This window comes from Streptomyces abikoensis, assembly GCF_014648775.1.
GTDB classification, from domain to species: domain Bacteria; phylum Actinomycetota; class Actinomycetes; order Streptomycetales; family Streptomycetaceae; genus Streptomyces; species Streptomyces abikoensis.
The window spans coordinates 973,972-1,031,642 of sequence record NZ_BMRT01000001.1; the positions used below are offsets into that span (position 1 = coordinate 973,972).

The 57,671-nt window shown below is 73.8% G+C and carries 47 protein-coding genes; 24 read left to right on the top strand and 23 right to left on the bottom strand.

The window, feature by feature from the left end; all coding sequences use genetic code 11:
• Positions 1–87 precede the first annotated feature (87 nt).
• Positions 88–1,020: a quinone oxidoreductase family protein gene (locus IE096_RS04205; RefSeq protein WP_189448487.1), complete on the top strand. Its 933-nt coding sequence runs from the start codon at positions 88–90 to the stop codon at positions 1,018–1,020.
• A 278-nt stretch (positions 1,021–1,298) separates the two neighbouring features.
• Positions 1,299–3,218 (top strand): sialidase family protein, encoded by a 1,920-nt coding sequence (locus tag IE096_RS04210; protein ID WP_229819903.1) that lies wholly within the window; start codon positions 1,299–1,301, stop codon positions 3,216–3,218.
• Positions 3,219–3,227: 9 nt separating this feature from the next.
• On the opposite strand, the gene IE096_RS04215 is transcribed toward IE096_RS04210, so the two are convergent.
• Positions 3,228–4,244, bottom strand: a complete 1,017-nt coding sequence (locus IE096_RS04215; protein WP_189448491.1) for a bile acid:sodium symporter family protein — start codon at positions 4,242–4,244, stop codon at positions 3,228–3,230.
• A 95-nt stretch (positions 4,245–4,339) separates the two neighbouring features.
• Between IE096_RS04215 and IE096_RS04220 the strand changes: the two genes are divergently transcribed.
• From IE096_RS04220 to IE096_RS04230, 3 genes are all read left to right on the top strand, one after another.
• On the top strand, positions 4,340–5,245 hold the full coding sequence (locus IE096_RS04220) for a LysR family transcriptional regulator (protein WP_189448492.1): 906 nt from the start codon (positions 4,340–4,342) through the stop codon (positions 5,243–5,245).
• 166 nt (positions 5,246–5,411) lie between these two features.
• Positions 5,412–7,238: an AMP-dependent synthetase/ligase gene (locus tag IE096_RS04225; RefSeq protein ID WP_189448494.1), complete on the top strand. Its 1,827-nt coding sequence runs from the start codon at positions 5,412–5,414 to the stop codon at positions 7,236–7,238.
• A 121-nt stretch (positions 7,239–7,359) separates the two neighbouring features.
• Positions 7,360–8,202 (top strand): aldo/keto reductase, encoded by an 843-nt coding sequence (locus tag IE096_RS04230; RefSeq protein WP_308430313.1) that lies wholly within the window; start codon positions 7,360–7,362, stop codon positions 8,200–8,202.
• 45 nt (positions 8,203–8,247) lie between these two features.
• On the opposite strand, the gene IE096_RS04235 is transcribed toward IE096_RS04230, so the two are convergent.
• Entirely contained in the window at positions 8,248–8,553 is a 306-nt protein-coding gene (locus IE096_RS04235) for a 4a-hydroxytetrahydrobiopterin dehydratase (RefSeq protein WP_189448495.1), read from the bottom strand.
• 191 nt (positions 8,554–8,744) lie between these two features.
• On the opposite strand from IE096_RS04235, the gene IE096_RS04240 reads away from it, so the two are divergent.
• Positions 8,745–10,526: a hydroxysqualene dehydroxylase gene (locus IE096_RS04240; protein ID WP_189448497.1), complete on the top strand. Its 1,782-nt coding sequence runs from the start codon at positions 8,745–8,747 to the stop codon at positions 10,524–10,526.
• 211 nt (positions 10,527–10,737) lie between these two features.
• Here IE096_RS04240 and IE096_RS04245 read toward each other — a convergent pair whose 3' ends face one another.
• Positions 10,738–13,131 carry a collagenase gene (locus tag IE096_RS04245; RefSeq protein ID WP_189448499.1) on the bottom strand — a complete coding sequence of 798 codons (2,394 nt, stop codon included), beginning with the start codon at positions 13,129–13,131 and terminating at the stop codon, positions 10,738–10,740.
• A 163-nt stretch (positions 13,132–13,294) separates the two neighbouring features.
• Here IE096_RS04245 and IE096_RS04250 point away from each other — a divergent pair, with 163 nt between their 5' ends.
• Both IE096_RS04250 and IE096_RS04255 read left to right on the top strand, forming a co-directional pair.
• On the top strand, positions 13,295–13,876 hold the full coding sequence (locus IE096_RS04250; RefSeq protein ID WP_189448500.1) for a TetR/AcrR family transcriptional regulator: 582 nt from the start codon (positions 13,295–13,297) through the stop codon (positions 13,874–13,876).
• A gap of 121 nt (positions 13,877–13,997) precedes the next feature.
• Positions 13,998–14,759: an SDR family NAD(P)-dependent oxidoreductase gene (locus IE096_RS04255; protein WP_189448502.1), complete on the top strand. Its 762-nt coding sequence runs from the start codon at positions 13,998–14,000 to the stop codon at positions 14,757–14,759.
• 87 nt (positions 14,760–14,846) lie between these two features.
• Here IE096_RS04255 and IE096_RS04260 read toward each other — a convergent pair whose 3' ends face one another.
• Together IE096_RS04260 and IE096_RS04265 are read right to left on the bottom strand one after the other, a co-directional pair.
• Positions 14,847–16,232, bottom strand: coding sequence for an amino acid permease (locus IE096_RS04260; RefSeq protein ID WP_189448503.1), 1,386 nt, complete (start codon positions 16,230–16,232; stop codon positions 14,847–14,849).
• 276 nt (positions 16,233–16,508) lie between these two features.
• The gene (locus tag IE096_RS04265; protein WP_189448505.1) at positions 16,509–16,811 is read right to left on the bottom strand and encodes a hypothetical protein; all 303 of its coding nucleotides are present in this window, start codon (positions 16,809–16,811) and stop codon (positions 16,509–16,511) included.
• A gap of 232 nt (positions 16,812–17,043) precedes the next feature.
• On the opposite strand from IE096_RS04265, the gene IE096_RS04270 reads away from it, so the two are divergent.
• Together IE096_RS04270 and IE096_RS04275 are read left to right on the top strand one after the other, a co-directional pair.
• The gene (locus tag IE096_RS04270; protein WP_189448507.1) at positions 17,044–18,471 is read left to right on the top strand and encodes a CoA transferase; all 1,428 of its coding nucleotides are present in this window, start codon (positions 17,044–17,046) and stop codon (positions 18,469–18,471) included.
• Between the two features lie 70 nt (positions 18,472–18,541).
• Positions 18,542–20,419, top strand: a complete 1,878-nt coding sequence (locus IE096_RS04275) for a DUF5107 domain-containing protein (protein WP_189448509.1) — start codon at positions 18,542–18,544, stop codon at positions 20,417–20,419.
• Between the two features lie 212 nt (positions 20,420–20,631).
• On the opposite strand, the gene IE096_RS04280 is transcribed toward IE096_RS04275, so the two are convergent.
• On the bottom strand, positions 20,632–21,042 hold the full coding sequence (locus IE096_RS04280; protein WP_189448510.1) for a DUF6463 family protein: 411 nt from the start codon (positions 21,040–21,042) through the stop codon (positions 20,632–20,634).
• Between the two features lie 125 nt (positions 21,043–21,167).
• Between IE096_RS04280 and IE096_RS04285 the strand changes: the two genes are divergently transcribed.
• From IE096_RS04285 to IE096_RS04295, 3 genes are all read left to right on the top strand, one after another.
• Entirely contained in the window at positions 21,168–21,758 is a 591-nt protein-coding gene (locus IE096_RS04285; RefSeq protein WP_189449582.1) for a TetR/AcrR family transcriptional regulator, read from the top strand.
• A 36-nt stretch (positions 21,759–21,794) separates the two neighbouring features.
• Positions 21,795–22,343 carry a GNAT family N-acetyltransferase gene (locus tag IE096_RS04290; protein WP_189448511.1) on the top strand — a complete coding sequence of 183 codons (549 nt, stop codon included), beginning with the start codon at positions 21,795–21,797 and terminating at the stop codon, positions 22,341–22,343.
• A gap of 206 nt (positions 22,344–22,549) precedes the next feature.
• Positions 22,550–23,815: an RCC1 domain-containing protein gene (locus IE096_RS04295; RefSeq protein WP_189448513.1), complete on the top strand. Its 1,266-nt coding sequence runs from the start codon at positions 22,550–22,552 to the stop codon at positions 23,813–23,815.
• A 21-nt stretch (positions 23,816–23,836) separates the two neighbouring features.
• On the opposite strand, the gene IE096_RS04300 is transcribed toward IE096_RS04295, so the two are convergent.
• Positions 23,837–24,898, bottom strand: coding sequence for an MBL fold metallo-hydrolase (locus IE096_RS04300; RefSeq protein ID WP_189448514.1), 1,062 nt, complete (start codon positions 24,896–24,898; stop codon positions 23,837–23,839).
• Positions 24,899–24,982: 84 nt separating this feature from the next.
• Complete coding sequence (locus tag IE096_RS04305) at positions 24,983–26,182, bottom strand: aminotransferase class I/II-fold pyridoxal phosphate-dependent enzyme (RefSeq protein WP_189448516.1); 1,200 nt, start codon at positions 26,180–26,182, stop codon at positions 24,983–24,985.
• Positions 26,183–26,338: 156 nt separating this feature from the next.
• On the opposite strand from IE096_RS04305, the gene IE096_RS04310 reads away from it, so the two are divergent.
• Entirely contained in the window at positions 26,339–27,172 is an 834-nt protein-coding gene (locus tag IE096_RS04310) for a class I SAM-dependent methyltransferase (protein WP_189448518.1), read from the top strand.
• A gap of 10 nt (positions 27,173–27,182) precedes the next feature.
• Complete coding sequence (locus tag IE096_RS04315; protein ID WP_189448520.1) at positions 27,183–27,533, top strand: VOC family protein; 351 nt, start codon at positions 27,183–27,185, stop codon at positions 27,531–27,533.
• A 393-nt stretch (positions 27,534–27,926) separates the two neighbouring features.
• Here IE096_RS04315 and IE096_RS04320 read toward each other — a convergent pair whose 3' ends face one another.
• From IE096_RS04320 to IE096_RS04350, 7 genes are all read right to left on the bottom strand, one after another.
• Positions 27,927–28,601 carry a 4'-phosphopantetheinyl transferase family protein gene (locus IE096_RS04320; RefSeq protein ID WP_229819904.1) on the bottom strand — a complete coding sequence of 225 codons (675 nt, stop codon included), beginning with the start codon at positions 28,599–28,601 and terminating at the stop codon, positions 27,927–27,929.
• Entirely contained in the window at positions 28,598–31,144 is a 2,547-nt protein-coding gene (locus tag IE096_RS04325; RefSeq protein WP_189448521.1) for a condensation domain-containing protein, read from the bottom strand. Before IE096_RS04325 ends, IE096_RS04320 begins: the two co-directional genes overlap by 4 nt.
• Positions 31,141–31,371, bottom strand: a complete 231-nt coding sequence (locus IE096_RS04330; protein ID WP_189448523.1) for a phosphopantetheine-binding protein — start codon at positions 31,369–31,371, stop codon at positions 31,141–31,143. Before IE096_RS04330 ends, IE096_RS04325 begins: the two co-directional genes overlap by 4 nt.
• Positions 31,372–31,376: 5 nt before the next feature.
• Positions 31,377–32,009, bottom strand: coding sequence for an isochorismatase family protein (locus IE096_RS04335; protein ID WP_189448525.1), 633 nt, complete (start codon positions 32,007–32,009; stop codon positions 31,377–31,379).
• 37 nt (positions 32,010–32,046) lie between these two features.
• Positions 32,047–33,717: a (2,3-dihydroxybenzoyl)adenylate synthase gene (locus tag IE096_RS04340; RefSeq protein ID WP_229819905.1), complete on the bottom strand. Its 1,671-nt coding sequence runs from the start codon at positions 33,715–33,717 to the stop codon at positions 32,047–32,049.
• Positions 33,714–34,880 (bottom strand): isochorismate synthase DhbC, encoded by a 1,167-nt coding sequence (gene dhbC, locus IE096_RS04345; protein WP_229819988.1) that lies wholly within the window; start codon positions 34,878–34,880, stop codon positions 33,714–33,716. The genes IE096_RS04340 and dhbC overlap by 4 nt, the downstream gene beginning before the upstream one ends.
• 156 nt (positions 34,881–35,036) lie before the next feature.
• Positions 35,037–35,831: a 2,3-dihydro-2,3-dihydroxybenzoate dehydrogenase gene (locus tag IE096_RS04350; RefSeq protein WP_189448528.1), complete on the bottom strand. Its 795-nt coding sequence runs from the start codon at positions 35,829–35,831 to the stop codon at positions 35,037–35,039.
• Between the two features lie 161 nt (positions 35,832–35,992).
• Here IE096_RS04350 and IE096_RS04355 point away from each other — a divergent pair, with 161 nt between their 5' ends.
• Entirely contained in the window at positions 35,993–36,799 is an 807-nt protein-coding gene (locus IE096_RS04355) for an ABC transporter ATP-binding protein (RefSeq protein WP_189448530.1), read from the top strand.
• Positions 36,800–36,838: 39 nt separating this feature from the next.
• On the opposite strand, the gene IE096_RS04360 is transcribed toward IE096_RS04355, so the two are convergent.
• From IE096_RS04360 to IE096_RS04390, 7 genes are all read right to left on the bottom strand, one after another.
• Positions 36,839–38,836 (bottom strand): S9 family peptidase, encoded by a 1,998-nt coding sequence (locus IE096_RS04360; RefSeq protein WP_189448532.1) that lies wholly within the window; start codon positions 38,834–38,836, stop codon positions 36,839–36,841.
• A 67-nt stretch (positions 38,837–38,903) separates the two neighbouring features.
• Entirely contained in the window at positions 38,904–40,334 is a 1,431-nt protein-coding gene (locus IE096_RS04365) for a M20/M25/M40 family metallo-hydrolase (protein ID WP_189448534.1), read from the bottom strand.
• Complete coding sequence (locus tag IE096_RS04370; RefSeq protein ID WP_189448535.1) at positions 40,324–40,542, bottom strand: hypothetical protein; 219 nt, start codon at positions 40,540–40,542, stop codon at positions 40,324–40,326. Before IE096_RS04370 ends, IE096_RS04365 begins: the two co-directional genes overlap by 11 nt.
• A 106-nt stretch (positions 40,543–40,648) precedes the next feature.
• Complete coding sequence (locus IE096_RS04375) at positions 40,649–41,392, bottom strand: class I SAM-dependent methyltransferase (RefSeq protein ID WP_189448537.1); 744 nt, start codon at positions 41,390–41,392, stop codon at positions 40,649–40,651.
• Complete coding sequence (locus tag IE096_RS04380; RefSeq protein ID WP_189448539.1) at positions 41,389–43,728, bottom strand: ATP-binding SpoIIE family protein phosphatase; 2,340 nt, start codon at positions 43,726–43,728, stop codon at positions 41,389–41,391. Before IE096_RS04380 ends, IE096_RS04375 begins: the two co-directional genes overlap by 4 nt.
• A 147-nt stretch (positions 43,729–43,875) precedes the next feature.
• Positions 43,876–46,242, bottom strand: a complete 2,367-nt coding sequence (locus tag IE096_RS04385) for an MFS transporter (protein ID WP_189449588.1) — start codon at positions 46,240–46,242, stop codon at positions 43,876–43,878.
• Between the two features lie 238 nt (positions 46,243–46,480).
• Positions 46,481–46,939, bottom strand: a complete 459-nt coding sequence (locus tag IE096_RS04390; protein WP_126916721.1) for an SRPBCC family protein — start codon at positions 46,937–46,939, stop codon at positions 46,481–46,483.
• 151 nt (positions 46,940–47,090) lie between these two features.
• Here IE096_RS04390 and IE096_RS04395 point away from each other — a divergent pair, with 151 nt between their 5' ends.
• Positions 47,091–47,510 (top strand): GNAT family N-acetyltransferase, encoded by a 420-nt coding sequence (locus IE096_RS04395; RefSeq protein ID WP_229819906.1) that lies wholly within the window; start codon positions 47,091–47,093, stop codon positions 47,508–47,510.
• Here IE096_RS04395 and IE096_RS04400 read toward each other — a convergent pair.
• A complete protein-coding gene (locus IE096_RS04400) occupies positions 47,480–48,115 on the bottom strand; it encodes a HEAT repeat domain-containing protein (RefSeq protein ID WP_189448542.1) in 636 nt (211 codons plus the stop codon). The genes IE096_RS04395 and IE096_RS04400 overlap by 31 nt on opposite strands.
• A 331-nt stretch (positions 48,116–48,446) precedes the next feature.
• On the opposite strand from IE096_RS04400, the gene IE096_RS04405 reads away from it, so the two are divergent.
• The 7 genes from IE096_RS04405 (at position 48,447) to IE096_RS04435 (ending at position 57,658) form a co-directional block, all read left to right on the top strand.
• Positions 48,447–50,264 (top strand): 3-hydroxyacyl-CoA dehydrogenase family protein, encoded by a 1,818-nt coding sequence (locus IE096_RS04405; RefSeq protein WP_189448544.1) that lies wholly within the window; start codon positions 48,447–48,449, stop codon positions 50,262–50,264.
• A 100-nt stretch (positions 50,265–50,364) separates the two neighbouring features.
• Positions 50,365–51,225 (top strand): TetR family transcriptional regulator, encoded by an 861-nt coding sequence (locus IE096_RS04410; RefSeq protein ID WP_189448546.1) that lies wholly within the window; start codon positions 50,365–50,367, stop codon positions 51,223–51,225.
• Positions 51,226–51,598: 373 nt separating this feature from the next.
• Complete coding sequence (ccrA, locus tag IE096_RS04415; protein WP_189448547.1) at positions 51,599–52,936, top strand: crotonyl-CoA carboxylase/reductase; 1,338 nt, start codon at positions 51,599–51,601, stop codon at positions 52,934–52,936.
• A gap of 18 nt (positions 52,937–52,954) precedes the next feature.
• Entirely contained in the window at positions 52,955–54,967 is a 2,013-nt protein-coding gene (locus tag IE096_RS04420; protein WP_189448549.1) for an ethylmalonyl-CoA mutase, read from the top strand.
• Positions 54,964–55,935 carry an HpcH/HpaI aldolase/citrate lyase family protein gene (locus tag IE096_RS04425; protein WP_189448551.1) on the top strand — a complete coding sequence of 324 codons (972 nt, stop codon included), beginning with the start codon at positions 54,964–54,966 and terminating at the stop codon, positions 55,933–55,935. The genes IE096_RS04420 and IE096_RS04425 overlap by 4 nt, the downstream gene beginning before the upstream one ends.
• Positions 55,936–55,938: 3 nt before the next feature.
• Positions 55,939–56,451 carry a MaoC family dehydratase gene (locus IE096_RS04430; protein ID WP_189448553.1) on the top strand — a complete coding sequence of 171 codons (513 nt, stop codon included), beginning with the start codon at positions 55,939–55,941 and terminating at the stop codon, positions 56,449–56,451.
• Position 56,452: 1 nt separating this feature from the next.
• Positions 56,453–57,658 (top strand): acyl-CoA dehydrogenase family protein, encoded by a 1,206-nt coding sequence (locus IE096_RS04435; RefSeq protein WP_189448554.1) that lies wholly within the window; start codon positions 56,453–56,455, stop codon positions 57,656–57,658.
• Positions 57,659–57,671 lie beyond the last annotated feature (13 nt).

Consider the following 57,671-nt stretch of genomic DNA (forward strand, 5'->3'; position numbering starts at 1 on the left):
ACCAACGTTGGGGATTCCAATGAATTCCCGGCCTGACTGTGCGGGGGTGCGACGGTGCGTACGCGAGATGTGCGAGGTATGCGAGGTATGCGACGGGTCCGGTATGCGGAGACCGGCGGCCCCGAGGTCCTGCGGGTCGAGGAGGCGGCCGTGCCCGAGCCCGGGCCCGGCGAGGTGCTGGTGCGCGCCGAGGCGATCGGCGTCACGCTGCCCGTCGTCCGCAAGCTCCGCGAGGGCGGGCTGCCGCTGCCGACGGGCCCGGGCGGCGAGGTGGCCGGGGAGATCGTGGCCGTCGGCGCGGAGGTGGCGGGCTTCGCCGTCGGGGACCGGGTGACGGGGCTGTGCTTCACCGACGCCTTCGCCGATTTCGCCGTCCTTCCTGCGGCGATGCTCTCGCCGGTCCCCGAGGGCGCGAGCGCGGTCGACGCCGTGGCGCTGGTGCGGTGCGGGCTGGTGGCCCTGGGGGCGTACGAGGCGGCGCGGCCGACGGCGGGCGAGTCGGTGCTGGTGACGGCCGCGGCCGGCGGCTCGGGGCACCTGGCGGTGCAGCTCGCCAAGGCGCGGGGGGCCGGCCGGGTGGTCGCGGCGGTGAGCTCGGCCGACAAGGCGGAGTTCGCCCGGTCGCTGGGCGCGGACGAGGTGGTGACGTACGGGGACGAGTCCTGGGGCGACCCGGTGGACATCGTGCTCGACGCGGTCGGGGGCGAGCTGCTCTCCCCCGCCGTCGCCGCCCTCGCACCGGGCGGCCGGCTGGTGCCCTACAGCTCCGGCGGCGGGACGATCGAGGCGTACGACCTGCTGGTGGGCGCGAAATCGGCCATCGGCTTCCAGATGGCCCTCATAGCCCGTGGACGGCCCGAGCTGATGGAGCGATGGCGGCGGGAGCTGTGGGAGCTGTTCGCAGCGGGGCGGATCCGGCCCCGGGTGGACTGCGAGCTGCCGCTGGAGGACGTGGCGAAGGCTTTCGGGATCATCGAGTCGCGCGCCAACCGCGGCAAGGTGATTCTGCGACCCGTGTGAGCGCATATGGCGTCCGGTCCTTGTGAGAGGAAGGCCCGCCCCGTACGTTGACCCACCGGACACGTGGGGCCGCCCCGACGGCCTTGACGCGAAAGGGACGGGCCATGGCGGCGCATCCTTCCTCCCCCGGCACCTCCGACAGCCGAAGACCGAGCCGAAGACCGGGCGGAAGACCGGACGGGCGGTGGAGGGTCGGGCAGCGACGCGGCGCCCCTTTCCGATCCCCCTTCCCATCCCGCTTCCGATTCCCCTTCCCATCCCACTTCCGTGCCGCCGCCGTGTTCGCCCTCTCCGGCGCGTTGCTGGCTCTCGCCCTCCATCCCGGGGCGGCCGGAGCCGCCGGGGCGACGGAGGATCCGGTCGGGCCGGGAGGGGCCGGGTTCGACGAGCGGGTACTCTTCCGGGCCGACCAGGACCCCGGCTACGCCTGCTACCGCATCCCGGCCATCGTCACCACCACCCATGGCACCCTCCTCGCCTTCGCCGAAGGGAGAAAGGACAACTGCGGTGACGCCACCGACATCGATCTCGTGCTCAAACGGTCCACCGACGGGGGCCGCAGCTGGGGGCCGCTCCAGGTCGTCGATCCGGGCCGGGGCGACACCCACGGCAATCCCGCGCCGGTCGTGGACCGCCGGACCGGCCGGATCGTGCTCGCCACCACCTACAACGAGGGCCGTGAGGACGCCGGGAACTGCGACGTGCCCTGCGACCGCACCCCCCATCTCCAGTACAGCGACGACGACGGCGTCAGCTGGTCGTGGCCGCGCGACATCACCGAGGAGATCCGGCCCCCCGGCTGGAACTCCTGGTACGCCACGGGCCCCGGGCACGGCGTCCAGCTCGGCCACGGGCCCCATGAGGGGCGGCTGGTCATCGGCCTCAACGCCGAGAGCCACGACGGCACCCGCACCTCCGCCAACCACGCGGCGCTCGCCCTCAGCGACGACGGCGGGGCCCACTGGCGGCTGGGCGCGGTCGACACGTACCCCGTCGCGGCCGACCGGACGTACCGTCAGAAGCCCTCCGAGCTGACGCTCGCCGAGCGGAGCGACGGCGCGGTCTACGCGGGCGGGCGCGAGCAGGACGGCACGGAGCTGGGCAACCGGGACGACGCCGTGAGCGGGGACGGCGGGGAGAGCTTCGACGCGCCGTTCCGGCCCCTGCCCGACCTCTACTCCCCCATGGTGCAGGGGGCGGTGCTCTCGCTGCGGCCCGGGCGCTGGCTGTTCTCGGCACCGGCCGACCCGGACCGCCGCCGCACGATGACCGTCCGCTCCTCCTACGACGAGGGGCGCACGTGGGAGAGCGCCGAGCGGGGGCGGCGGGTCACCGCCGACTGGTCCGGCTACTCGGACATGGCGGTCATCGGGCCGGACACGACCGGTCTGCTCTACGAGGCGGGCAGGGCCGACGCGCGCCAGGAGATCCGCTTCGCGCGGTTCACCGAGGAGTGGCTCGGCCCCCGGCGCGGCCCGGACCCGACGACGCCGGACCGGGCGCCCGGCGGCACCGGGGCGTACGTCCTCGGGGGCGCCCGTCCGGTGGGGGGCCGGTTCGGGGGCGGGCTCGGCTTCGACGGGGCGGACTCCGCCGTGCGTCTGCCCTACCGGGCCGAGCTGCCGCTGGGCACCCGGGACTTCACGGCGGCCCTGTGGTTCCGCTACCGGGCGGCGGCGGTCAGGGACGAGCAGCCCCTGCTGTGGATGGGCGGGGTCGGGGGCGCACCGCAGGTGGCGCTGCGCGGGGAGCCGGGCACCGGCCGGGTGACCGGCCAGGTGACGGCGCTGGCGCCGGGCCCGGGCCCGTCCCGTACGGCGACGGTACGGTCGGCCGGCGCGTACGGCGACGGACGTTGGCACCATGCGGCCCTGCGGCGTTCCGGCGGCCGGCTGACCCTCACCGTGGACGGTGCCTCGGCGTCGGTGCCGGACGTCCCGGGGGCGGTGAGCCGTAACTCGACGTTCGGGGTGCACCTGGGCCAGAAGCCGGACACCCGCGCGTTCCTGACGGGTGATCTGGACGAGGTACGGGTCTACGGCCGGGCCCTGACCGACGCGGAGCTGGCGGCCGTACGCACCCGCAACACACCGGTCGCCCGCCGGGACGCGGTGCTGTGGCTGCCGCTGGACCGGATCGACGAGCCCCGTAAGGGGCGCGAGGAACTGCGCGACCAGCCCCCACCGGCCCGCAGGTGAGCGGAACGCTCACGCTCCGCTCCGCGCGGAAACGGGTTCCATCGCCGGCTCCGCCGGAAGGGCAACCGGCCCGCGGCCGAAGCGTTTCGCGAGCACCGCGCCCACCATCAGCTGGAGCTGGTGGAAGAGCATCAGCGGCAGGACGGCCAGGCTCGCCTGGGCGCCGAAGAGGACGGTGGCCATGGGCAGCCCGCTCGCGAGGCTCTTCTTCGAGCCGGCGAAGGTGATGGCGATCCGGTCCTCGCGGCCGAAGCCGAGCCCGCGCGAGCCGAACGTGGTGAGGGTCAGCATCACGGCCAGCAGGACGGCCTCGACACCCACCAGTACCACCAGCCGCCACGGCGAGACCTGTTGCCAGACGCCGCGCACCATGCCCGCGCTGAAGGCCACATAGACCACGAGGAGGATGGAGCCCCGGTCGACGAGCCCCAGCACCCGGCGGTGCCGGGTCAGGAAGCCGCCGATCCAGCGGCGCAGCAGTTGCCCGGCCAGGAAGGGCACGAGCAGGCGCAGCACCACCGACAGCAGCGAGTCCAGTGAGGCCCCGGCGCCGCTGCCGCCCAGGAGCAGGGCCGCCAGCAGCGGGGTGAGGACGATACCGGCGAGGCTGGAGAAGGTGCCCGCGCAGATCGCCGCCGCGACGTTGCCGCGCGCCAGCGAGGTGAAGGCGATCGAGGACTGGACGGTGGAGGGCGTCAGGCACAGGAAGAGCAGCCCGGTGTAGAGCTCCGGGGGCAGGACGTGGGGGACGAGTCCCCGGGCGGCGAGGCCCAGCAGCGGGAAGGCCAGGAACGTGCAGGCGAGGACCGTCAGGTGCAGCCGCCAGTGGCGCAGCCCGTCCATCGCCTCGCGGGTGGAGAGCTTGGCGCCGTAGAGGAAGAACAGCAGCGCCACCGCGCCCGTGGAGGCCCCGTCGGCGACGGTCGCGGCCGGGCCGCGTACCGGCAGGAACACCGCGAGCAGCACCGTGCCCAGCAGCGCGGCGATATAGGGGTCGACGGGGAGACGGGAGAGGAGACGGCGCATGTCTCCCACCCTCTCCGGCCACCCGCTCATCGGGAACCCCGTACACCGCTCTGACTGCTATCACGGATTGCGATAACCCGCTAACGTCGGTGGACGTGTTCGATCCCGTGCAGTTGCGCACCTTTCTGGCCGTCGCCCAGACGCTGAGCTTCACCCAGGCCGCACGGCGGCTGGGTGTGCGGCAGTCGACGGTGAGCCAGCAGGTGCGCCGGCTGGAGGAGGCCGCCGGGCGGCAGTTGTTCTCCCGGGACACTCACAGCGTGCGTCTCACCGAGGACGGCGAGGCGATGCTCGGTTTCGCGAGGACGATCCTGGAGGCCCATGAGCGTGCCGCGCACTGGTTCGCGGGGGCACGGCCCCGGGGGCGGCTGCGCTTCGGGGCGTCGGAGGACTTCGTGCTGACCCGGCTGCCGGAGGTCCTGGAAGGGTTCCGGCGCCACCACCCCGAGGTGGACCTGGAGCTGACCGTCGAGCTGTCCGGGCATCTGCTGAAGCGGCTCGCGGCCGGGCGCCTCGATCTCGTCCTGGCCAAACGGCATCCGGCCGACGAGCCCATGGCGCCGGGCCCTGGGGCCGACGAGCCGCACGGCCGGCTGGTCTGGCGCGACCGGCTCGTGTGGATCGGCGCCGAGGGCACCCGCCCCGACCCGCGCCGCCCGCTGCCGCTGGTGCTCTTCCCGCCCCCTGCCGTGACCCGCGCCCGGGCCCTGGAGGTACTGGAGCGGCACGCCCGCGCCTGGCGGGTGACCTGCACCAGCGGCAGTCTCAACGGGCTGGTGGCCGCCACCCGGGCCGGGCTCGGGGTGATGGCCCACGCCCAGGGGATGATCCCGCCGGGGCTCGTCCGCCTCCCGCCCGGCGCCGGGCTGCCGGACCTCGGCGGGATCGACGTCGTCCTGCTGCACGGCGCGGGCGCGCGGCGGGAGGGGCCGGTGCGCGACAGCGCGGAGGCCCTCGCGGACGCGATCCTGGCGGCGGGCGACCGGCTCCACTCCGGTTGACCTCCACTCCGGCTGACCCCTACTCCGCTCGACCCCCACTCCCGTTGACCTCCACTCCGGTTGACCGCCCCCGGGACCGGGTACGGTCACGGCGCTGTGCCACGTCCGTGACGGCTGGGCCACGTGGCGAGGGCTGGGCTGTGCCGCGTCCGCGAGGAGCGAGAGGTTGCGCGAGTTCACCGTGCCGTCCCTGGTGACGGCGCCCCCTGTCGGGGGGCTGGCGGACGTCGTCTTCGACCATGCCGCCGAGGATCCCGGCCGGGTGGCGCTGAGCCGGGTCGAGGGCGGCGTGTGGCGGGACGTGACCGCGGCCGCCTTCCGGGACGAGGTGCTGGCGCTGGCCAAGGGCCTGCTCGCCCAGGGCGTCCGGTTCGGTGACCGGGTGGCCGTCATGTCCCGCACCCGCTACGAGTGGACGCTGTTCGACTTCGCGCTCTGGAGCGTCGGCGCCCAGCCCGTCCCGGTGTATCCCACCTCCTCCCCCGACCAGGTCCTGCGGATGCTGCACGACGCGGAGGTCACCGCCTGCGTCGTCGAGCACGAGGACCACGCGATGACCATCGGCTCCGTCATCGACCGCCTCCCCCGGCTCACCCGCCTCTGGCAGCTCGACGCGGGCGCGGTCGACGAGCTCACGGGCGCCGGGGCCCGGATCCGCGACGAGGTCGTCCACCGCCACCGGATGGCGCTCACCCCCGGCTGCCCCGCCACCGTCGTCTACACCTCGGGCTCCACGGGCCGCCCCCGGGGCTGTGTCCTCACCCACGGCAACTTCATGGCCGAGAGCGACAACGTCCTCCGCCGCTACGAGCGGGTCTTCCGCCCCCGACCCGGCGAGCAGGCGTCCACCCTCCTCTTCCTCCCCCTCGCCCATGTCTTCGGCCGCATGGCGCAGGTGGCCGCGGTCCGGGGCCGGGTCCGGCTGGGCCACCAGCCGCGGCTGACCGCCGCCGCCCTCCTGCCGAGCCTCCGCTCCTTCCGCCCGACGTTCGTGCTCGCCGTGCCCCAAGTCTTCGAGGACCTCTTCGCCGCCGCCCGGCGCGCCGCCGAGCGGGAGGGCCGGGGCGGGCCGTTCGAGAAGGCCGTCGACGTCGCGGTGCGCTACGCGCGGGCGCTGGAGGACCGGGCCTTCGGCACCGGGCCGGGCCCCGGCCCCGCGCTCCGCGTCCAGCGCCAGGTCTTCGACAAGCTCGTCTACGCCAGGCTGCGCGAGGAGCTCGGCGGCCGGGTGCGGTACGCGATGTCGGGCGGCTCCGCGCTGGAGCGGCGCCTCGGGCTGTTCTTCGCGGGGGCCGGGGTGACCGTCCTGGAGGGGTACGGGCTGACGGAGACCACCGGCGCCGCCGTCGCCAATCCGCCCGAGCGGACCCGCTTCGGCACTGTGGGCCGGCCCGTGCCCGGCACGAGCGTGCGGATAGCCGGCGACGGCGAGGTGCTGCTCCGCGGCGATCAGGTGTTCGCGGGCTATCTGGGGGACGAGCGCGCCACCGGCTCCGCGCTCCGGGACGGCTGGCTGGCCACCGGCGACCTGGGGACGCTGGACGAGGACGGCTATCTGACGATCACCGGGCGGAAGAAGGAGATCCTGGTGACCTCGGGGGGCAAGAGCGTCTCGCCCCTCGTCCTGGAGGAGCGGGTGCGCTCCCATCCGCTGGTCGCCCAGTGCCTCGTGGTCGGCGACGACCGCCCGTACGTCGGCGCGCTCGTCACCCTGGACCGGGAGGGGGTGGCGCACTGGCTCGCCATGCGGGACGTGCCCCGGCCCGCCACCCCGGCCGAACTGGTGCACGATCCCGAGCTGGAGGCCGAGATCCGGCGGGCCGTGGTGGCCGCCAACACCCTCGTCTCGCGGGCCGAGTCCATCCGCGCCTTCCGTATCCTGCCCGGCCCCTTCACCGAGGAACAGGGGCTGCTGACGCCGACGCGCAAGCTGCGGCGCAAGGCCATAGAGAAGGCATATGCCTACGAGGTGGAAGCGCTCTACTCCCCCTGACGCTCCTCCGCTCTCCTCCGATCTCTTCCGATCTCCTCCGATGGCGGGAGCGGGAATGCGGCCGATGATGTTCCGGTTGACCCTGGAGCAAGTGCATATCCGAACGTAAGGATCGACTGCTGTGAGCAAGGTCCCCACCATCACCCTCAACAACGGCGTCGAGATGCCCCAGCTGGGCTTCGGCGTGTGGCAGGTCGCCGACGACGAGGCGACCGCCGCCGTCTCGACCGCCCTCGAAGCGGGGTACCGCAGCATCGACACCGCCGCCATCTACGAGAACGAGACGGGCACCGGCAAGGCCCTCGCCGCCTCCGGCATCGCCCGTGACGAGCTGTTCGTCACCACCAAGCTGTGGAACAGCGCGAACGAGACGTGGACGCGCGACAACGTGCTGCGGGAGTTCGACGCCTCCCTGGCCAAGCTGGGCCTGGACTACGTCGACCTCTACCTCATCCACTGGCCCCGGGCCATGCGCGAGGACTACGTGACGATCTGGCGCGCCTTCGCGGAGATCGCCGCGAGCGGCCGCGCCAAGGCGGTCGGCGTGTCCAACTTCCACGCGCCCCAGCTCGAGCGCGTCATCGCCGAGACCTCCCTGGTCCCGGCCGTCAACCAGATCGAGCTGCACCCCGACTTCGCCCAGACCGAGCTGCGTGCCGTGCACGCGCGCCACGGCATCGCCACCGAGGCCTGGTCCCCGCTGGGCCAGGGCCGCGAGCTGCTGGGCGACCCGGTCCTCGCCCGCATCGGCGCCAAGCACGGCAAGTCGGCCGCCCAGGTCGTCCTGCGCTGGCACCTGCAGGTGGGCAACGTCGCCATCCCGAAGTCGGTGACGCCGTCCCGCATCCGCGAGAACTTCGACGTCTTCGGCTTCGAGCTGGATGCCGACGACCTCGCGGCGATCGCCGGCCTCGACACCGGCAACCGGCTCGGCCCCAACCCGGACGAGTTCGACTGGAGCTGATCGACCGGCCGGTCCCGCCGGGCTCGCGCCCGGTGGGACCAACCGTCAGCGCGCTCCGTGGCCCGGGGCGACCGCCTCGATCCTGCGGGCCAGCTCCACGTCCAGCCCCGTCACCTTGCCGCCCACACTGTGGGTGTTCACGGCGAGGGTCACGGTGTTGTAGCCGAGCGTCAGGTCGGAGTGGTGGTTCAGCTCCTCCTGGATCTGGGCGATGTGCATCACCATGGCCGCCGCCTGGAAGTGGCCGTCGAAGGTGTAGCGGCGGGTGATCCGGTCGCCGTCCGTGGACCAGCCGGGGAGCTCCTGGAGACGATCCTCCACGTCCTTCTGCGAGAGCGGTTCGACTGCCATCACGCATCCCTTCGTTCTCGTCGCCCAACCGGCGAGGGACCTGCCACTCCAGCGTCCCATGGGGCGGCAGCGCTTTCACGCCAATGTGCGGCGGATGGCACAGCCGCGTCGGCGGCGCCCTTCCGGGACGTCTGGGACCCTCTTATGCTCCTGCGCCGGGCATGACACGTTACCGGGCAGGGGGCTGTGGCATGGCGGATCGCACACGCAGAGGGTTCATCGGCGGCGCGGCGGCCGTCACGGCGACGGCGGCACTCGCGGGAAAGGCCCACGCCGCGCCCCACGCCGCGCCCAGCGGCGCCGCCAAGAAGGCCGGACGGCGCGTCGCCGTTCTCGGGGGTGGTGTCGCCGGGCTGACGGCCGCCCATGAACTGGCCGAGCGCGGCTTCGAGGTGACGGTCTACGAGCGCAAGTCCGCGCTCGGCGGCAAGGCGCGCAGCATGGACGTGCCGGGCAGCGCGAAGGGCGGCCGCAAGCCCCTGCCCGGCGAGCACGGCTTCCGTTTCATCCCGGGTTTCTACCGCAATCTCCCCGATACCCTGCGCAGAATCCCCTTCAAGGGCAACGCGAACGGCTGTCACGACAACCTCGTGCCCTCCAGCGAGGTCATGCTGGCCCGCACCGGCGGGCGGGAGGACCTCCGCATCCCCTTCGGCGCCATCGGCTCGCCGCCGCCCGTCCTCACCCCGGACGCGCTGCTGCGGGCGTTGACGGCCTTCTGCGAGACGTTCTCCCGGCTGCGTGCCCATGAGATCGCGTACTTCGCGAACCGGCTGCTGGTCTGGTTCACCAGCGGCGAGCGCCGCCGGCTGGAGTCCTGGGAGCGCGTCCCGTGGCTGGAGTTCACCGGAGCCGCGCGGATGTCGGCCGACTACCGGCAGCTGCTGGCCATCGGCATCACCCGCAACATCGTGGCGACCAAGGCCGAGGTCGCCAGCACCCGGACCGTCGCGACCTGCGTCGAGGCCTTCCTCTACAACGCGCTGGGCCGGGGCGCCGACGGCGAGCCCGACCGGGTCCTCGACGCGCCCACCAACGAGGCGTGGATCGACCCGTGGACCGACCGTCTGCGCGCGCTGGGCGTGGTGTTCCACACCGGCTGGTCCGTGACGGACCTGCGGCTGGAGGGGGGACGGATCACCGAGGCCGTACTGGAGGACGCGGGCGGCGCCCGGCAGGCGGTGACCGCCGACCACTTCGTCTCCGCGATGCCGGTCGAACACGCCCGGCGGACCTGGAACGAGCAGGTCCGCGCGGCCGACCCCCAGCTCGCGCGCTGCGACAGACTCCAGACGGACTGGATGACGGGCATCCAGTTCTACCTCACCGAACCCACCCCGATCATCCACGGCCACATCAACCACATCGACACCCCCTGGTCCATCACCTCCGTCAGCCAGGCCCAGTACTGGCGCGGCCGGGACTTCCGGGCCGACTACGGCGACGGCACGGTCGCGGACTGCCTCTCCGTGGACGTCTCCGAATGGGACCGCCCCGGCATCCTCTACGGCAAACCCGCCAAACGCTGTACCCGCGAGGAGGTCGCCCGCGAGGTCTGGGCCCAGATGAAGGCCGGACTCAACGACACCGGGCGCCCGGTGCTGCGCGACGCGACGCTCCACTCGTGGTTCCTGGACCCGGCCGTGGAGCTGGACGGCACCCGCGCGAGCAACGACGAACAGCTCTTCATCCACCCCACCGGCACCTGGTACGACCGCCCCCAGGCCCGCACCGCCATCCCCAACCTCTTCCTCGCCGGGGACTACGTGGCCGTCGACATCGACCTGGCCACCATGGAGGGCGCCAACGCCGCCGCGCGCGCCGCCGTCAACGCCCTCCTGGACGAGACCGGCTCCCGCGCCGAGCGCTGCGCCGTCATCCCCCTCTACCGGGCACCGGAACTGGAGCCGTTCCGGCGGCAGGACGAACTCCGGCACCGGCTGGGCCTGCGCAACGTCTTCGACCTGGGCTAGGCCGTGTCCGGCGGATCTTCGTCACGCGCCACCACGGCGCCCCGTAGGGGCGCGGGGAACTGCGCGATCGGCCGACGACGGCCCGCAGCCGACACCCCACCCCCGGGGCCCGGGCATGATCCGCCGGACACGGCCCAGTGCGGGGCGTGACCGCCGCGACGAGCGGTCTCCCGGACCCGAGTGCGCGGGTCCGGGAGACCGCCCGTCGTTCTCAGGGCCGCAACGGGCCCTCGCAGGTGAAGTCCGCGGTGCCCGCCCTGCCGTCGGACCAGATGTCGACGGCTCCGAAGGAGCAGTTCATGTCCGAGAGGTTGTTGGCCGCCGGGGCGGCGCGGTCGAGGATGAAGTAGTCGACGGTGCCGGCCATGTCGCTGAAGACGTGGTCGGGGCTGCCGCTGTCGGAGAGGTTGGCGGTGATCCGGCCCGTGCAGGTGAAGCGCGGCTTGCCGGTGGTGTCGCCGTTGCCGGCGCAGGACGACGGGGTGATCCCGGTGGCGCTCGCGAAGGCCGCGCCGACCTGGTCGGCGGCCGCGTGGGTCAGCGAGCCCACGGGGGTGTAGTGGGTGTCGGGGACGTAGAGGTGGTCGACGTCGCGGATCTGCTCGTCGAGGAAGGCGTCGTACTCGCGCTGGATGGCGGCGTCCTTGCCCATGCGGGTGCGCCAGGCGTCGAAGCCCTTGGGGTCGTCGGCGCGCTCGTATCCGTACATCTCCCGCAGCAGCGAGGGGTGCTCGCGCCACAGGAACTCGAAGAACGTGCCCGCGTAGTTGTAGAAGCGGAAGCCGTCGCCGTCGTAGGTGGCGTGAAGGAACCGGTCGACGCTCATCCGGGGCTTGCCGCCGGCGGTGTCGGCGATGATGCCCTTGACCAGGGACTTGCGGACCTTGATGCCCTCGCCGCGGGTGGCGCCGTCGAAGAACTCGGCGGTGCCCTCGTCCATGGCGGTGGTCAGGTCGCCCTGGTACCAGGGGCCTTCGCCGAACATGCCGGGGACGGCCCAGCGGCCGTTGAGGTAGTGGGTGTACTCGTGGCGGAAGAGCTCCTCGAGGGTGAGGCTGGAGTCCTGGGGGACGCGGCGCTGGTAGGTGTAGAAGGTGGCGCCCTGTTCGATGTAGACGCCGCCGTTTTTGGTGCCCATGCCGGTCAGGAGGGGGTGGAGCACCTCGTAGTCGGCGCGTGAGGCGTAGAGGTGGATGTGGAGGGTGGCGTTGGGGTCGCCGGCCAGCGGGACGTCGGTGCCGAGCACCCGGAAGAACTGGGCCTTGACCTGCTTGCTCGCGTAGTAGAGCTGGTCGACGGTGGCCTGGTCGAGGGCGGTGCGGACCTCGATGCCACCCTTGTCGTAGGTGTAGGTGCGCGGGAAGACCCGGGCCTCTATCTGGGGCTTGCAGACGTTGTAAGGGGCGCACGCCTCGTAGGTGTTGAGCCAGGAGGCGAGGGAGGCCCAGGGGGCGCTGAGATCGCCGAAGTTGGTCTCGGCGGTCTTCAGCAGCGCGCCGAGGTCGGTGGTGATCGCGGGACGCAGGCCGTCGACCTGGCCGAAGCGCCCGTACTCGCTCAGGGCGTCGCGGACCGTCCAGGCGTTGGCCGTGCCCTTGAGGTGGGTGTGGCCGGAGAAGGCGCGGAAGGCGGCGCGGTAGCCGGGGTCGGCGGCCACGGCCCCGTGGAAGGCGGTGTCCTTGTTGCCGGGGTAGACGCCGAGGTAGTTGACGGTGAGGGCGGCGAGGGCCGCACCGCCCCAGGACGGGTCGCCGGCGGTGGGCCGGCCGGGGCCCATGGTGGCCAGGGTCTTGGTGACGAGGCCGAGTTGGTGCTGGCGCAGGCCGGGCGCGCTGCCGGCGGTGAGGGCCTCGCGGAGGGTCTCGGCGTTCTGCCGGGTGACGTCGAAGGTGTGGGCGGCGGTTCCGTACGCGTCCGTGGCGCGGCGCATGGCGTCGACGGTCGCGGGGTCGGTGAGGTCGATCTCGTCGTGGGAGAAGTCGTGGTAGACGGCGGCGTGGAGGTAGGTGAAGAGCTCCAGGAGGTGGCTCGCGTCGTCCCCGGTGTGCCGGGGGGCGAGCTCGGCGGCGCGCCGGGCGACGGCCTGGACGTGGGGGCGGGAGAGGACGGGGACGAGGCGGGCGTCCCAGGTCCAGATCAGGCCGCGCAGACAGCCGTCCGCGGTGACGGCGGGGTCGGTGAGGAAGTCCGCGAGCTGGTCGGGGCCGAGCCGGGTGAGGCCGTCGAGGGTGCAGGGGACGGAGCCGCGCAGGGCCGGGCCGCCGGTGGGTCTGCCGGGGCTGGCGGGGCTGCTGGATCTGTCAGGTCTGGCTGAGCTGTCGGGGCTTCCGGAGGCGAGGTCGCCGGGTATCCGGCCCGGTTCGGCCCGCTCGCCGCCGGGGACGGGGGTGCGGGTGGTACTCCTGGGCGGGGCGGCGAGCCTGTCGACCTCGTCGCGCGGGTCGTGGACCGGGGCCGTACCGGTGGCGGTCCCGGTGGCGGGCGCGGGTGTCCGGGCGGACGGTCGGGCGGGTCCGGCCTGGGCGGCCTGGGCCGTCGGCAGGGCGAGAGCGGCCGCCAGGGCGGCGGCCAGCAGCCCCTTGCGCACTGTGCGTAGCGCGTACACCGGTTCTCCTCAGGGGGGTTGATGTTGCGTCAGCTACGAGTGACGTGCGGCGTACCATAGTAATGTGACATTTCACTGACAACCCATAAGACCGCGATGGACGAACTCTTGACCGATCGTTGATTCTTGACCGGTCGTTCTGGATACGCCTAAGATCGAAAACGTGGCCAGGACCAAGGAATTCGATCCGGACACCGCCCTCCAGTCGGCCCTCGAACTGTTCTGGGAGCGCGGCTACGAGGCGACGTCGATGGCGGACCTCGTGGAGCGCCTCGGCATCGCCCGGGCGAGCCTCTACGCGACGTTCGGCGGCAAGCGCGACCTCTACCTCAAGGCCCTGGAGCGCTACGGCGAGCAGCAGGGCCCGCGCTTCATGGCCGAGCTGGCCCAGCCGGGCCCGGCACTGCCCGCCGTCCGCGCCGTGGTGCGCCGCTTCGCCGCCGAGTCGGCCGGCGCATCGTCCCGGCTCGGCTGCTTCGTGACGAACACGGCCGTGGAGCTGGGCCCGCGCGACCCGGTCGCGGCGCGCCGGGTCGAGCAGAGCTGGCACCACGTCGAGGCGGCACTGACCTCGGCCCTGATGCGGGCCGCGGCGCAGGGCGAACTCCCCCCGGACCGCGACCCGGTGGCGCTCGCCCGGATGCTCCTGGTCTTCCTGCAGGGCCTGCGCGTGATCGGCCGGCTCGACACCGGACCGGGCCTGGCGCGCGACGCCGCCGAGCAGGTACTGGCCCTGCTGGACTGACAACACCTGCTGGACCGGCGCACCGCGAGGAGCGCTTTCCGTGACCCCGCGCTCCTTCATGCCCAAATTCAAGACCGATCGTTCTTTTATCTTTGTTCGCGTTATCCGAGGAGTCATCGACATGACCACGCGTTTCTCCGGCAGGACCGTCCTCGTCACGGGTGGTGGCACCCGCATCGGCCGGGCCGTCGCGCTCGCCTTCGCCCGGGAGGGTGCCCGGGTCGTGGTCGCGGGCCGGCGGGCCGAGCCGCTCCGGGAGACCGTCGCCGCCGTCGAGGCGGCGGGCGGCGAGGCCACGGCCGTCACCGCCGACGTGACCCGGCCGGCCGACGTCGAGGCCCTGGTCGAGCGGACGGTGCGGCGGTACGGCGGCCTGGACGTGGCCGTGAACAACGTCGGCGTGTTCGTCCCGCCCGCCAAGGTCGCCGACCTCCCGGAGGACGACTGGCACACCGTGCTGGCCACGAACCTCACGGGCGTCTGGCTGTCGATGAAGCACGAGATCGCGCACATGCGGGCCAACGGCGGTGGCGCCATCGTCAACATCTCGTCCAACCTCGGCGCGCACCTGCGCGTCCCGGGGCTCGGCGCGTACGCCGCGAGCAAGGCCGCCGTCTCGGCGCTCACCCGCAGCGCGGCCCTCGACCACATCGGCGAGGGAGTGCGGATCAACGCTGTGAGCCCGGGGCCCATCGAGACCACGATGTCCTCGCGGCCCGGCGAGTCGGCCGACGAGAAGGCCGAGCGGATGCGCCGCGACGTCCCGGCCGGCCGCGCGGGCAGCCCCGAGGAGGTCGCCGCCGCGGTGCTCCACCTGGCCTCCGACGAGGCCGCCTACACGGTCGGCACGGAGCTCGTCCTGGACGGCGGCGTCACGGCCTGAGCCGGCCGGGGCATGAGGCCGGGACATGGGGAAGGGGCGGGCCCGAGGGCCCGCCCCTTCCCCATGGGTACCGCATGGGTACCGCCGTTACGCGACCAGCTCCGGCTCGGCGGACTTCTCCGCCGCCGCCACGGGCTCGCCCTCGCGCTCTTCCGCCGCCGGGCGGCGGGCCGCCATGAACGCGTAGACGAGGATGCCGGCGAGGAGGAACAGTCCGCCCTGGTAGACCGCCGCGTACCCGGCGCCGGCGACCAGCCAGAAGGAGAAACCGAAGCCGCCGAGCGCGAAGACCATGTCCCGCGCGAACCGGCCCGCGTGGACCTTCTCGCGCTCCCCCTTGAGCAGGAAGAACACCTGCGCGGCGGTGGCCAGGAGGTAGGGGACGGTCGCCGAGAAGGTGGTGATCAGGACCAGGATCTCGAAGACGCCGCCCGAGCCGGAGACGTAGTTGACGATCGTCAGCAGCGAGGCCAGCACCGCCGCGGCGAGCACGCCCGCCGTGGGCACCCCGCGCCGCTTCTTCCCGAACATCGCCGGGAACAGGCCGTCCTTGGCGGCCGCGTAGGGCATCTGGGCGCTCATGAGCGTCCAGCCGTTGAGCGCGCCCACGATGGAGACGACGGCGGCGAAGGCGATCAGCGTGCCGCCCCACTGGCCGCCGAACATCGCGTCGACCGCGTCGGAGAAGGGCGCCGTGGACTTGGCGAGCTTGTCGTGCGCGACCGTGCCGAAGACGGCGACGGTGCCGAGCAGATAGACCACGGCGGCGCCGATGGTGCCGAGCACGCTGGCGCGGCCCACGTTGCGCTCCGGGTCGCGGACCTCGCCCGCGCTCATCGCGGCGGACTCCACACCGATGTAGCTGTAGAGCAGGATCGCCGCCGAGGCGGACAGACCGCTGGCCCAGCTGCCGCCGCCTTCGGAGAAGGAGCCGAGGTTCTTCGGGTCGAAGAAGAAGAGACCGGCGACGGCGACGAACAGCAGCGGGATGAACTTCAGCACCGTGGAGATCACCTGCACCGCGCCCACCCAGCGGGTGCCGGCGAGGTTCGCCAGCGCCGGGAGCCACAGCATGAGCAGGGCGATCACCAGGTCCGTGCTCTTGGAGGACGAGCCCCCGGTGAGCACGTGGAAGTAGCCGACGCCGGCGACGGCGAGGGCGGCGTTGCTGACCCAGGTCATCGTCCAGTACGACCAGGCGGACAGGAACCCGGCGAAGTCGCCGAACGCCGCGCGCGCATAGACATACGGGCCACCGGTGTGCGGATGGCGCTCGGCCAGCCGCCCGAAGACGAGGGCGAGGGCGATCGCGCCGATCGTCAGGACACCGAAGGCCAGCAGGCTGACGGTACCGAACGGGGCGACCGAGGCGGGCAGCAGAAAGATGCCCCCGCCAATGATGTTGCCCATGACCAGGCAGATGGCCGTGGGGAGGCCGAAGCGGCGTGCGGGAGTGCCGTCGGTTTCTTGCATGGAAGGGTGCGCCTCTCGTACTGCGGGCAGGTCGCTGATTCTGTGGCGACTTCGCATGACTGTGCAAGAGCACAGGTATGTGCGACAGCACATATTGACCGCAGTGTGAGACGGCGCAAAATTGAAATTTTTTGTCCCGTGAGGTAGGCCCGGCGGCCGCAAAAGGTGCTGCGATCGACCCCGCGCACCGTGATTCGTCCACCGCCGCGCGATCAAGCGGAACGGGCCGCTTCGCTCCTGTCGACGGGATTCGCGCCCGCGAGCGGGGGAATCCGGTCAGCCGTCCTGCCCCGGGGCGGGCGGTGCGGGCTCCCCGGGGGGCTCCTCGGGGGGCTTCCCGGGGGGCTTCCCGGGGGGCTTCCCGTCCCGGCCGAGGGTCGGGTCGAGCCCGGAGTCGTACGTCCCGGATCCCCGGCAGTGGGCGCACTGCCCCGCGCGGTGGACGGTGTCGGCCGGGCCGGCGAAGGGGTCGGCGCCCGGACAGTAGGCCAGTGCCCGTGTCCCGTACCCGGAGCCGTGGCACCACTGGCACGTCAGCCCCAGCGGGTCCGGACCGGACGGAGATGTGCGCTCGCTCACCGAAACCCGCCCCAGAGCCGCTCACCGGGCGCCGCCCGCCGATCACCGTTGGTCGCGACCCAGCCTAGACCGCCGGGGCCGCCGCGCCGGGCCCGCGCCGGATGTCACCCGATCGGGTTGCCTCCCCCATCCGTCCCCTATGGGACAGGACGTCCTTGGGCAGGACACCTCCGGGCAGGACGCCTCAAAGGGCCTCTTCCCAGCCTCTGGCACCCGGTGCCAGACTCGGAGGATGATCAAGCGATCGTCCGAAGCCACGGACCGCGTCTGGGCGTTGCTCGGCGGGGATCCCGCGCTCACGGCCTCCGTCGAATACACGGGCCCGGAGACGGCCCTGTCCGGCCGGCTCCCGGCCCGGCTCCCCGTCCGGGAGGCGGCCCGGGCCACGGTGGCCGTCTGCGCGCTGGCCGCCGCCGAACTGCTCGCCGCCCGGCGCGGCGGGCCGCCGCCCCGCGTGCGCGTCGACGACGGCGCCGTCGCGACGGCGTTCGCCAGCGAGCGCCACGTGCGCCGTGACGGCCGCGCCCCGGCCTCCTTCGCCCCGCTGTCCCGCTTCTGGCGCACCGCCGACGGCTGGGTGCGCACCCACGCCAACTACTCCCACCACCGCGCCCGCCTCCTCGCCGCCCTCGCGGTGCCCGACCCGGGGCCGGACGCGGACGCCGCTCCGCTCGTCGACCGGGTCGCCGCCGAGCTGGCCGGCCGGGAGGCCGCGCGGGTGGAGGAGCTGGTGTGCGCGGCCGGCGGGCTGGCCGTCGCCGTGCGCACCCCCCACGAGTGGGCCGTCCACCCGCAGGGCGCGGCGGTCGCCCGGCGTCCGCTGCTCGCCCTGGAGCGGCTCGCCGAGGGCCCGGCCCGTGAGCTCGGGGCGCCCTCCGGCGCGCTGCCCGCCGAGGGCCTGCGCGTCCTCGACCTCACCCGGGTCCTCGCGGGCCCGGTCGCCACCCGCACCCTCGCCCTGCTCGGCGCGGACGTGCTGCGCGTCGACTCCCCCTCCCTGCCGGAGAGCCAGGAGCTGCACGACGACACGGGCGCGGGCAAGCGCTCCACCGTCCTCGACCTGGCCCGCACCGCCGACCGCGCGACCTTCGAGGAGCTGCTCGCCACCGCCGACGTCGTCGTGACCGGCTACCGGCCCGGGGCGCTCGACCGGTTCGGCCTGTCCCCGCAGGCCCTCGCGGAGCGCCGGCCGGGCCTGGTCGTCGGCCAGCTGAGCGCCTGGGGCAGCTACGGTCCGTGGGGCGACCGGCGCGGCTTCGACAGCCTCGTCCAGGCCGCCTGCGGCATCGCCGCCACCGAGCCGGGCCCCGACGGCGGCCCCGGCGCACTGCCCGCCCAGGCGCTCGACCACGGCACCGGCTACCTGCTGGCCGCCGCCCTGCTGCGCGCCGTCACCGAGCAGCGTGCCATCGGCGGCACCCATCTGGCCCGCTTCGCCCTCGCGCAGACGGCGGCCTGGCTGGCCCGTGACGTGCCCCACGACGAGGGCGTGCCCGCGCCCGGCGCCGACGGTCACGACCCCACGCCCTGGCTGGCCGAGGCGGAGGGCCCGCTGGGACGGCTGCGCTACGCGCGCTCCCCCGTGGAGTTCACGGGCTCCCCGCGCGACTGGGCCCGGCGGCCCGGACGCTGGGGCTCCGACGCCCCCGCGTGGCTGTGACAGGACCCCCGCCGAAAGCCCCTCCGAAAACCCTCCGAAGCGCCCTCCGAAGCGAAAGGGAGCCCGACGCGTGGCCACCACCATCCGCCGAGCCGTGCTGACCCTGCCCGCGGCCTCCCCCGGCCCGGAGAACCCGCTGCCGCGGCTGGGCACGCGCGGCGACGTCCACCGCCTGGACCGCGCCGCCATGGCGGGCCTGCCGCCCGCCATGGCCCGGCGGATGCGCTACGCGCCGCTGCGCTCCCTGCTGCCCGTCCGCCGCCGCGACGACTACATCCGCACCCGGGTCCCCACCGACCTCGACGCGATCGTCATCGAGAACGACCGGCTGCGCGCCACGGTCCTGCCGGGGCTCGGCGGCCGGGTGCACTCCCTCGTCCACAAGCCGACGGGCCGCCCGCTCGTCTACTCCAACCCCGTCCTCCAGCCCGCCGGCTTCGCCCTCAACGGCGCCTGGTTCTCCGGCGGCATCGAATGGAACATCGGCGCGACCGGCCACGGCACCCTCTCCGTCGCCCCGCTCCACGCGGCCCGCGTGCCCGCGCCCGACGGCGGCGAGATGCTGCGGCTGTGGGAGTGGGAGCGGCTGCGCGACCTGCCCTTCCAGGTCGACCTGTGGCTGCCCGACGGATCCGACTTCCTCTACGCCGGGGTGCGCGTCCGCAATCCCCACCACCGCGCCGCGCCCGTCTACTGGTGGTCCAACACCGCCGTGCCCGAGACCCCGCGCACCCGGGTCCTCGCCCCGGCGGAGGCCGCCTGGCACTTCGGCTACGACCGCGCCTCCCTGCGCCGGGTGCCCGTCCCCCACTGGGACGGCGCCGACCGGACGTACCCGGCGGACGGCACCCGGCACGCCGACTACTTCTACGACCTCCCCGACGGCGAACGCCGCTGGATCGCCGCGCTCGACGAGCACGGCCAGGGGCTCGTCCAGACCTCCACCGACGCCCTCACCGGCCGCAAGCTCTTCCTGTGGGGCGCGGACGAGACCGGGCGGCGCTGGCAGGAGTGGCTCACCGAGCCCGGCACGGGCGGTTACGCCGAGATCCAGGCGGGCCTCGCGCCGACCCAGCTGGAGCACGTCCCCCTGGAGGCGGGCGGGGAGTTCGCCTGGCTGGAGGCGTACGGGCCGCTGACCGCCGACCCCGCCGCCGTCCACGGCGCCGACTGGGCGGCGGCGCGCGCCGAGGCCGCCGCGCGGCTGGAGGCGGCGCTGCCGCGCGCCGCCGTCGACGCCGCGTACGCGGCGTGGCGGCCGTACGCCGACCACGAGCCCAAGGAGACGCTGGCCACCGGCTCCGGCTGGGGCGCGCTCGAGGTCGAGCGGGGTCGGCTGGAGCTGCCGGGCACGCCGTTCCCGGTGCCCGCCGAGGACGGCGAACAGCGGCCGTGGCGGGCGCTGCTGCGCACCGGCGCGCTGGGCGAGGAGGGCCCGGAGCCCGGCCCCTCCCTGGTCTCCCCCGCGTGGCGGGACCTGCTGGAGCACGCCGAGCCCGCCCCGCACGCCTCCTACCACCTGGGCGTCGCCCAGTGGCACGCCGGCGACCGCGCGCAGGCCGTCCGCAGCTGGGAGCGCGCGCTCCGCCAGGGCATGGGCTGGCCGGCACGCCGCGCGCTCGCGGCGGCGGACGTCGAGCGCGGCCACCCGGAGCGGGCCGCCGAGCGCTACGCGCGAGCGGTGGCGGAGGCACGGGACGCGGGGGCGTCGCGGCCCGCACGGACGGCGCTGGCGCGGGAGGCGATCGAGGCGCTGCTGGCGGCCGGGCGGGCGGAGGACGCCGCGGCGGTGCTGGCCGGGCTGCATCCCGCCGCCCGGGCGCGGGGGCGGTTCCGCTTGCTGGAGGCACGGGTCCGCCAGGCGCGGGGGGACGCGGCGGGGGCGCGGGCGATTCTGGACGCGGGGGTGGAGGTGGAGGACCTGGGCGAGGGGGAGACCTTCCCCTGAGCCGCCGCGCCCTCGTACCGTGGAGCCGATCCACCGTCGAGTTCCGCGCCGGCACCCGCGCGGAGAGTCCGCTGGTTCTGGACCCCGACGCGATGGCGTCGCTGCTCGCCCAGCTGGAGCGGGCCACCGTTCAGCGCGGCAAGGCGCGGTGGGCCGCCTCGAAGCGGTAGGCCGCCGCGTCGCCAGGCCGACGCCGTCGACGCCTCCGGGCCTCAGCGAGAAGCCGTGCCGGCCCGGGGCGGCGTGTTCTCGCGGCGCCCGGCGCGCCGGGCGTCGGCCAGCAGCAGGCCGGCCGCGACCAGGAGGATCAGCAAGGGCGAGGGTCCGTCGACCACGAAGCCGACGACGACCCACGCCGCCATGGCCCACGGGACGAACAGGGGCGGCCTCATACCGCGGCGGTCCAGCCACAGCACGGTCAGACCGACCAGGAGGAGCGGCGGCCCGAAACTGAACACCGAGTACCACCACGCGACGGTGGCGTCACTCATGTCGGGGTAGTCCCCCAAGTTCCACCCCCCGCCGAACCACGTTCCAGCGTGCTCGGGGGCCGCTTCGACGAGGCTGCCCACCGTGTGTCCCGTTCCGGCGAGGGTGATGATCCAGCCTGCCCACTTGACCATCCGATTTCCAGGCTCAAGCCGCTCCACAGCCGTGGTCCTCTCTGGTTATACAGTTATGTACAAGTCGAGGCTAGGCCGGTTGTACGGCCATGTACAACCAGTGGAAGGGCGAGGTGGGTCACACGATGGGCAGGCTGCGCACACCGCGCGGGACGTGGGTCGAAGAGGGACTGCGGGCGCTGGCCACGGGCGGCGTGGACGCGGTGCGCGTCGAGGCCCTGGCCAAGGAACTGGGCGTCACCAGGGGCGGGTTCTACGGCTACTTCGCCAGCCGTGACGCGCTGCTGACGGAGATGCTCGACGCCTGGGAGCGGGAGAGCGTCGACGACGTCCTCGACCGGATCGAGCACGAGAGCGGCGACGTTCTGGACAAGGTCCGGCTGGCCGGGCAACTCACCTTCTCCAGCGACCGCCTGCTGTCCATAGACCTGGCCGTACGGGACTGGGCCCGCCGCGACCAGGCGGTCGCCGACCGCCTGCGCCGCGTGGACAACCGGCGCATGCAGTTGCTGCGCGACGCGCTCAGTACCGTCTGTACGGACCCCGACGAGATCGAGGCCCGCAGCCTGCTCGCCTTCTGCATGGCCATCGGCAGCCACTTTCTCGCGGCCGAGCACCCCGGCCGCACCCACGCCCAGGTTCGCGCCCGCGCCAGCGAGTTCGTCTTCGGCCGCTCACCCGGCGGGGTCGACCCCACGGACCCGTCGACGAGCTAGGGACTGGCGCACCTCCCCCCTGGGCAGCATCCGCACATGACCACCACCCTCCGCACGTCGACGCCCCGACTGACAACCCCCCGGCTGACGCTGCGCCGTTGGCGCGAGGACGATGTCGAGCCCATGGCGGCCATCAACGCCGACCCGGAAGTGATGCGCTGGATCCGCGACGGCTCGGTCCTGGACCGGGCGGAGACGGCGGCCGGGATCGCCGCGTGGGAGCGGGAGTGGGAGGAACGCGGCGTGGGGCTGTTCGCGGTCGAGGAGCGGGAGAGCGGGCGGTTCGCCGGGTTCGCGGGGCTGTCGGTGCCGGAGTTCCTGCCGGAGATCCTGCCGGCCGTGGAGATCGGCTGGCGGTTCGGCAGGGAGTTCTGGGGGCGCGGGCTCGCCACCGAGGCGGCCCGCGTCGTGCTGGACTTCGCGCTGCGCGATCGCGGCCTCGCGCGGGTGGTGAGCGTGCACGCCGTCGGCAACGACGCCTCCGAGGGCGTCATGCGCAAGCTCGGCATGCGGCCCGAGCGCCGGACCGTCCATCCGGCCCACGGCGGGCCGCTGTGCGTCCACGTCCTGGAGGCGGCCCCTTAAGCAGCGCTCGGCAGCGCCCCAAAGGGGCGCGGGGAACTGCGCGACCAGCCACGACGCGCCCGCGGATGACTAGCCCGCCTTCCAGCGGAGCGCTCACGCGTCACGCGTTCGGCCGCCCCGCACGTGCCCCGGCCCGGCGGAGCGGCCAGCGTGGACGGCGGCGGCCTTTGCGTCGTCCGTCCCGCCCGCGCCGAAGGAGGCCCCTCTTGGCCGTCGACCCGCCCGTATCCGCCCACGCCGCCGGCCGGCTCCACGCGGCGGGGCTGGGCCTCCAGGGTCAGGTGCCGGGCATCCTCATGGCGGCCGAGGGCGAGCGGATCGGCGCGATCGCCGCCGGGGACTACCACAGCCTGGCCGTCACCGACGACGGGCGGCTGCTGGTCGCCGGGCTCGACGACTACGCCCAGGTGACCGGGATCTTCGCGCTGGCGCGCGGTGAGCTGGTCGGCGCCGTGGCCGCGGGCGGCTTCCACAGCCTCGCGGTGACCCGGGACGGCCGGCTGCTGGCCGCCGGGAAGGACCAGAACGGCCAGGTCACCGGCGCCCGTGACGCGGCGCGCGGCAAGAAGGTCACGACCGTCGACGGCGGCGCCGTGCACAGCCTCGCCGTGACCGAGGACGGCGAGCTGCTCGCCGCCGGGCACGACGGCGACGGACAGGTGTCGGGCATCCTGACGGCGGCCCGGGGCCACCGGATCACCGCCGTGGCGGCGGGCGACTTCCACAGCCTCGCGGTGACCGAGGACGGCCGGATCCTGGCCGCCGGCCGCGACGACGACCGGCAGGTCTCCGGGATCCTGGCGGCGGCGGACGGCCGGAAGGTCGTCGCCGTGTCCGCCGCCGCCCTGCAGAGCCTGGCCGTCACCGACGACGGCCTGCTGCTCGCCGCCGGCCGGGACGGGCACCACCAGGTGTCCGGCATCCTGCGCCTCGCCCAGGGCCGCAGGGTCACGGCCGTCGCGGCGGGCCATCTGCACAGCCTGGCGCTGACCCGGGACGGCGAACTGCTCGGCGCGGGCAAGGACGGCGACGGGCAGGTGTCGGGGATCCTGGAGGCCGTGCGGCACCGGCACACCGCGCGGATCGCCGCGGGCGGCTATCACAGCCTCGCCGTCGTCGCCCCCGACGGGCCCCGGGGCCGGGTGATCCGGGCGAACTTCCACGCGGCCGACGACGCCGGGCCGGACGTGACGCTGTGGCTCCTGCGCCGCGAGGACAACCTCGACGTGGCCCTGACCTCCCATCAGCCCGCCCAGGAATTCGGCATCCGGGAGGACGTACCCGTGACGCTGGAGATCCGGCGGGGCGGGGACGAGGTCCTGGGCGACGGCATCGTCCGTTTCAGCTACGACGAGACCACCCGCACCGTCGGCGTCGACACCCGGGCCAGCCGCTTCCCCTCCCACCTGACCTGCACCGGGCACGGCGCCAACCGCTTCACCTTCACGTTCACCGGAACCGGCGCCGGGTGAGCGACAGAGGGCACCCACCCGTCACATCAGCCCCGTGACGCTCCTGTCGTACTCGCTCCTGTCGTACTCGGCGAGCACCCGTGAGGCGCCCACCGGCAGGTCCCACAGGTCCTCCCGGGGCCGGCCCGTCGCCGCCCACGCCGCCCGCACCCGCCGCAGCGGCTCCAGCGGCGGCTCGGCGGACAGCAGGAACGTCGCCCAGTGCATCGGCGCCAGCACCCGCGCCCCCAGGTCCCCGCAGGCGCGCACCGCCTCCTCCGGGTCGGTGTGCACCGGGCTCAGCATCCAGCGCGGGTCGTAGGCGCCGATGGGCAGCAGCGCGACATCGATGTCCGGATAGCGCTCGCCGATCCGTTCGAACCAGAAGCCGTAACCCGTGTCCCCGGCGAAGTACACCCGCCGTCCGTCCGGCGCGGTCAGCACCCAGCCGCCCCACAGCGACCGGCACGTGTCCGTGAGGGTGCGCTTGCTCCAGTGGTGGGCCGGGACGAAGTCGAAGCGCACCGGGCCCGCCGGGCCGGGCAGCTCGACCGCCTCCCACCAGTCGAGATCGGTCACCCGGGTGAACCGGCGGCGGCGCGCCCAGCCGGCCAGGCCCGCCGGCAGCAGCAGCGGGGTGTCGCGGGGGAGCCGCTTGAGGGTGGGCGCGTCGAGGTGGTCGTAGTGGTTGTGGCTGATGACGACGGCGTCGATCCTCGGCAGCGCCTCCCACGGCACCCCCACCGGCGTCACCCGGGGCGGGGTGCCGAGGATCCGGCGGGACCAGACCGGGTCGGTCAGCACCGTCAGCCCGCCGACGCGCACCACCCAGCTGGCGTGCCCGGCCCAGGTGACGGCCAGCGAGCCGGCGTCGGCGGCCGGCAGCGGGCCCGGCTCGACCGGCAGCAGCGGGACCTCGCGGAGCGCCGCCGCGCCGGGCCGCAGCCGGCCCTCGCGGGCCAGCCGGGCCATGGCGCGCACTCCCGGCAGCGGTGCGGTGAGACGGTCGGCGAACGAGCGGGGCCAGGAACGGACCTGGCCGAGCGGGCGCGGCTCCCCGAGAGGACGCGGCTCCGCGAGAGGGCGCTCGGTCTGTTCGGTCATCTGGGGCTCCATTCGTGGGGAACCGGAACCTGGCGGTACGGGCGCGGGGCCCGCGCCGTCGTACGCCCACCGACTGACGGTAGATCAGTCACCGGAGAGTTCACTGAACGCCGATCCAAAAGTGGACAACGCCTCCACGACATCCGGATCCGCCAGCGGATCCGGGGTACTCAGGGCACGACACCACCGGTCGTCGCCGGTGCCGAGGAACGGTGGAGTGGAGATCCGCACCCGCAGCGCGTCCGGGTCGTCGCCGAACCGGTGGCCGCCGGGCACCGGACGGCCGAGCGCCGCGCTCAGCCGCTCCTCCAGCTCCACGGAGTCGGTGACACCCCGCGCGGCGAGGGGCTCCCGCAGCTCGCCCAGGTCGGCGTAGAGGTGCGGCCCGGTGCGCGGGGGCCGGCAGAGCACCCCGGCGGCGTCCAGCCGCTCCCGCGCCGCCTCGCCCAGCAGCCCGTACAGCCGGGCCGTGGCGGCGGACCGGGCCCGGACGGGCTCCGGTTCGGTCAGCGCCCAGCCCACGGCCGCCGCGACCGGCGGCGGCAGTTCGGCCCGTACCGCCGTCAGCAGCGAGACGGCGCGGGCGTACAGGGCGGGGCCGGCTCCCCCGGCCGGGAAACGGGCGATCGCCGCCGGCCAGCCGACGGGGGCGAGCGGGCCCGCGAGGTCGGTGAGGACGACGACCCGGTCCGGGTACATCTCGGCGGGCCCCACGAACACCGTCTCGTGCGGGTCGTGGAGGGTGTCGCGCCATGTCTCGTCGCTGACGACCGTCAGCTCCTCGGCCGCCGCCGCCTCGCACACCTCGTGCAGGATCTCCGGCGGGGCGACCGTCCCGGTGGTGTCGTCGGCCACCGACAGCACCAGGAAACGCGGCCGGCCGCCCTCGGCCCGGATCCTGCGCACGGTCTCCAGCAGCGCGTAGGGGTCGGGCACGCCACCGCACTCGGCCGGCACCGGCACGTGGTACGCCAGCCGCCCGGCGAGCCTCGCCAGCGGGCTGTACGACGCCGAGCACGGCCGGGTCAGCAGCACCTCGCCGCCCGCCGAGGCGAACAGGGCCAGCAGCAACGGCTGGGCACCGGGCGCCGCGAGGACCCGCCCCGGCTCTGTCGGCAGGCCGCGCCGCGCCCAGTAGCCGCAGGCGGCCTCCCGCAGCGCCCGCCCGCCGCCGACCGGTTCGGGGCCGGCCAGACCGGCCGCCCCCGCCAGCCGCTCGCCCAGCTCCGGAAGCACGGGCAGCCCGCGCTCCGGCGGCGGGAGGGCGGGCGGTACCTGCTGCATCCTCACACCTTCGCAGATCACGGGGTGCGCGGCGGCCCGACACGGGCGGCGGAGTGAACAAAGCCCGCCGTCCCGGATGCCAAGACGGCACTCTCACGATGCGAGAGAACGGCCTACGGTGGAAACGCCACTTCACGACGGAGCGAAGGGACCACCATGCCGGAACGACACGACGAACGGAACACGGCGAGCACCGTCTACATCCACGGCCACCACGAGTCCGTGCTGCGCTCCCACGGCCGCCGCAGGGCCGCCGACTCCGCCGCCTACCTGCTGCCCTCGCTCGAACCCCACCACCGGATCCTGGACATAGGCTGCGGCCCCGGCAGCATCACCGCCGACCTGGCCGCCCGGGTGCCCCACGGCCGGGTCACCGGCCTCGACGCCGCCCCCGGCGTCCTGGCGACCGCCCGCGCCACCGCCCGCGAACGCGGCGTGTCCAACACCGACTTCACCGTCGGCGACGTCCGCGCCCTGGACTTCCCCGACGGCTCCTTCGACGTCGTCCACGCCCACCAGGTGCTCCAGTACCTCGACGACCCGGTGGCCGCCCTGCGCGAGATGCGCCGGGTGTGCCGCCCCGGCGGCATCGTCGCCGTGCGCGACGTCGTCTACACGGCCATGACCTGGTACCCGCGCGTCCCCGGCCTGGAGGACTGGCAGCGCCTGTACGTGGACGTCGCCCGCGCCGGCGGCGGCGAACCCGACGCCGGCAGCCGACTGCTGTCCTGGGCCCGGCGGGCCGGCCTGACCGACGTCACCGCCACGGCGGGCGCCTGGTGCTGGACGGGCGCCGAGCAACGCGCCTGGTGGAGCGGCCTGTGGGCCGACCGCACCCGCTCCGACCCGTACGCCCGCCACGCGATCGAGGGCGGCCACACGGACCGGGCGGGCCTGGAGGCGATCGCGGCGGCCTGGCACGAGTGGGGGCGTCACGAGGACGCGTGGTTCTCGGTGCTCCACGGGGAACTGCTCTGCCGGGTCAACTAGCCTGCTTTTCATGAACATTCTGGGGACTTCGCTAAGGGTGTGCGTGAGCGATCTGGAATCGGCGATCGCGGTGTACGAACGACTGACCGGCACCGAGGCCCAGCGCTTCCGGCGCGGCGGGGTCTCGGTCGCGGCCGTCGGCTGCTTCTTCCTGATGAGCGGACCGGAAGCCGAACTCTCCGTCCTGCGCAACATCACGGCCACGCTCGCCGTCACGGACGTCGACCAGGCCCTCGCCGACCTGCGCGCGGTCGGCGCGCAGATCATCGCGGGGCCGGTGCGAACGCCCATCGGCAGCAACCTGGTGGCCCGTCACCCGGACGGGTCGGTGTTCGAGTACGTGGACCGCCGGGCGGGGTGACCTGGGGGGCGGGTATGCGGGTACGCCCTCCCGTAACGGGAACTCGTACCCGCGTATCCGCCGTTCGGCGGCGCCTGGCCATCGCGGTGGGCATACCCGTGGGGCCGGCGCCCTCGGAGTACGAGCAGTTGCACGCCCCCGGCTGGGGGTCGTTCCACCTCGTCGGCCTCAGCCTGGTGTCGGAGTTCTTCGCGGTTCTCGCCCTCGGGCTCGTGCAGGGCTGGGGCGAGATCTGGCCGCGCTGGGGCTCGGTGCGCTCGCCACCACCGTTTTCGGCGCGTTGTTCGTCTACACGTCGCTCAACGCCGACATGCGGGCTTCCGCCTGGGGCATTACTACCGGCGCCGCAGGTAGGACCTCCGGCGCCGTCGTGGGCGGCGCGTGCCGGTCTTCTCAGCCCCCCGCCACCGCGATGGCCGCCGCGTGTCCGGCGCCCGCCTCGACGTCGGTCAGCGTCCACCCGGGCGGCGCCACCGGTACGGAACCCGTGCCGACGTACGTGACCGCCGGGCTCTCGGCCAGACCCGTGCCCGTCCCCTTGAGGTAGGCCTCCTTCCGCGTCCAGCAGCGCGCGAACGCCGCCGGGCGCTCCGGTTCCGGGAGGGCGGCGAGTTCGGCCGTCTCCGCCGGGTGGAGCATCGGGGAGACGTCGGCGACGACCGCCGCCGACTGCTCCTCCTCGACGTCCGCTCCCACCGGCGTGTCCGCGAAGGCGAAGAGGGCCAGTTCCCCGGCGTGGGAGAGGTTGAAGTGCAGCGGTCCGGCGACGGCCGGGCGGCCGTGGGGGCCGCCGCAGCCGGGGCAGGGCTCGCGGGTGAGGGCGACGTCGGCCGGCGGGAGGCCGAGGTACGCGCCCAGGAGGCGGCGCAACCCCACGTGCGAGGCCACGAAGCGCTCGCGGTGGAGGGGGCGGAGGAAGCCGGCGGCCCGGGTGCGTTCGTCGGCGTCGAGGTCGTCGAGCGGCCACGTCGACCCGTCGGCGATCCTCAGCAGCCAGACGTCCGGGCCGCCGCCCGGGCGCCAGGGCCCGGGCAGCGGGTCGCGGCCGAGCTCCCGGGGGCGGATCACGGCGCCTCCGGGAGAGCGGTCCGACCGGCCTCGGCGGCGGCATCCGCCGAGGCCGGAGTCGTGGGGGCGGGGCGCTCCAGGCGGCCGTCCGCCGTCCAGCGGGCCGGGGTGCCCGTGCGGTACATCCGGCCGCCGGGCGGGCCGAAGGGGTCGCCGACGAGGTGTTCCCCGGCGGCCCCGTGACCGTGGGCCGGCCGGTCGGCGGCCACGTACAGCTCGCCGGTGACGCCGGGCGGGCACGGCTGGAGGGCCGCGTCGAGCACGTACAGGCGGGTGTTCCAGGCGGGCCGCCCCAGGGGTACGGGCCCGCGCTCGCCCGGCTCGCAGCGGTGATGGGCGGCGCCGGCCGCCTCCCCCGCCCCGTACACCAGGTGCAGCGCCACGTCCGGGAGCGCCCGGTGGAAGGCGTCGACGGCCTCGCGGGAGGGCGCGTCGCCCTCGCAGACGACCCGCCGCAGCGAGCTACCGCCGAGGGCCGCCAGCTGCGACCTGTCGCAGCGGACCGTCGTGACGCCCCGTTCGCGGACCGTACGGGCCAGGTCCCCGTTCTCCGGCAGGACCACCGTGGCGCCTTCCCGCAGCGGCCACAACAGCTCCCGCAGCGATGCCTCCGAGCCGGCTTCGGCGTGGCGCAGCACGCGGTCACCGGCCGTCAGTCCGCACCGGTCGCTCAGCCAGCGCAGCCCACCGTCGAGCGTGGCGTGCGGGACGAGAGTTCCGCTGGTGGAGCCGGTGGAGCCGGCGGAATAGGCCCCGTGGTGCGGGGTGAGCGCGCGGCCGGGGTCGACGGGCGGCTGTCCGGCGACGGCGGCCGTCACGGCGGGGTCGTCCAGGTCGACGACGAGGACGTCCGGCAGCGTGCGGCTCGTGGCCGCGTCGGTCACGACGCACACGGCGGCGGGGTCGTCGGGGCCGGTGAGCGCGCCGCCCGCCTTGAGGACGGCGAGCACCGCCACCGTCTCCCGGACGGAGAGGCCGAGCGCCACGGCGGCCCGCGCCCCGGGCCGGACGCCGAGGCCGGCGAGGTGCCGGGCGAGGCGGGAGGCCCGGGCGTTGAGCTCGCCGTACGTCAGGGTGAGGTCGCCGTGGACGAGGGCGGGGGCGCCGGGCGTCCGGGCGGCGCGGGCCTCGACCGGGCCGATGAGGGTGGTCGGGGGCAGGGCGACGGCCGTGTCGTTGAACTCCGTCAGTACCCGGGCGCGCTCCTCGTCCGTGGCGATGCCGAGACCGGCGAGCGGCCGGTGGGGGTCGCCGTCGGCGAGGCGGGCGAGGAGGTCGACGAAGCGGCGCTGGTGGGCGGCGAGCTCCCGGGCGTCGTACAGGGCGGGGTTGGCGTCGTGGTCGACGCGCAGGCCGGTGCCGTCGGCGCGGTCGTAGACGCTGACGGTCAGGTCCGCGGCGGGGCCGCCGGAGAGGTTGTGGGCGGTGGAGGGGGCGCCGGCGAAGGTGAGCCCGTAGTCGAAGGGCATCACGTTGACCTGGGGCGCGCGGACCGGTTCGGCGGGGCGGTGGCGCTGGTGGCGGCGCGCGGCGCGGATGCCGAGGTCGGCCTGGTGGGCGAGCTCGGCGAAGGTGGTGTCGGGGGTGACGGTGAAGCGCAGCGGCAGGACGTTCATGACCATGCCGGGGATGCGCAGGGCGACGGATCCCATGCGGCCCATCATGGGCAGTCCGAGGGTGACGCGCTCGCTGCCGGTGGCCCGGGAGAGGTAGAGGGCCTGGGCGGCGAAGAGGACGTCGGGCCAGGTGGCGCGGACGGACGCGGCGAGTTCGCGCAGCCGGGCGGTCTCCTCGGTGCCCAGGTGGGCGGTGCTCCGGAGGGCGGTACCGGAGGGGGGCGCGGTGCGGCCGGCGAGAGTGGGGGCGTCGTCGTCGGCGGCGTGGCGGAGCCAGTGCTCGCGGTCGCGGTCGTGGGCGGCGGAGCCGCGGTAGGCGGCGTCCTCCTCGACGAGCGCGGCGAGCCGTCCGAAGGGGCCCGGGCCGGGGTCGGTGCCCGCGACGAGGGCGGTGTAGACGTCGGCGGTGCGGCGGGCGAGGAGGGAGTGGCCGTAGCCGTCGAGGACGGCGTGGTGGACGCGCTGGGACCACAGCCAGCGCTGTTCGCCGACGCGCAGCAGGCCGTGGCCGAAGAGCGGGCCGCGGGCGAGGTCGAAGGGGACGGCCAGGTCGGCGCGCATCCGGGCGTGGGCGGCGCCCATGGGGTCGCGTTCGGCGCGGAGGTCGGCGGTGTGGAGGGGGAAGCCGTGGCCGGGCGGCGGGATGTCGACGGGCAGCTGCCGGGGCCCGGCGGGCGTGTCCGCGATCCGTACGCCCAGGGTGTCCGCCTCGCGGGCGACGCGGTACAGGGCCTGGGCGAAGAGCTCCGGGTCCAGCTCGCCGCGGATGTCCAGGTACTCGGCGGTGGCCCACGCGGGGCTGCCCGGGCCGGGGGTCCGGGCGTGCCACACGGCCGACTGAGCGGCCGTCAGCGGCAGCCCCTCCGGCGCGAGGCGCCGGTCGGGTCCGCTGCCGCTGACGGGCCGCTCGAGTGCGGTGGTCGTCATGCCGAGGCCCCCAGCAGGGGTGCCCACTCCTCGATGGCCGGCTTCTCCGCGAGGTCGACGAAGGTGACCTCGGTGCCGTGGTCGCGCCGCCAGCGTTCGACGAGGGTCATGATGCGGACGGAGTCGAGGCCGTAGTCCACGAGGTTCTCGTCGTCGGGGATGTCGGCCGGGTCCTCGCCCAGCACGTCGGCGACGTCGGCGCGGATCTGTTCCAGGGTCAGGGCCACGGTGCTCACTGTCCTTCGAAGACGCGGTCGGTGGTGGTGACGACGGCGCACTTGGCGGCCGCCCAGCGAAGTGCCATGGCGTGGTCGCCGGCGGAGAAGTCGGCGACGGCGTCGGCGACGAGGAAGGGCTGGATGTCGCGCATCCAGGCGTCGCAGGCGCTCATCATGACCCCGATGTGGGCGTAGACGCCGACGACGATCAGCTGGTCGCGGCCCTGCTCCGCCATCCGCTCGGCGAGGTCGGTGCGGACGAAGGCGCTGTACTTCCACTTGGTGAGCACGGTGTCGCCCGCGTCGGGGGCGACGGCGTCGACGATGGCCTTGGCGCGCTCGTCGTCGGGCAGTCCGGGACCCCAGAAGTCCTGTTGGAGGCCGCGCTCGGCGGGGCTCTGGCCGCCGGGCTGGGCGGAGTAGACGACGGGGACGCCGAGGCGGGCGCACTCCTTCTTGAGCCGTGCGATGTTGGCGAGCAGCTCGGTGACGGGCGAGGCGCCGGTCTCGAAGGCGTCGAGGAAGTAGTTCTGCAGGTCGTGGACGAGCAGCACGGCGCGGCGGGGGTCGACCGTCCAGGCGACCTTGTTCGCGGGGAGGTCCGCGGCGGTGGGCATGGGGTAGGGGGTGATGGCGGGGAGCGCCATGGTGACGGTGGCCTTTCGTGGTTCGAGCGGTGAGGTCTCAGTCGCGGGCGGCGGCGGTCGTCTCGCGCAGCCGTGCGGCGATGGTGGCGCGCAGGTCCTTCTTGGAGACCTTGCCGATGCCGGTCTGCGGGAACGCCTCGACGAACTCGACGCGGTCGGGCACCTTGAAGGCGGCGAGGCCGCGCTCGCGCACGAACTTCTTGACGGCGACGGACTTCACCGGCTCGGCGCCCGCGCGCAGCACGACGTAGGCGCAGGTGCGCTCGCCGAGGTAGTCGTCGGGCATGGAGACGACGGCGACGTCGTGGACGGACGGGTGGGCGAGGATGTGGTTCTCGATCTCCTCGGCCGCGACCTTCTCGCCGCCCCGGTTGATCTGGTCCTTGGCCCGGCCCTCGACGACGAGGTGGCCCGTCTCCGTGAGCCGTACGACGTCGCCGGTGCGGTAGAAGCCGTCGGCCGTGAAGGCGGTGGCGTTGTGCTCGGGGGCCCGCCAGTAGCCGCGGATGGTGTAGGGGCCGCGGGTGAGGAGGTGTCCGGTGGCGCCCACGGGCAGGTCGTTGTCCTCGTCGTCCACGACGCGGATCTCGTCGTCGGGCGAGATGGGGCGGCCCTGGGTGGTGACGATGGTGTCCTCGGGGTCGTCGAGCCGGGTGTAGTTCACCAGGCCCTCCGCCATGCCGAAGACCTGCTGGAGGGTGCAGCCGAGGGCGGGGCGGACGCGCCGGGCGGCCTCCTCGCTGAACTTGGCGCCGCCGACGAGCAGCACCTCCAGGCTGGAGAGGTCGTGCGGGGTGGTGGCGGCCGCCTCGGTCCACACCAGGGCCAGCGGCGGGACGAGGCCGGTGAGGGTGACGCCCTCGGCCTCGATCAGCGGGAAGGCCACGTCGGGGCTGGGGCGGGGGGCGAGGACGACCCGGGCGCCGGCGTAGAGGGCGCCGAGGGTGCCGGGCGAGCTGAGGGGGAAGTTGTGGGCGGCGGGCAGCGCGCAGAGGAAGACGCTGTGCTCGTCGACTCCGCAGATCTCGTTGGAGCCCCACAGCGAGTAGATGTAGTCGTCGTGGGTGCGCGGGATGAGCTTGGGCACGCCGGTGGAGCCGCCGGAGAGCTGGAGGAAGGCCAGCTCGTGCGGCTGGGGCGCGTCGTCGATGGCCACGGGCTCGGCCGGGACGTCGGCGAGGGCGGTGTGCTCGCCGGGGTCGCCGACGACGAGGACGTGCTTCAGGGTGGGGACGTCGGCCCGCACCTTGGTGGCGAGCTCACGGTAGTCGTAGCCCTCGGCGACGTCGGCGATGACGTAGGCGGCCGCTTCGGTGAAGGCGCAGAAGTGGCGGATCTCGGTCTCGCGGTGCGCCGGGAGGGCGAAGACGGGCAGGGCGCCGATGCGGAAGAGGGCGAAGACGACCTCGAAGAACTCGGCGACGTTCGGCAGCTGGAGGACCACGCGGTCGCCCTTGCCGATGCCGCGCGCGAGCAGGCCGGCGGCCAGCCGGTCGGCGCGCAGGTCGAGTTCGGCGTACGTCCAGCGGCGTCCCTCACCGGCCGGGTCGACGATCGCGATCCGGTCGGGGTGCTTCTCGGCGCGGTCGCGCAGCATCTGGCCGAACGTTTCGCCACGCCAGTAGCCCTTGGCCCGGTAGCGCTCGGCGAACTCCGCCGGGTATCCGGGCGCGTCGTCGATGTCCTCGATCTTCTTGGTGACCGTCACTGGTCGACCCCCACTGCCTGAAGGAACGTCTGGAACTTGGCGCCGGTCTCGGCGGTCTCCGCCTCCGGCGAGGACTGCTCGACGACGCCCGCGCCCGCGAAGAGGCGCAGCGTGCGCTCCTCGGCCTCGGCGCAGCGGATGGTGACGACCCATTCGCCGTCGCCGCTCGCGTCACCCCACCCGACCATGCCGGTGTAGGCGCCCCGGTCGAAGGGCTCGAGCTCCCCGATGACCCGGCGGGCGGTGTCGGTGGGGGTGCCGCACACAGCGGGCGTCGGGTGGAGGGCGCAGGCCAGTTCCAGGGCGGAGACGGCGGGGTCGGCCGGCTCGCCGACGACGGTGGTGGACAGGTGCCACATCGCGGCGGTGCGCACCAGGGTGGGGCGCGCGGGCACGTCGAGGGTGCGGCAGTAGGGGGCGAGGGCCTCGCGGACGGCGTCGACGACGACGGCGTGCTCGTGCAGGTCCTTCGCCGACTCCAGCAGCCCGGCGGCACGGCGGACGTCCTCGGCGAGGTCGGCGCTGCGGGGTATGGAGCCGGCGAGCGGGTTGGCCACGAGGCGGCCGCCGCGCCGGGAGACGAGGAGTTCGGGGCTGGCGCCGAGCAGGGTGCGGCCGGGGCCGGAGGGGACGGCGAAGGTGTAGCCGCCGGGGTCGCGGCGGGCGAGGCGCTGGAGCAGCGCGGGCAGGTCGAGGTCGCGCGAGGAGCGCAGTTCGAGGGTGCGGGCGAGGACGACCTTGCTGAAGTCGCCGCGCTTCATGCGCCGTACGGCCTCGGCGACGGCTCTGCCGTAGGCCGCCGGCTCGGGTACGGGCCGGATGTCCCAGTCGGCCGCGGCGGGGGCGGCGGCGGGCAGGGCGACGAGCGGGTCCTCGGCGAGCGGCGGCGCCCAGCGGACGGCCTCCGGCACGGCGAGCGCGGCGGGGGCGGTCTGGTCGAAGGGCACGGCGCCGACGACGACGGGCGCGGGGTTGCCCGCGAGGAGTTCGGCTTCGAGGGTCTCGGTGACCCGCCGGTGCAGGGGGGCCGTGCCGTGCGGGACCTCGGCGCGGGTGCCGTGGGCGAGCAGGGTGCGGGTGGGCGAGGCGAAGAACCGGGCGCGGCCGGGTTCGTAGGCGTCGAGCAGCGAGGTGGCGGCGCCGACGGTGGCCGTCGGGTCCACGGGGCCGCTCGCGCTCGGCCGGTCGGCGACGGGGTGAACCGTGGTCACCTGCTGCTCCGTTCTCCCGGTGGATCGCACCGGGTATGGGGGTGTTGAGGGGCCCGGGTGGGGCTGATGTAGGGGGTGCGGGTGCGGCCCGGTGGGCACAAACCGCGGCTAGGCGCGGAGGGTGGCGCCGCCGTCGACGTAGAGGTCGTGCATCGTGATGTGCCGGGCGCGGTCGGAGACCAGGAAGAGGACGGCGTCGGCGATGTCGGAGGGCTCGGCGATCCGGCCGAGGGGGATGCCGACGCGGTACGAGCCGGGGTCGCCGTCGATGACGCCCGCGGGCGGCTCGTCGCCGGACCACAGGGAGCGCTGCATCGCGGTGTCCGTGGAGCCGGGCGAGACGACGTTGCAGCGGACCCCGCTGCGGGCCAGCTCCAGCCCGAGGCACTTGGTGAACATGGTGGCGGCGGCCTTCGAGGCGGCGTACGCGGCCATGCTGGTGCGCGGCACTCCGGCGGCGTTGGAGCCGACGGTGACGATGCACCCGGAGCGGCGCCCGCTCATCCGGCGGGCGGCGGCGCGGGAGGTGTTGAAGACACCGGTGGAGTTGACGTCGAAGGTGCGCTTCCAGTCCTCGTCGGTGATCTCGACGACGGGTGAAGTCCGCAGCACCCCGGCGACATTGACGAGGATGTCGAGCGGGCCGGCGGTGCGCTCCACTTCCTCGAAGACGGCCTCGACGGCCCGGCTGTCGGAGACGTCGGCGGTGTAGTGGGTCACCTTTTCGGTGCCGTATTCCGTCTCGAGCGCCTTGACGCCGTTCTCCGTCGCGTCAACGGCCGCGACGCGCGCTCCCTGGGCGACCAGGGCGCGGGTCACGGCCTCGCCTATGCCCTGCCCGGCGCCGGTGACCAGCGCGATCCGGCCGGCCAGTGCGGACTGCTCCACAGCGGTTTCCCCCATTCCACTCGAATTAAGGTAAGCCTTACCTTACACAACATCTTCACCAGGGGGAATTGACGTGCGGCCGGACAATCGGGCGCCCCGTCAAAAGCCAAGGAGGCCAAGAGGACAACGCAAAACCCGAGGGAAACAGATGTCGACCATTAGGTTAGGCTAACCTCATGCGACTCGTCGTCGAACAGCTCACCGCCGGATACCCCGGCCACCCGGTCGTCCACGGCGTGGACCTGACCGTCCCCGAGGGACAGGTCGTCGCCGTCGTGGGGCCCAACGGCTGCGGCAAGTCCACCCTGTTGCGCTCCATCGCCCGGCTGCACCAGCCGGACTCCGGCACGGTCCGGATCGGCGATGCCGACATCTGGCGGCTCACCCCTCGCAGGGCGGCGCACCGCATCGCGCTGCTCCCCCAGTCGCCGCAGGCGCCCGAGGCCGTGACCGTCGCCGGGCTCGTCCGCTACGGACGCCACCCCCACCAGGGCCTCTTCCGCCAGTGGTCGCGCGAGGACGAACGGGCCGTCGAGGCCGCGCTGGAGGCCACCGGCACCGCCGCGCTGGCCGGGCGCCGGCTCGACCAGCTCTCCGGCGGCCAGCGCCAGCGGTGCTGGCTGGCCATGGTCCTCGCCCAGGAGACGCCCGTCGTCCTGCTGGACGAGCCGACGAGCGCCCTCGACCTGGGGCACGCCGTCGACGTCCTGGAACTCGTCCGCGAGGTCGCCGCGGCGGGCCGCACGGTCATGATGGTCCTCCACGACCTGGCGAGCGCCGCCCGCTACGCCGATGTGATCGTGGCCATGCGGGACGGGCGCGTCGTCGCCCACGGCCCCTCCCGCGAGGTCGTGGACGCCGCCCTCGTCCGCGAGCTCTACGGGGTCGAGTCCGACATCCTGGCCGCCCCCGGCGACGGCTCCCCCGTCGTCGTCCCCGCGCCGCGCCGACCCGCCGCCGCCCAGGCGGTCCGGGCGGCGTGAGTCACCCCGGCCGGCCCCACGACCCCGGCCACGAGCCCGTCACTTGACGAGCTCCAGGACGGGTATGCCCGGCACCTCCATCCCGAAGGTCTGGGCGTAGAGGGAGAGTTCCGCCTCCAGCGCGCGCACGATGTTGCGCTGCTCACGGAGGCCGTGGCCCTCGCCCTCGAACGCGAGGTACGCGTGCGGCACGCCCCTGCCCTCGACCGCCGCCAGGAACCGCTCCCCCTGCTCGGGCGGGCAGACCGGGTCCTCCAGGCCCTGGAGCAGCAGGAAGGCCGCGGTGAGCCGGTCCGCCCGGGATATCGGCGAGCGCTCCCGGTAGCGGTCGGGGACGTCGGCGAGCGGGCCGACCAGGTACTCCGGATAACGCGACTCCAGGTCATGGGTGCCGCCCGCCGCCATGGCCGACAGATCCAGCACCGGGAAGCAGATGGCCCCGCAGGCGTAGAGGTCCGAGGACACCAGCGAGGCGGCCGTCGTCCAGCCGCCCGCGCTGCCGCCGCGTATCGCCAGCCGGGCCCGGTCGGCGCCGCCCTCCTCGGCCAGCGCCTCCGCGACGGCCGCGCAGTCCTCCACGTCCACCACGCCCCACCGCTCCCTGATCCGGTCGCGGTAGGCCCGCCCGTAGCCGGTGGACCCGCCGTAGTTGACCTGGACGACGCCGATGCCCCGCGAGGTGAAGTAGGCGATCTCCAGATCGAGCACCAGCGGCGCCCGCCCGGTGGGCCCGCCGTGCGCCCACACCACGAACGGCGGCGCCTGATCGGCGGGTGCCGTGTAATCCGGGCTGTGCGGCGGATAGACGTGGGCGTGGACGTCCCGCCCGCCCGGCCCGGTGAAGGTGCGGATGAGGGGCTCGGGGTAGTAGGCCGGGTCCACCGCGTCCCGGTGCCGGGCGCCGATCGCGCGGGCCCTGCCCGTACGGACGTCGAGCTCCACCACCTCGTAGCCGCTGCGCGGGCTGGCGGCCACGCCCACGACCCGCGAGCCGTCCGCCGCCAGGGTCGCGGCCCACTCCGTCCACGGCCCGGCGGCGTCCACCAGCTCCCCGGTGTCGGGGTCGAGGATCCCCAGCCGCTGGGCGCCCCGGCCGTGGACGACGGCCACCAGCCCACCGGCCAGCGGGGCGAACCAGCTCAGCCCCGGCCGCCACAGCGCCCCCGCGAACTCCTCCTCGCGCGGGCAGAGGTTGACGCCCTCCCCCGTCTCCGGGTCCACCCGGTACGGATTCCACCACCCCGTACGGTCGGTCACCGCCAGCAGCGACCCGTCGTGCGCCCACTCCACCTGGGCGACGGCCTCCGTCGCGCCGCCCAGCACCGTCCGCGCGCCCGTCAGCAGGGCACCGCCCGCGCCCTCCGTGACCTCGGCGACCTTCAGCTCCGTGCCCTCCCAGGGCATCCGGGGGTGGTCCCAGGCGAGCCACGCCGCCCGCAGGCCGTCCGGGGAGAGCCGGGGCCCGGTGACGAAACGGCTGTCGTCACCGGTGAGCTCGCGCACCGCCGCGCGCTCCTCGGCGGCCGAGCCGTCCAACGGCACGGCGGCTATCAGCCGCCGCAGCCGGTCCGGCCCCTCCCCGGTGAACTCCTCCAGCACGCACCACACTTCGCCGCGCTCCGGCAGCAGCACCGGATCCGCCCAGCGCAGACCGCCACCCACGGACGACACCGGCGTCAGCGGCCGGGGCCCGCCGCCGGCCGGGCCGTCCGGCTCCCACACGTACAGCCGCTGGTCCGCGAAGTGGACGAAGACCACCAGCGGCCCGCCGGACCGGCGGGGCACGGCCGCCCAGGGGCGGCCGCCGTACTCCATGACCCGGCTGCGGACGTTCCACGGCGCGGCCAGGGCCGGGCCCTCCTCGCCGCCGGAGCGCCGGCGCACCAGGGTCGACCGGCCGCCCTCCGCCGGACAGGAGGTCACCCACCACACTTCGTCACCGACCGTGCCCACGAACTCCGGCCGGCCGTCGTGCGCCGCGGCGAGCGCGGCGTCGATCGGGGACCGCCAGGCTCCGTAGGGCGCCGTGGACACCATGATTGCTACGCCTCCCAAGTAAAGTGATCCGAACTCGCTGTGCTCATGTGCTCATGTGCTCATGTGCTCATGTGCTCATCAAGAAGTGGTCGAGGACCCGGACGCCGAAGTGCAGCGCCTCGACGGGCACCCGCTCGTCGACGCCGTGGAACATCGCCTGGTAGTCGAAGCCGGCCGGCAGCCGCACCGGTGAGAAGCCGTAGCCGACGATGCCAAGCCGGGAGAACTGCTTGGCGTCGGTGCCGCCCGACATGCAGAAGGGCACCACGTGCCCCTCCGGGTCGAACGCCTCGATCGCCGCACGCATCCGCTCGAACACCGGGGCGTCCACCGGCGCCTGGAGGGCGACCTCCCCGTGGTAGTGCTCCCACTCCACGTCGGGCCCGGTGAGCCGGTCCATCGTGGTGCGGAACTCCTCCGCGCCGCCCGGCACCGTCCGCCCGTCGACGAAGCCGACGGCGACCCCGGGGATGACGTTGACCTTGTAACCGGCGTCCAGCATGGTCGGGTTGGCGCTGTTGCGCACCGTAGCGGCCACCAGCGCGGCCGCCTTGCCGAGCTTGCCCAGCAGCTCGTCCAGGTCCAGGCCGGGGGCGTCCACGTCGACGCTGATGCCCTGCACGGCCGCGATCTCCCGCAGCGCGGCCCGGACCGTCGGCGTGAGCCGCACCGGCCAGCGGTACTCCCCGATCCGGGCGATCGCCGCGGACAGATTGACCACCGCGTTCCGCGGGTTGATCTTCGAGCCGTGCCCGGCGGTGCCCCGCGCGGTCAGCTTCACCCAGGCGGAGCCGCGCTCCCCCGCGCCCACCGGATACAGCCGCAGCCCCCCGTCGGCGTGGAAGGTGTACCCGCCGGACTCGCTGATCCCCGTCGTGCAGCCCTCGAAGAGCACGGCGTGCTCATCGGCGAGGAAGCCCGCGCCGGGCACCCCGCTGTCCTCCTCGTCGGCGGTGAAGGCCAGCACGATGTCACGCGGGGGGCGCACCCCGGCCCGGGCCCAGGCGCGGACGACGGCCAGGACCATCGCGTCCATGTTCTTCATGTCTATGGCGCCCCGGCCCCACACCACCCCGTCCCGGACCTCCCCCGAGAAGGGGTGGACGGTCCAGTCGGCGGGCTCCGCCGGGACCACGTCCAGATGGCCGTGGACCAGCAGGGCCTCCGCGCCCCGATCGCGGCCGGGCACGCGCGCGACCACATTGGTGCGGCCGGGATCCCGCTCCAGCAGCACCGGCTCGATGCCCACTTCGGCCAGCCGCTGGGCGACGTACTCGGCGGCCGGCCGCTCCCGGCAGTCGCCACCGCCCCGGTTGGTGGTGTCGATACGGATGAGGTCCGAGGTGAAGCTCACCACCTCGGCCAGCGCCCGCTCGTCGATTCTCTCGACACCGTCTCTGTCGATACCGCCTCTGTCGATACCGTCCGTCCGCACGCCCGGCGGCCCGGACCCCGGACCCTGCCCCCCGTCGCCCCCGTGCGTCTCCTCAGCAGCCATACCGCTCCTCCACCGCGACCGGCGCGAGCGCCGTGACGCCCTGGAGCGGCGGATTGCCTCGTCCATGACGATCGTCACCGGCCACCGGCACTATCAGCACACCGTATGCGCCGGTGGCCGGGGAATCGGGCAGGCCCTCGCCCGCCCGCGCCCCGTTCACCCGGACGCCGGTGGCCGCCGTGGTGCCCGCCGAGATCAGGATCTTCATGCCTCGTCACGTTACGCGTCCGCGAACACCCCGACCAGGCCTGTGGATAACTCCGGCCGTCCGTACCGGCACAGCCGACGCGGGCAGCTCAGCCGGCACGGCCCGCTCAGCCGTCGCCCCCGGCCGGCGCCTCCGCGCGGCCCGCCACGAACCAGCGGGACGGCAGCACGACCCGCCTGCCGTCCGTGTGGAAGCCGGTCATGACGAGCTCCGTCTCCCCCTCGTCGAGGATCGCGAGCCCGGCCCCGCGCAGCAGCGCGGCCACCTCGCCGCCGGACGCGGCGGCCGGCCGCAGGTCGTGGGCGAAGACCCGCCGGACCTTCTCCGCCGTGCCGCCGGAGGCCCCGGCCGCCTCCGCGATGACGTCCTTCGCGGCCGGTTCGAGCTCCACCACGAACGCGCGGCCCCGCGCGCCGACGAGCTCCGCGACCGCCGCCGCGACGGCCGGCCGGTCCCCGGGATCGCTCTGGTGGATGACCGCCCGCAGGTACACATGGCTGTCGCCCAGGCGCTCGTGGAGGGCCCGGACCGCCGCCGTGTCCACCAGGTCCAGCCGCTCGTACGCGGCGAGCCCCTCCGGGTCCGCGCGGCGGGCGTGCTCCACCGCCGCCCGGGACAGGTCGACGCCGATCGCGCGCGGGAAGTGCCCGGCCAGCCAGCGGGTCCGGGTGCCGTTGCCGCAGCCCAGGTCGACGACGGGCAGCGGGAGTTCCCCGGGGAGCGCGAGCAGCGCCGGATGCGCCTCGGCGGCGGATTCCGGGGCCGAGTCCCAGATCACCTCGCCCGGCGCGCCGGAGGAGGCGCCCCAGAAGCCCTCCCACGCGTTCAAGTAGCGTTCCGTCACACTCATGGGCGCACCAGCGGCATCTCGAACCACACCGTCTTTCCCCGTCCCGAGTGACTGGCGCCCCATTCGCGCGCCAGTGCACTCACTACCCGCAGCCCGCGCCCGTATTCGTCCTCCTCTCCGGTACTCAGCAGCGCCGGCAGCGTGTGGTCGTCGTCCGTGACCTCGCACAGCAGCACGTCCGTGCGCACCAGCCGCAGCCCCACCCGGCCGGTGCGGGCGTGCCGCACGGCGTTGCCGACGACCTCCCCGGCGAGGACCTCCGCCGTCGCCGCCGCCTCGTCCAGGCCCCAGGCGGCCAGCCGCTCGCGCACCAGCCGCCGGGCGCGGGGCGCCTCGTGGAGCTCGGGCGCCAGCTCCCACTCGGCCACATGGGCGGGCGGGACGCCGTTGAGGCGGGCCATGAGCAGGGCCACGTCGTCGTCGCGGCCGCCACGGGTGTTGAGGGCGCGGATGATGGTGTCGCAGGCGTCGTCCATGGAAGCGGCGGGGTGGGCGGCGGACTCGCACAGCGCGGCCAGGCCCGCGCCGATGTCCTGCCCGCGCACCTCCACCAGGCCGTCGGTGCACAGCACCAGCCGGTCCCCGGGGGCCACCTCGACCGTCACCGTCTCGAAGGGCACCCCGCCCACGCCGATGGGTGCTCCGGTGGGCAGTTCCAGCAGCCGGCTGCGCCCGTCCTCGGCGCGGACGAGCACCGGCGGGATGTGCCCGGCGTTGCCGATGGTGAGCTCGGAGCGGATGGGGTCGTAGACGGCGTAGAGGCAGGTGGCCAGGTAGTGCTCGCCGAGCCGCTGCGCGAGGTCGTCGAGGCGGCGCAGCAGTTGCCCGGGCGGCAGGTCGAGGGCCGCCATGGTCTGCACGGCGGTGCGCAGCTGGCCCATCATGGCGGCGGAGTGGAGGCCGTGGCCCATGACGTCGCCGACGACGAGGGCGGTGCGGGAGCCGGGGAGCTTGACGCTGTCGAACCAGTCGCCGCCGACCCGGCCGAGGCGGGTGCCGGGCAGGTAGCGGGTGGCGGTGTCGCAGCCCGGCATGCGCGGGGTGAGCTGCGGCAGCATGCTGTCCTGGAGGGTGTCGGCGACGTTCTCCTGGTGGGTGTACATCCGGGCGTTGTCGAGGACGAGCCCGGCGCGGGCGGCGAGTTCGGCGCCGGTGGTGCGGTCCATGTCGTCGAAGGGCGCGCGGTCGGCGCGGCGCAGGAGCACCATGAAGCCGAGGACGACGTTCCGGGCCTTGAGGGGCACGACGAGCAGGGAGCGCTCGTTGATCAGGGGCCGCAGGTCCCGCTTCTCGAACTGGGCGGAGATCCGGTCCCCGAGCTCCTCGCCGATCCGGGGGATGAGGACGGGCTCGCCGGTGACCATGCACCGGAAGAACGGGGTGTGCTCGGGGAAGGCGATGGCCTCGCCGACGGGGACGGTGTCGTCCCAGCGGCCGGGCTCGTCGTTGTGCTCGACCCAGACGCGGTGCCAGACGGTGGTGACGTCGGGCGGGCCGTCGGGGAAGCCCTCGCCGGCGAGGACGGCGGCGCGCAGGTGCGTCCCGGCGAAGTCCGCGAAGCGGGGCACGGCCGCGCTGGTGACCTCGCGGATGGTGCGTTCGAGGTCCAGGGAGGTGCCGATGCTGCCGCTGACCTCGTTGAGGAACTCCAGGCGTTCGCGCACGGCGGCGTGTTCGAGGTCGGGTAAGGACGATGCCGAGTCGCCGGCGGTGTCTCTGCCGGGCTCCCCGCCCGTGGCCGCCCGCGCCGCCCGGGCGTGCCGGTACCGGCGCTCGGCGCGCCGGGGCACGCCCCAGTCCGGGGTGACGGGCACCTGGCGGAGCCGGTTGAACTCCAGGACCGGGTAGCCCAGTTCCAGGATCTGGGAGACGATGCGCCCGCTGGTCGCGGGGCCCATGGCGGGCAGGATGTCGGGGAGGCGGCGGGCGAGCTCCTCGGCGTCAGGGAAGGCGGTGTGCGGGGCGAATCCGGGCGCGGCCGCCTCCCGGCCGCCGGGATCGCCCTCGGCGGCCAGCACGAGGAGCCGTGCGGGGCCGCAGCCCACGAGGGGGTAGGCCCACCAGAGCACGTCGATCCGGCCGCGCCCGGGGACGTCGCAGCGGGCCCGGCCGGCGCTGGGGTGGCCGGGCAGCCCGGAGAACGCGCCGCATATGGGCATGAGGTCGCCGGCGGGGCGGCCCAGGGCCGCCTCCTTGCCGTGCCCGAACAGCCGGCTCGCTCCGGAGCTCCAGTGGGTCACCAGCCCCGTGCCGTCGACCACGGCCACCGCGAGCGGGATCCGCCCGGGGGCGGGCCGTCGCCACGCGGGGGCGGACTCCGGCGTGCCAGGCTCCATGGGCGGTCGCTCCTTCGTACACGTACCCCAGATCTTCGCCACCGTCCTCCACAGTAGGTGCCGGGAGGGAGCGGGGGTGCGGTATTCGGCGAAGAGGCCGCGCGCCGGGGCGTGTTCGCCGCCGCCGGGGGGCGCGGCCGCGCGCGCTCAGTCGGCGTGTCCCAGCAGGAGGTCCCGTTCGGTGCGGCCGCCGCCCGCGACCTGGAGGACGGTGGCGACGGGCGGGTAGCCGGCGGCGACGACCGTGTACTCGCCCGCCGAGAGGTCCACGAAGCGGAACGTGCCGTCGGCGCCGGTGATGGCGGAGTCCACGACGTTGCCCGCGGCGTCCAGCAGGGTGACACGGGCGTCCTCGACGGGCCGGCCGCCGCTGGCCCGTACGGTGCCGCGCAGCACGGCGCCGCCCGCGAGTTCGATGTCCTGGCGGGTCTCCCGGGCGGACTGGACGCTCACGGGCAGGGCGGCGGGCCGGAAGGCGGGGGCGCTGCACGCGAGGGTGTACTCGCCCGCGACGAGTTCGTCGATGACGTAGCCGCCGTCGGGGCCGGTGCGGGTGGAGGCGACGACCTCGCCGTGGACGTTGGTCAGGGTGACGAGGGCCTCGCGCACCGGGGTGCCGTCGGCGGTGGTGACGGTGCCGGCCAGCCGTCCGGCGCCGCCGAGGACGACGTCGAGCTCGACGGGCCGTTCCCCGACGGTGACGGTGACGGCCTGCGGCTGGTGGCCGCCGGCGGCGGCGATCAGGACGTAGCTGCCGGTGCCGGGTGTGCTCAGCGCGTACCGGCCGTCCTCCCCGCTGGCGCCGCGGCCGATCTGGCGGCCCTGGATGTCGATGAGGGTGAGCGCGGCGCGCGGCACGGTCGTGCCGTCGTGGTGCTGGACGGCGCCGGTCACGGGGATGCCCGCGACGAAGTGCGGGGGCTCGGTCGGGGGGAGGACGGTGCGCGCGGAGGGGATGGCGGCTTCGGCTGCGTTGTGGGACACCAGTGGTTTCTCTTTCAGCAGGAAGGCGAGCAAAAAGCCCACGATGAGCACCGGTACGAGGTAGAGGAAGATCCGCGGCATGGCGTCGGCGTAGGCCCGGACGTAGCCGTCGCGCAGGGGGGCGGGCAGGGCGTGCACCAGCTGGGGGGTGAGGGAGTCCGGGGCCGGGAGGGCGGTGCGGGGCGGCAGTTCGGCGGCGAGGGCGTGTTCGAGGCGGCGGGCGAAGAGGGTGCCGAGGACGGCCGCGCCGAGCGAGCCGCCGAGCTGCCGGAGGTGGTCGTGGGCGCCGGTGGCGGTGCCGGCGTCGGCGGGGTGCGCGGAGTTCTGCACGGCCAGGACGAGGACGGGCAGGGCGAGGCCGATGCCGACGCCGAGGATGGCCATCCAGAGGCTGTAGACGAGCCGGCCGGTCTGGACGTCCAGGTGGGACAGCAGGTACATGCCCTCGGCGGAGAGCGCGCCGCCGAGGACGGGCAGGAGCTTGTAGTGGCCCGTTCGGCTGGCGAGGTGGCCGGAGACGAGCGAGGCGGCGACGATGCCGCCCATCATGGGCAGCATCAGCAGCCCGGACTCGGTGGCCCCCACGCCGTCGACCATCCGCAGGAAGGTGGGCAGGCAGTCGGCCGCGCCGAAGAGGGCCACCCCGGCGATCACGCCGAGGAGCGTGGTGACGATGAAGACGGAGTCCCGGAAGAGCCGCGGGGGGATGATGGGTTCGGCGGCGAAGTGCTCGACCATGACGAAGAGCAGGGCGGTGCCGAGCGCGCCGGCGGCCAGGCCGAGGACGGTCCGGGAGGTCCAGTCGTAGGTGGTGCCGCCCCAGGTGGTGAGCAGTACGGCGCAGGTCGAGCAGGCCGTCAGCAGCAGCGCCCCCAGGACGTCGAAGCGGGCCCGGCGCGTGGGACGGGGCAGGCGGAGCGCGCCGGCGACGACGGCGAGGGTGAGCAGCCCGACGGGGACGTTGACGTAGAAGCACCAGCGCCAGGACGCCCGGTCGGCGAAGAAGCCGCCGAGCAGGGGGCCGGCGACGGAGGCGAGTCCGTAGGCGGCGCCGATGGCGCCCATGTGGTGGCCGCGCTCCCGGGGCGGGGCGAGGTCGGCGACGAGGGCCTGGACGCCGATGAGGAGCCCGCCGGCTCCGACGCCCTGGACGGCGCGGAAGGCGATGAGCTGGTCCATGGTGTGCGACCAGCCGGCGAGGGCGGAGCCGACGACGAAGACGGCGAGCGCGAAGAGGAAGACGGTCTTGCGGCCCCGGAGGTCGCCCAGCTTGCCGTAGAGGGGGAGGGTGACGGTGGCGGTCAGCAGATGGGCGGTGACCGCCCAGGACATCCGGTCGAGGCCGTGCAGCTCCCCGGCGATCCTCGGCAGGGCGGTGGCGACGACGGTCTGGTCCAGCGCCGTGAGCAGCAGCGTGAGCATCAGGGCGGCGAAGACCAGCCGCGTCCGGGCCCGGCCGGGTTCGGGGAGCGGGTCGGCCGGCGCCGGCGGCGAGGGGGGCAGGGTGAGCGTCCTGTCGCTCTTCTCCAAGGTGGCCTCGAAGGTGGACCCGCCCACGTAACTTCTCCCCTCGTCGCGCCTGCGTTGCCGCCCATTTCTCGCATTACGCGACAACGGCCAGCAAGCGCGACGATTTGTCGGGGAGCGCCGGGCACGGCACTTTCTGCCGGTCGGAGGCGGTTTGGGCACAGCGGGGCCGGGCCGGGAAAACCACTCGAACCGGTGAGCCCGGACCGGTCCGGTCCGGGCGGTCCCGTTCGGCCCGCGCTCAGCCCGCGCTGGGCCCGCCCTCCACCTCGGCGGCGAGGCGGGCGAGCACGGCGTCGTAGATGCGGCCGAGGCCCTTGGGGGCGAAGGCGCGCTCGAAGAAGCCGCCGATGCCGCCGGCACCCTGCCAGGTGGTGGTGACGACGACCTTGGAGCTGCCCTCGCCGGCCGGGGTGACGGTCCAGGTGGTGACCATGGAGGAGTTGCGGTCCTTCTCCACGAGCTGTCCGTCGGTGGGCTCGTCGACCTCCAGGAGGCAGTCGCGCACCCGCTTGCTGGTGGCCTGGAGCTTCCAGTGGACGAGCGTGCCCTTGCCGTCGCCGCCCTCGCGCACCTCGTACTCGCTGAAGTGCTCGGGCAGCAGCTTGGCGCGCGTGCCGCTGTAGTCGGCGAGGGCGTCGAACACGTCCTCCGCGCCCGCCGCGATGATCCGCTCCGTCGTGGCCTCGACCTGGCCCATGGCTAGTCCTCCGGGACATTGAGAGAAGTGCTGTCTTGCCGCTTTACCGCGGGTGCGCGCAAAGCCAATCACCATCGGCGCGACCACCCAAAATCCGGGGGCGGCCGACTCCGGCCCGCACTAACCTCCGCACATGGTGACCATACGGACCATGACCGCAGCCGACGCGGACGAGGTGGCGGAGACCCGGCTGAGCGGCTGGCGGACGGCCTACGCGGGGATCGTGGCCGAGGCGGCGGGGGCCGTGGTCGGCTGGGCCTGCTTCGGGTACTGCCGCGACGCCGACCGGCCACCCGGCACGGGCGAGTTGTACGCGCTCTACGTCCGCCCCGACCTGATCGGCACCGGCGTCGGCCGGGCCCTGTGGATCGCGGCCCTGGAGGGACTGCGTGAGCTCGCGGGGCACGAGGGGGCGCGCGTGGCCCTGTGGGTCGCCAAGGACAACACGCGCGCCCGCCGCTTCTACGAGCGCGCCGGCTGCCGGCCCGACGGCGCCGAGCGGTCGGCGGAGTACGCCGGGACGGCCGTGCCGGAGGTCCGCTACGTGCTGGACCCGCTCCGCGCCCCCTGAGCCCCGCCGCGCCCGGCCAGCCGGGCCAGGGCGGCGACGGCGGCCGGGCGCAGCCGTTCGTGCTCGCGCGCGGCGACGAGCGTGGCCTCGGCACGGCGGTCGCCGAGGGCGCCGAGGCCCTCGACGCAGGCGCGGGCGATCGGCCAGCAGTGGTCGCGGGCCGCCAGCAGCCGTTCCAGGGTGGTGAGCAGGGCGGGCACGGACTCGGGGGCGCGCAGCTCGGTGAGGAGCCGGACGGGGTGGAGGGCGTAGGCGGTGCGCAGGGGGTTGGTGACGAGGGCGGCGGCGGCGCGGGCGGTGCGGGGGTCGCGCAGCCGGGCGAGGGCGTGGGCGGCGGTGGCGCAGCGCACGGGCTCGCGGTAGTTGAGGAGGAGGACGAGCGTCTCGAAGGCGCGGCGGTCGCCCTTGACGCCGAGGGCGAAGGCGGCGATCTCCCGGGCCCACAGGGGGCGTTCGGGGGCCACCAGGACCTCGGCGAGTTCGTCGCGCGCGGCGGCGTCGTCGGCCCGCACGAGCGCGAGCAGCCGTTCGTAGGCCGTGAATTCGGCCGGGGAGACCAGTTCGGCCCGGACCCGGCGCGACAGCGCGCGGAATTCCTCGTCCATGTCCCGCTCTCCTCCCCGAGTGGCCTGGACCACATCGTAAGTCGCGCGTACGACCCCTGGCGCTCTTGGTTACCCGTGAGTTAATCTCCCGGCAAGAGCAGTACCCCGCTCCGGCGCCCGGTGACGCGGCCGCCGAGAGCGTTGACGTCGGTTCGGTGATCTCCCGAGTACGGCGCGCCCCGGGACAGGGCCCGCCGGTCGTACAACTCCCTTCCGCGGACTTCGTGGACCTCCCTTCGTCCGTCCCGGAAGCCAGGCCGCCGCCTTGCGCGCAGCCGCCGACCGCCGTCCGCTCCCCCTCGCACGGGGGAACACCTTCTGGAGTCTCGCGATGGACCGTACGTCCACCCCTGAGCCGTCCTCCCTCAGCCCGAAGTCTCTCAGGACCGTCGCCGTGATCGGGCTCGGCACGATGGGTACCGGCATCGCCGAAGTGCTCACGCTGGCCGGCCGCGAGGTCGTCGGCGTCGATGTCAGCGACGCGGCGGCCCTGCGGGCCGGCGCGGCGCTGGAGGCCGCCACCGCCCGCGCGGTGGAGCGCGGCCGGATCACCGAGCCCGAGCGCCGGGCCGCGCTCGCCCGCTTCCGGACCGCCACCGAGCTGACCGCGGCCGCCGACGCCGATCTGGTGATCGAGGTCGTGCCGGAGGACTACGACCTCAAGCACGAGGTGTTCACCGCCCTCGACGCGGTCGTGCGCCCCGACGCGATCCTGGCGACCGGCACCAACGCCCTGTCGGTGACCCGGCTGGCCGCCGACTCGGCGCGCCCGGAGCGGGTCCTGGGCCTCCACTTCTTCAACCCGGCGCCGGCGATGAAGCTGGTGGAGATCGTCTCCTCGGTGCTCACCGACCCGGCCGCCGTGGCCGCCGTCACCGAGCTGGCCCACGAGCTGGGCAAGGAGCCGGTCGCGGTGGGCGACCGGCCCGGATTCGTCGCCGACGGGCTGCTGTTCGGCTATCTCAACCAGGCCGCCGCGATGTACGAGGCGCGCTACGCCAGCCGCGAGGACATCGACGCGGCGATGCGGCTGGGCTGCGGGCTGCCGATGGGGCCGCTGGCGCTGCTGGACCTGATCGGCGTGGACACGGCCCGGACGGTCCTGGAGGCGATGTACGCCGCCTCGCGGGACCGGCTGCACGCGCCCGCGCCGGTCCTGGGGCAGCTGGCGGCGGCCGGGCTGACCGGCCGCAAGGCGGGGCGCGGCTTCTACACCTATGAGGCCCCCGGCTCCTCCGTCGTCGTGCCGGACGCCCTGACCCCGCCGCCGCCGGCCGCCCGGGCCGGGGGGCGTGCGGTGGACCGTGTCGGCGTGGTGGGCTCGGGGACGATGGCGAGCGGCATCGCCGAGGTCTTCGCCAAGGCGGGCCTGCCGGTGGTGCTGGTGGCGCGGACGCCCGAGAAGGCGGAGGCGGCCAAGGGACGGATCGCGAAGTCGCTGGCGCGCGCGGTGGAGAAGGGGCGGCTGACGGCCGGGGAGCGGGACGCCGCGCTCGCGGCCGTGACCCCGGCGGGCTCGCCGGACGCGCTGGCCGAGGTGGACCTGGCCGTGGAGGCGGTGGCGGAGGACCTGGACGTCAAGCGGGAGCTGTTCGCCACGCTGGACAAGGTCGTCAAGCCCGGAGCGGTGCTGGCCACCACCACCTCCTCGCTGCCGGTCGTCGCCGTCGCCCGGGCCACCTCGCGGCCGCAGGACGTCGTCGGGATGCACTTCTTCAACCCGGCGCCGGCGATGAAGCTGGTCGAGGTGGTGCGGACGGTGCTGACGGCCGACGACGTCCACGCCACCGTCCGCGCGGTGTGCGCCCGGATCCGCAAGCACCCGGTGGACTGCGGGGACCGGGCCGGATTCATCGTCAACGCCCTGTTGTTCCCGTATCTGAACAACGCGGTCAAGATGGTCCAGGAGCACTACGCCTCGCTGGACGAGATCGACGCGGCGATGCGGCTCGGCGGCGGCTATCCGATGGGCCCGTTCGAACTGCTCGACGTCGTGGGCCTGGACGTCTCCCTGGCCATCGAGAAGGTGCTGCACCGCGAGTTCCGGGATCCGGGGCTGGCGCCCGCGCCGCTGCTGGAGCACCTGGTGGCGGCGGGCTGCCTGGGCCGCAAGACCGGCCGCGGCTTCCGCGAGTACGCGAAGGCCTGACCGGCCGGTGCCCGGTGAGGGGGCGGGGTGGGGCGGACTGCTGGATCCCCGGACAGGTCCGTCCCGCCACGCCTGCACGGACGCGTGTTACGTTCCCCACATGTCCCAGCCCGCCAAGTCCGCCCGCGTACCGCGCGGGGCCACCGTCGAGTCAGGAGGAGCCCCGGGCCCGAAGGCCGCCAAGGAACCCCGAGAGACCGGCGCCGGGAGCGCCGGCGCCCGCCGCGCCGCCGCCCAGCGGCTCACCATGCGCCGCAAACTGGCCACGGCGGCGATGGAGTTGTTCGCGACCAAGGGCTACGAGGCGACGACCGTCGACGAGATCGCGGCCACGGCCGGAGTGGCCCGGCGCACGTTCTTCCGCCATTTCCGCTCCAAGGAAGAGGCGATCTTCCCCGACCACGACGACACGCTCGTCCGCGCCTCCGGCGTGCTGGACGCCGCACCACCGCACGAGAACCCGCTGGACACCGTCTGCCGGGGGATCAAGGAGGTGATGCGGATGTACGCGGCCTCTCCCGCCGTCTCCGTCGAGCGCTACCGGCTGACCCGTGAGGTGCCCGCGCTGCGCGAGCGCGAGATCGCCTCGGTGGCCCGCTACGAGCGGCTGTTCACCCGCTATCTGCTGGGTCACTTCGACGAGGCCGCGCACCACGCCGGGGACGACGACCCGCTGCTGGCGGAGGTCGCCGCCTCGGCCGTGGTCACCGCGCACAACCACGTGCTGCGCCGCTGGCTGCGCGGGGGCGCCCAGGGCGATCTGGAGGCCCAGCTCGACCACGCCTTCGCCATCGTGCGGGAGACGTTCGGCACGGGCATCGGCGCCGGGCGCGCCGACCGGGAGGAGGCCCCGGCCGCCTCGGCGCGGGCCCAGGGCGAGGTGCTGGTGACGGTGGCGCGGACGGACGCGCCGCTGGACGAGGTCATGCGGGCGATCGAGAAGGCGCTCAAGAAGGCCTAGGACAAATCCCGACAACTCATAACAATGGCCACCCCTTTGGGGTGGCCATTGTTGCTCATCCGTGCCCTCCGGATGACATCTGAGAGAAATTGTTGGCACGCAGTGTCTTGTCGAGTGGCACGCGGTGCCATACCTTGTCGGTGTCCGGGCGGCCGGCGCACCGACCACCGTCGAGCGCCGACTGTCCCCGCAGACCCTGTCGTGCGCGCCCGGACGCCTGCGTCACCAGGCATCGCTTCCTCCGCGCCACCCCGCGCGGGAGCACCACCCGCCGGACCGACGGCACCACCCCCTCGCTCCACCCGCAGTCGCCGCTCCACCCCCGACGTTCCCTCAAGCCCGTTCCCACGACGTGCTTCGCCGGAGGCAAACCGTGAACCAGATCCTGGACGCCATCCTCGCGCCCGACAGCCGCGCCGAGGACTTCGCCGCGCTCCCCCTGCCCGAGTCGTACCGCGCGGTGACCGTGCACAAGGACGAGGCGGACATGTTCGCCGGGCTCCCCACCCGGGAGAAGGACCCCCGCAAGTCCCTCCACGTCGAGGAGGTCCCGGTGCCCGAACTCGGGCCCGGCGAGGCCCTGGTGGCCGTCATGGCCAGCTCCGTGAACTACAACTCGGTGTGGACCTCGATCTTCGAGCCCGTCTCCACCTTCGCCTTCCTGGAGCGTTACGGAAAGCTCTCCCCCCTCGGCAAGCGGCACGACCTCCCGTACCACGTCATCGGCTCCGACCTCGCCGGCGTCGTGCTCCGCACCGGGCCCGGCGTCAACGCCTGGCGGCCCGGCGACGAGGTCGTCGCCCACTGCCTCTCCGTGGAGCTGGAGTCCGCCGACGGGCACAACGACACCATGCTCGACCCGGAGCAGCGCATCTGGGGCTTCGAGACCAACTTCGGCGGACTGGCCGAGATCGCCCTGGTGAAGTCCAACCAGCTGATGCCCAAGCCGAAGCACCTGAGCTGGGAGGAGGCGGCCGCCCCCGGGCTGGTCAACTCCACCGCCTACCGCCAGCTGGTCTCCCGCAACGGCGCCGGGATGAAGCAGGGCGACAACGTCCTGATCTGGGGCGCGAGCGGCGGACTCGGTTCCTACGCCACCCAGTTCGCGCTCGCGGGCGGCGCCAACCCCATCTGTGTCGTCTCCAGCGAGCAGAAGGCGGAGATCTGCCGGCGGATGGGCGCCGAGGCGGTCATCGACCGCAGCGCCGAGGGCTACCGCTTCTGGAAGGACGAGCACGAGCAGGACCCGCGCGAGTGGAAGCGGTTCGGCAAGCGCATCCGTGAGCTCACCGGCGGCGAGGACGTGGACATCGTCTTCGAGCACCCCGGCCGCGAGACGTTCGGCGCCTCCGTCTACGTCACGCGCAAGGGCGGCACCATCGTCACCTGCGCCTCCACCTCCGGCTACAACCACCAGTACGACAACCGCTATCTGTGGATGTCGCTGAAGCGGATCATCGGCTCGCACTTCGCCAACTACCGCGAGGCGTGGGAGGCCAACCGCCTGATCGCCAAGGGGAAGATCCACCCGACCCTGTCGAAGACCTACACCCTCGCCGAGACCGGCCAGGCGGCGTACGACGTCCACCGCAACCTCCACCAGGGCAAGGTCGGCGTGCTGTGCCTCGCCCCGGAGGAGGGCATGGGCGTCCGCGACGAGGAGATGCGCGAGCGGCACCTGGACTCCATCAACCTCTTCCGTAACGTCTAGAAGAGACGGCTGCGTTACATGACTGAGCGTCAGAAGGATCGTCCGTGGCTGATGCGGACGTACGCCGGGCACTCCACGGCCGAGGCGTCCAACGAGCTCTACCGGCGCAACCTCGCCAAGGGCCAGACCGGCCTCTCGGTCGCGTTCGACCTCCCGACGCAGACCGGCTACGACCCCGACCACGTCCTCGCCCGCGGCGAGGTCGGGCGGGTCGGGGTCCCCGTCGCCCACCTCGGTGACATGCGGCGGCTGCTGAAGGACATCCCGCTGGAGCGGATGAACACCTCCATGACCATCAACGCCACCGCCATGTGGCTGCTGGCGCTGTACCAGGTGGTCGCGGAGGAGCAGGGCGCCGACATCGCCCAGTTGCAGGGGACGACGCAGAACGACATCGTCAAGGAGTACCTCTCGCGCGGGACCCACGTCTTCCCGCCCGGGCCCTCCCTGCGGCTGACCACCGACATGATCGCCTACACGGTGGACCGCGTCCCCAAGTGGAACCCGATCAACATCTGCAGCTACCACCTCCAGGAGGCGGGGGCCACCCCCGTCCAGGAGATCGCCTACGCGATGTCCACGGCCATCGCCGTCCTGGACGCGGTCCGGGACTCCGGCCAGGTGCCGGCCGAGCGCTTCGGCGACGTCGTCGCCCGCATCTCCTTCTTCGTCAACGCGGGCGTCCGCTTCATCGAGGAGATGTGCAAGATGCGCGCCTTCGGCCGCATCTGGGACCGCGTCACCCGGGAGCGCTACGGCATCGAGAACCCCAAGCAGCGCCGCTTCCGCTACGGCGTCCAGGTCAACTCCCTCGGGCTGACCGAGGCCCAGCCGGAGAACAACGTCCAGCGCATCGTGCTGGAGATGCTCGCCGTCACCCTCTCCAAGGACGCCCGCGCCCGCGCCGTGCAACTGCCCGCCTGGAACGAGGCGCTGGGCCTGCCCCGCCCCTGGGACCAGCAGTGGTCGCTGCGCATCCAGCAGGTCCTCGCCCACGAGAGCGACCTGCTGGAGTACGAGGACATCTTCGCCGGCTCCCATGTGATCGAGGCCAAGGTCGAGGCGCTGGTCACCGAGTGCCTGGCCGAGATCGAGCGGATCCAGGAGATGGGCGGGGCGATGGCCGCCGTGGAGTCCGGCTACCTCAAGGCGCGGCTGGTCGCCTCGCACGCCGAGCGGCGGGCCCGCATCGAGTCCGGCGAGGAGAAGATCGTCGGGGTCAACTGCTACGAGGCGACCGAGCCCAGCCCGCTGACCGCCGATCTCGACACCGCCATCATGACCGTGGACCCGGCCAACGAGGCCCGCGTGGTCGCCGCCCTCCACGCCTGGCGCGACGACCGCGACGAGGTCCGCGCCCAGGAGGCCCTCTCCGCGCTGAAGAAGGCCGCCGCCGGCACGGAGAACCTGATGGCCGCCACCCTGGAGTGCGTCCGGGCCGGTGTCACCACCGGCGAGTGGTCCTGGGCCCTGCGGGACGTCTTCGGCGAGTTCCGTGCCCCCACGGGCGTCGGCGGCGCCCCCCTGGCCGTGGCCGCCGAGGCCGGCAGCCCGCTCGCGGCCGTCCGTGAGAAGGCCCGGCGCACGGCGGACGACCTGGGCGTCGGCAAGCTGCGGCTGCTGGTCGGCAAGCCCGGCCTCGACGGCCACTCCAACGGCGCCGAACAGATCGCCGTACGGGCCCGCGACGCGGGCTTCGAGGTGGTCTACCAGGGCATCCGGCTCACCCCGGAACAGATCGTCTCGGCGGCCGTCGCCGAGGACGTCCACTGCGTGGGTCTGTCGATCCTCTCCGGCTCGCACACCGAGCTCGTCCCGGACGTGCTGACCCGGCTGCGCGAGGCGGGGTCGGACGACATACCCGTCATCGTCGGTGGCATCATCCCGTCCGCGGACGCCACCGCCCTCAAGGCGGCCGGTGTCGCGGCCGTCTTCACCCCGAAGGACTTCGGCATCACGGAGATCATCGGCCGTATCGTCGACGAGATCCGCACAGCGAACAGCCTCGACCCCCTGGAGGTCACCGCATGACCGGCACCACCCCCGCCAGCCGTCTTCGCCCGCGTCGCTCCTGCCTCGCCGTCCCCGGCAGCAACCCGCGCTTCCTGGAGAAGGCCCAGGGCCTCCCCGTCGACCAGGTCTTCCTGGACCTGGAGGACGCCTGCGCCCCGCTGGCCAAGGAAGGCGCCCGGCACACGGTCGTCGACGCGCTGAACAAGGGCGACTGGACGGGCAAGACCCGGGTCGTGCGGGTCAACGACTGGACCACCCACTGGACGTACCGCGACGTGATCACGGTCGTCGAGGGGGCCGGGCCCAACCTCGACTGCATCATGCTGCCCAAGGTGCAGGACGCCCAGCAGATCGTCGCGCTGGACCTGCTGCTCACCCAGATCGAGAAGACCATGGGCTTCGAGGTCGGGCGCATCGGCATCGAGGCGCAGATCGAGAACGCCAAGGGCCTGGTGAACGTGGACGCGATCGCGGCCGCCTCGCCCCGGCTGGAGACGATCGTCTTCGGGCCGGCGGACTTCATGGCGTCCATCAACATGAAGTCGCTCGTGGTCGGCGAGCAGCCGCCCGGCTACCCGGCGGACGCCTACCACTACATTCTCATGCGCATCCTGATGGCCGCCCGCGCCAACGACCTCCAGGCGATCGACGGCCCCTACCTCCAGATCAAGAACGTGGACGGCTTCCGCGAGGTGGCCGGCCGCGCGGCCGCCCTGGGCTTCGACGGCAAGTGGGTGCTCCACCCCGGCCAGGTGGACGCCGCCAACGAGGTCTTCTCCCCCTCCCAGGAGGACTACGACCACGCCGAGCTGATCCTGGACGCCTACGACTGGTGCACGTCCGAGGCCGGCGGCAAGAAGGGCTCGGCGATGCTCGGCGACGAGATGATCGACGAGGCGAGCCGGAAGATGGCGCTCGTCGTCGCCGGCAAGGGCCGCGCCGCCGGAATGGTCCGCACCTCCGTGTTCGAGATCCCGGAGGCGTGAGCGATGCAGTTCGGCCGCACCTATGAGGAATTCACGGTCGGTGACGTCTACAAGCACTGGCCCGGAAAAACGGTCACGGAGTACGACGACCACCTTTTCTGCCTGCTGACCATGAACCACCATCCGCTGCACCTGGACGCCCACTACGCCGGGGGGACGACGGATTTCGGGAAGAACGTGGTGGTGGGGAATTACGTCTACTCCCTGCTGCTGGGCATGTCGGTGCCCGATGTCTCGGGCAAGGCGATCGCCAATCTGGAGATCGAGTCGCTCCGGCACATAGCGCCGACCTTCCACGGCGACACCCTCTACGGCGAGACGAAGGTGCTCGACAAGACCCCGTCGAAGTCGAAGAGCGACCGCGGGATCGTCCACGTCGAGACGATCGGCTACAAGCAGGACGGCACCGTGGTCTGCGTCTTCCGGCGCAAGGTGATGGTGCCCACCGCCGAGTACATCGAGAAGCGCGGCGGGGAGCAGCCCGGCCGCCCCGAGCCGATCATCCGGGAGAAGTGAGATGGGCCGCCTGGCGCGCACCGAAGGGCTGACGGACGTCCAGCGGGAGATTCTCGCCACGGTCCGGGAATTCGTCGACAAAGAGATCATCCCGGTCGCGACCGAGCTGGAGCACCGCGACGAGTACCCCACCCGCATCGTGGAGGGCCTCAAGGAACTCGGGCTCTTCGGGCTGATGATCCCGGAGGAGTACGGGGGCCTGGGTGAGTCCCTTCTCACATACGCCCTGTGCGTCGAGGAGATCGCCCGGGGCTGGATGAGCGTGTCGGGGATCATCAATACGCATTTCATCGTCGCCTACATGCTCAAGCAGCACGGCACCCAGGAGCAGAAGGACCACTTCCTGCCGCGCATGGCGACGGGCGAGGTGCGGGGCGCGTTCTCGATGTCGGAGCCCGGACTGGGCTCGGATGTGTCGGCGATCACATCCAAGGCGGTGCGCGACGGCGACGACTACGTACTGACCGGCCAGAAGATGTGGCTGACCAACGGCGGCTCCTCGACGCTGGTGGCGGTGCTCTGCCGGACGGACGAGGGCCACCCCGAGGGCACGGCCCCGCACCGGTCGATGACCACCTTCCTGATCGAGAAGGAGCCCGGTTTCGGCCAGGTCAAGCCGGGGCTGACCATCCCCGGCAAGATCGAGAAGATGGGCTACAAGGGGGTCGACACCACCGAGCTGATCATGGACGGGCTGCGCGTCCCGGCGGACCGGGTGCTGGGCGGCGCCACCGGCCGCGGCTTCTACCAGATGATGGACGGCGTCGAGGTCGGCCGGGTGAATGTGGCGGCGCGTGGCTGCGGCGTCGCACAGCGTGCCTTCGAGCTGGGCGTTTCCTACGCACAGCAACGTCACACCTTTGGAAAACCCATCGCGCAGCATCAGGCAATTCAGTTCAAGCTTGCCGAAATGGGGACAAAGGTCGAAGCGGCCCATGCGATGATGGTCAATGCCGCCCGGAAGAAGGACTCGGGGCAGCGCAACGATCTCGAGGCCGGCATGGCGAAGTATCTGGCCTCCGAGTACTGCAAGGAGGTCGTCGAGGACGCGTTCCGCATCCACGGCGGTTACGGATTCTCCAAGGAGTACGAGATCGAGCGGCTCTACCGGGAGGCCCCGATGCTCCTGATCGGCGAGGGCACGGCCGAGATCCAGAAAATGATCATCGGCCGCCGGCTGCTGGAGGAGTACCGGATTCAGGGCTGAGACGGGGGTTGAC

Bases quoted from the DNA above. Each gene is read 5' to 3' on its own strand.
- IE096_RS04205 (WP_189448487.1), top strand. From the start codon at position 88: ATGCGACGGGTCCGGTATGCGGAGACCGGCGGCCCCGAGGTCCTGCGG.
- IE096_RS04215 (WP_189448491.1), bottom strand. From the start codon at position 4,244: ATGCGCCGTCTCCTCTCCCGTCTCCCCGTCGACCCCTATATCGCCGCG.
- IE096_RS04235 (WP_189448495.1), bottom strand. From the start codon at position 8,553: ATGGCAGTCGAACCGCTCTCGCAGAAGGACGTGGAGGATCGTCTCCAG.
- IE096_RS04240 (WP_189448497.1), top strand. From the start codon at position 8,745: ATGGCGGATCGCACACGCAGAGGGTTCATCGGCGGCGCGGCGGCCGTC.
- IE096_RS04255 (WP_189448502.1), top strand. From the start codon at position 13,998: ATGACCACGCGTTTCTCCGGCAGGACCGTCCTCGTCACGGGTGGTGGC.
- IE096_RS04260 (WP_189448503.1), bottom strand. From the start codon at position 16,232: ATGCAAGAAACCGACGGCACTCCCGCACGCCGCTTCGGCCTCCCCACG.
- IE096_RS04270 (WP_189448507.1), top strand. From the start codon at position 17,044: ATGATCAAGCGATCGTCCGAAGCCACGGACCGCGTCTGGGCGTTGCTC.
- IE096_RS04280 (WP_189448510.1), bottom strand. From the start codon at position 21,042: ATGGTCAAGTGGGCAGGCTGGATCATCACCCTCGCCGGAACGGGACAC.
- IE096_RS04285 (WP_189449582.1), top strand. From the start codon at position 21,168: ATGGGCAGGCTGCGCACACCGCGCGGGACGTGGGTCGAAGAGGGACTG.
- IE096_RS04290 (WP_189448511.1), top strand. From the start codon at position 21,795: ATGACCACCACCCTCCGCACGTCGACGCCCCGACTGACAACCCCCCGG.
- IE096_RS04300 (WP_189448514.1), bottom strand. From the start codon at position 24,898: ATGACCGAACAGACCGAGCGCCCTCTCGCGGAGCCGCGTCCTCTCGGG.
- IE096_RS04305 (WP_189448516.1), bottom strand. From the start codon at position 26,182: ATGCAGCAGGTACCGCCCGCCCTCCCGCCGCCGGAGCGCGGGCTGCCC.
- IE096_RS04310 (WP_189448518.1), top strand. From the start codon at position 26,339: ATGCCGGAACGACACGACGAACGGAACACGGCGAGCACCGTCTACATC.
- IE096_RS04315 (WP_189448520.1), top strand. From the start codon at position 27,183: ATGAACATTCTGGGGACTTCGCTAAGGGTGTGCGTGAGCGATCTGGAA.
- IE096_RS04325 (WP_189448521.1), bottom strand. From the start codon at position 31,144: ATGACGACCACCGCACTCGAGCGGCCCGTCAGCGGCAGCGGACCCGAC.
- IE096_RS04335 (WP_189448525.1), bottom strand. From the start codon at position 32,009: ATGGCGCTCCCCGCCATCACCCCCTACCCCATGCCCACCGCCGCGGAC.
- IE096_RS04350 (WP_189448528.1), bottom strand. From the start codon at position 35,831: ATGGGGGAAACCGCTGTGGAGCAGTCCGCACTGGCCGGCCGGATCGCG.
- IE096_RS04355 (WP_189448530.1), top strand. From the start codon at position 35,993: ATGCGACTCGTCGTCGAACAGCTCACCGCCGGATACCCCGGCCACCCG.
- IE096_RS04360 (WP_189448532.1), bottom strand. From the start codon at position 38,836: ATGGTGTCCACGGCGCCCTACGGAGCCTGGCGGTCCCCGATCGACGCC.
- IE096_RS04365 (WP_189448534.1), bottom strand. From the start codon at position 40,334: ATGGCTGCTGAGGAGACGCACGGGGGCGACGGGGGGCAGGGTCCGGGG.
- IE096_RS04370 (WP_189448535.1), bottom strand. From the start codon at position 40,542: ATGAAGATCCTGATCTCGGCGGGCACCACGGCGGCCACCGGCGTCCGG.
- IE096_RS04375 (WP_189448537.1), bottom strand. From the start codon at position 41,392: ATGAGTGTGACGGAACGCTACTTGAACGCGTGGGAGGGCTTCTGGGGC.
- IE096_RS04380 (WP_189448539.1), bottom strand. From the start codon at position 43,728: ATGGAGCCTGGCACGCCGGAGTCCGCCCCCGCGTGGCGACGGCCCGCC.
- IE096_RS04390 (WP_126916721.1), bottom strand. From the start codon at position 46,939: ATGGGCCAGGTCGAGGCCACGACGGAGCGGATCATCGCGGCGGGCGCG.
- IE096_RS04395 (WP_229819906.1), top strand. From the start codon at position 47,091: ATGACCGCAGCCGACGCGGACGAGGTGGCGGAGACCCGGCTGAGCGGC.
- IE096_RS04400 (WP_189448542.1), bottom strand. From the start codon at position 48,115: ATGGACGAGGAATTCCGCGCGCTGTCGCGCCGGGTCCGGGCCGAACTG.
- IE096_RS04405 (WP_189448544.1), top strand. From the start codon at position 48,447: ATGGACCGTACGTCCACCCCTGAGCCGTCCTCCCTCAGCCCGAAGTCT.
- IE096_RS04410 (WP_189448546.1), top strand. From the start codon at position 50,365: ATGTCCCAGCCCGCCAAGTCCGCCCGCGTACCGCGCGGGGCCACCGTC.
- IE096_RS04420 (WP_189448549.1), top strand. From the start codon at position 52,955: ATGACTGAGCGTCAGAAGGATCGTCCGTGGCTGATGCGGACGTACGCC.
- IE096_RS04425 (WP_189448551.1), top strand. From the start codon at position 54,964: ATGACCGGCACCACCCCCGCCAGCCGTCTTCGCCCGCGTCGCTCCTGC.
- IE096_RS04430 (WP_189448553.1), top strand. From the start codon at position 55,939: ATGCAGTTCGGCCGCACCTATGAGGAATTCACGGTCGGTGACGTCTAC.
- IE096_RS04435 (WP_189448554.1), top strand. From the start codon at position 56,453: ATGGGCCGCCTGGCGCGCACCGAAGGGCTGACGGACGTCCAGCGGGAG.